Raw genomic sequence first — 54,905 nt, forward strand, 5'->3', positions numbered from 1 at the left:
GTGCCGGTAGGCGGCGGTGGGCGAGACGCCGACCCGGCGGGCCGCCTCGCGCAGCACGACCGCCTCGGGGCCTCCTTCGGTGGCGAGGTCGACGGCGGCGCAGATCAGGGCGTTGCGCAGGTCGCCGTGGTGGTAGGTCTTGCCTCCCGAGATCGCTGGCATGTGCCCATCCTGCCCGATGTTGACCGCATGAACATTCCGGGCGGTCCCGCCACGCGCAAAAAGCGTCAGCCGCCGCGTACCGGTCATACCGGTACGCGGCGGCCGAGAATGCCGCGAGGGGGGCGACGGCTACTTGCCGGTCTCCTTCTCGTAGGCGGCGATGACCTCGTCGGTCGGGCCGTCCATGAGCAGCTCGCCCTTCTCCAGCCAGAGCACGCGGTCGCAGGTGTCCCTGATCGACTTGTTGCTGTGGCTGACCAGGAAGACCGTGCCGGCCTCCTTGCGCAGCTCACGGATGCGCGCCTCGGAGCGGATCTGGAACTTGCGGTCGCCGGTGGCCAGCGCCTCGTCGATCATGAGGACGTCGTGCTGTTTGGCGGCGGCGATGGCGAAGCGGAGCCGGGCGCCCATGCCGGAGGAGTAGGTCCGCATCGGGAGCGAGATGAAGTCGCCCTTCTCGTTGATCCCGGAGAAGTCGACGATGTCCTGATATCGGCTCTTCACCTCCTCGCGGCTCATGCCCATGGCGAGGCCGCCGAGGATCACGTTGCGCTCGCCGGTCAGGTCGCTCATCAGCGCCGCGTTCACGCCCAGCAGCGAGGGCTGGCCGTCGGTGTAGACCTTGCCGCTCTCGGTCGGCAGCAGGCCCGCGATGGCCCGCAGCAGCGTGGACTTGCCGGAGCCGTTGGTGCCGATGAGGCCGATGGCCTCGCCCCGGTACGCGGTGAAGGAGACGCCCCGCACCGCGTGCACCTTGCGCACCCCGCGTTCGGCGTCGCCCTTCTTCCGCTTGATGATGCGGCTGAGCGCCGCGGTGGCGCTGCCCCTGCCGCCGCCCCCGCCGTTGACGCGGTAGACGATGTGGACGTCGTCGGCGATGACGGTGGGCACCCGGCCCTCGGTGTCGTGGTCAGCCACGGCCGTACCTCTCCTCGGCCTTCCAGAAGTAGACGAAGCCCCCGATGCCGATCACCAGGGACCAGGCGAGGGTCACGAACCAGACGTGCGGCGGAAGGTTGGATCCACCGTAGCCGTCGATGAGCGCGAACCGGACCAGGTCCATGTGGAGGGCGGCCGGGTTGTACTGGAGCAGGTCGGCCAGCCACGCCGGCTTCGACTCCAGCATCACGGGGATCGAGAACATCACGCCGGACGCGTACATCCAGGTCCGCATGATGAACGGCATCAGCTGCGCCAGGTCCGGGGTCTTGGCGCCCATCCGCGCCACGATCATGGCGAGACCGGCGTTGAAGACGAACTGGAGCACCAGCGCAGGGACGAGCAGCAGCCAGGACGCCGAGGGGTAGCTGCCGAAGGCGACCGCGATGACGACCAGCACGATCATCGAGAACAGCAGCTGCTGGAGCTGCTGGAGGCAGAACGAGATCGGCAGCGAGGCCCGGGGGAAGTGCAGCGCCCGCACCAGGCCGAGGTTGCCGGAGATCGCGCGGACGCCGGCCATCACGGAGCTCTGGGTGAAGGTGAACACGAACACGCCCGTCACCAGGAACGGGATGTACACGGCCCGGGTCATGCCTCGGTCCGCGTTCAGGATCAGGCCGAAGATCAGGAAGTAGACCATGGCGTTGAGCAGGGGGGTGACCACCTGCCACACCTGGCCCAGTTTCGCCTGGCTGTACTGCGCGGTGAGCTTCGCCTGGGAGAAGGCCAGGATGAAGTGGCGGCGTCCCCACAGCTGGCGGACGTACTCCGCGAGACCCGGCCGGGCGCCGCTGACCGTGAGGCCGTGCTTGGCGGCCAGCGCGGCCGGGCTCAGGCCGTCGTCTGCGGACGGCCGGGTGCTCGTCACGACCCCACCGTCCCGGGATGTGTCACTCACAAGTCGAAACTTTCGTGTTCAGGATGCGCGGCACGTCGGGTACCACGATGTCAGACCACGGGCGGGCGACCCAGCCGGGTCAGCCGCCACACCGTACGCCACCGCATGGGGTGCCGGGGGCCGCAGGAAGCGGTCCAGCCCTCCCGGAACCCGCCGAACCAGGCCTTGAGGGCGGGCAGGGAGGGTCGCCGTGCCAGGGTGAGGAGCAGCCAGACGCCGAGGTACACCGGCACCAGAGGTGCGGGCAGATTGCGACGTGCCAGCCACACTCGGTTGCGGGCCACGTTGAAGTGGTACGTCGCGTGCCGGGACGGCGGGGTGGTGGGGTGCAGCAGCACCATGTCCGAACGGTAGTCGATCATCCAGTCGGCGTCGAGCGCCCGCCAGGCCAGATCCGTCTCCTCGTGCGCGTAGAAGAACGCGTCCGGCAGACCGCCCACCTCGGCGAAGACCTTGGTCCGCACCGCGTTGGCACCGCCGAGGAAGGTGGTGACCCGCGAGGAGCGCATCGGGTCCGAGGCCCGCAGCCTCGGCACGTGCCTGCGCTGGGTGAGCCCGGTGTCGGGATCGGCGATCCGGAAGCTGATGATGCCCAGCTTCGGGTCGGCCGTGAAGGCCTGCCGGACCAGCTCCGCGGTGTCGGAGTTGGCGAGCAGGCCGTCGTCGTCGAGGAAGAGCAGCGCGTCGACGTCGGTGCCGCCGGGACCGAAGGCCTCGATGCCGACGTTGCGCCCGGCCGGGATGCCGACGTTCTCCGGCAGCGTGACCGTGCGGACGCCCTCGGGTACGTCGGTGATCTCGACGCCCTGGCCGACGACCACGACCTCGACCGGCGGGCCGTCCTGCCCGGCGACCGAGTCGAGCAGGGCCCGCAGGTCGTCGGGCCGGTTGCCCATCGTGATGACGACGGCGCCCAGCCGCATCGGCGCGGTCACGGTGGCGGCCCTCACTTCAGCCTGCTGGAGGCCAGGATCGACACCAGGTGCAGCACGGTCTGCAGGAGCGCGATGCCGGCCAGGACGGCGACGCCGAGGCGCGAGAAGAACAGGTCGCCGCGGAGCTGGTCGGCCACCGCGAGGGCCAGGATCAGCAGCGAGGCCTCGATGCCGAGGATCAGGCGGTGGAACTTGAGCGCCCCGGCGGCCCGGCGGGCGAGCGCCATGCCGGAGGAGCGCGGCTCGGAGGCCGACTCCTTGACCGGCGGCAGTCCGCCCTGGTGCCGGGCGAGGCCGACCAGGTCGGTCTCGGCCTTGATCAGGATGGCGCCGAGCGCGGCGAGGGTGCCGAGGAAGGCCCACAGCCAGTCGATCCGGCCGCTGCCCCACAGGTCGGCGGCGCGCAGGCCGAAGCCGACCAGGACGGCCGCGTCGCACAGGTAGGCGCCGACCCGGTCCAGGTAGACGCCGGCCAGCGAGTACTGCTTCTTCCAGCGGGCCAGCTCGCCGTCCACGCAGTCGAGCAGCAGGTAGAGCTGGACCATGAGCACGCCGAGCAGCGCCCCGGGGATGCCGGGGATCAGCAGGGCGGGGGCGGCCAGCACGCCGGCCAGGGTCATCAGGTACGTCAGCTGGTTCGGCGTGACGCGGGTGTTCGCCAGCTGGCGGGTGATCCGCAGCGAGATCTCCCGCATGTAGAGGCGGCCGCCCCAGTGTTCGCCGCTCCGCCGGTCCTTGACGCCCGGGGGGTGGACGACCGGGCGGAGCTCAGCTACCGATGGCTTTTGCATAGTCGGCGTACGCGTCCCTGATCTGGTCTGTGGACAGGTCGAGGTGCTCAAGAATGGTGAACCGGCCGGGCCGGGTCTGCGGGGCGAACTCCACGGCGCGGACGAACTCGTCCACGCTGAAGCCCATCTCCTCCGGGAGCACGGGCAGGCCGTGCCGCCGCAGGGTGGCGACCATCTGCGCGGACTCCTGGGCGGCGCCGCGCAGGTGCATCGCGAAGGCCGCGCCGAGGCCGCACTGCTCGCCGTGGCTCGCGGCGCGGGCCGGGTAGAGCAGGTCGAAGGCGTGGCTGATCTCGTGGCAGGCGCCCGAGGAGGGGCGGCTGTCACCGCTGATCGACATGGCGATGCCGGACATCACCAGGCCCTCGGAGAGGGTGACCAGGAAGTCGTCGTCGCCGACGCCCCCGGGGTGCCGCAGCACCGCCTCGCCGGCGCTGCGGGCCATGGCGGCGGCCAGGCCGTCCACCTTCTCGCCGGTCTCTCGGTGGGAGAGCTCCCAGTCGGCGATGGCGGAGAGGTTGGAGATCGCGTCGCCGATGCCGGAGCGCACGAAGCGGGCCGGGGCGTCCCGGATCACGTCGAGGTCGATGACCAGCGCGATCGGGGTCGGCACGCCGTAGGAGCCCCGGCCGTTGTCGTTGTCCAGGGTCGAGATCGGCGAGCAGATCCCGTCGTGCGAGAGGTTGGTGGCGATCGCGACGAGCGGCAGGCCCACCCGGGCCGCCGCGTACTTCGTCACGTCGATGATCTTGCCGCCACCGAGGGCCACGACCGCGTCGTACCGCTTGCCGCGCATGGCGTCGGCGAGCTTGACGGCCTCGTCGATGGTGCCGCCCGCGACCGGGTACCAGTCGGCGTCCGGGAGCTCGGGGGCGAAGCGGTCACGCAGCTTCAGGCCGGAGCCGCCGCTGATGGCGACGGCGATCCGGCCGTTGCTGGAGATCCGCTGGTCCGCGAGGAGCGCGGACAGGTCGTCCAGCGCTCCACCGCGGATGTCGACGACGACCGGCGACGGGATGAGCCGGGTCAGTACTGGCACGCGATGTCACGGCCCTTCGCCAGGTCGTCGTGGTTGTCGATCTCCACCCACTTCACGTCGCCGATCGGCGCCACGTCGACGGTGAAGCCCCGGTTGACGAGCTCCTGGTAGCCGTCCTCGTAGTAGAGGTCCGGGTCGCGCTCGAAGGTGGTCTTCAGGGCGTCGGCGAGCTCCTCGGCGGCCTCGGCCTCGATGAGCGTGACGCCGATGTACTCGCCGGTCGCGTCGGCCGGGTCCATCAGCTTCGTGATCTTCTGGACGCCCTTGCCCTCGGCGGTGACGACCTTCATCTCCTCGTCGGCGAGGTTCTTCACCGTGTCGAGGGCGAGGATGATCTTCTGGCCCTGGCCGCGGGCGGCGAGCAGGGTCTTCTCGACCGAGACCGGGTGCACGGTGTCGCCGTTGGCGAGGATGGCGCCCTTCTTCAGGACGTCACGGGCGCACCACAGGGAGTAGGCGTTGTTCCACTCCTCGGCCTTGTCGTTGTCGATCAGCGTGATCGAGACGCCGTACTTCGCCTCCAGGGCCTCCTTGCGCGCGTACACGGCCTCCTTGCGGTAGCCGACGACGATCGCGACCTCGGTGAGGCCGACCTCGGCGAAGTTCTTCAGCGTGAGGTCGAGGACGGTCAGCGAACCGTCGCCCTCGCGGTCCACGGGCACGAGGGCCTTCGGAAGCGTGTCGGTGTAGGGGCGCAGACGGCGTCCGGCACCGGCTGCCAGTACGAGGCCAATCATGCTGTCTCTCCTTCGTCGTGTACGGCGGGTGCTCCGGAGGAGACCCAGAAGCGGACGGACTCCACGAGGACCACGAGGCCGACGGCGACCGCGAGTGCGGTGAGCGCCGAGGTGAAGTCGTTGCCGCGGCTCGCCAGCAGGGCGGCGAGCACGGTCACCACGAGCGTGCGTCCCTCGTGGCCGCCGACGGTGCGCACCAGCCACGCGGGCGGCGCGCCGGTGCCGCCGCGGATGCGGTACACCGTGTCGTAGTGATGGTAGGCGACCGCCGCGACCAGCCCGAATGCGGCGGGAAGCGCCTGGGCCGAGTCGGCCTTGGCGGCCAGCACGAGCACGGTGGTGTACTCGGCGGCGCGGAAGAGCGGCGGGACGAGCCAGTCGAGGGCGCCCTTGAGGGGGCGGGCGACGGCCGCGCCGGCGAACACCGCGTACAGCACGGCGGCGACGACGGTGCCGCGGTCCCCGAAGGGGCGGCCGAGGACCGCGGCGAGCAGCGTGCCGGTGCCGATGAACGCCAGGACGAGCGCGGGCATCGCCGTGAGCCCGGTGCGGCGGGCGAGCCCGCCCGCGAGCGCCGCCAGCGGGCCGGAGTCCGCGAGGTCCGCCAGCGCCCGGGCGGCGCGGTCGGTGCGGGGCGCCTTGCGGGACAGCGAGCGCAGCACGCGGCCGGCGGTGGTGTAGCAGGCGCCGAAGGCGCAGCCGGCGATCAGGGCCCAGAAGACGATCCGGGGGGTGGTGACGGCGGTGAGGACCGCGATCATCGCCCAGCGCTCGCCGATCGGCAGGATGATCATGCGCCGGGCCCAGACCGTCCAGCCGACGCCGTCCAGCTTGCTGGAGAGGGCGAGGCTGGTCTTGGCCGCGGCGCCGGTGCTCTCGGCGTTCGCCTCGTTGAAGGAGAAGTCCACGACGTGCCGGCAGGTCATCAGGACCATCGCGCCGAGCGCGAGCGCCCAGACGTCGTCGCCGTTCCGGGCCGCGCCGAGGGCGAGGCCCGCGTAGAAGGCGTACTCCTTGGCGCGGTCGAAGGTCGCGTCGAGCCAGGCGCCCATCGTCGAGTACTTCAGCGCGTAGCGGGCGAGCTGCCCGTCGGTGCAGTCCAGGACGAAGGAGACGAGCAGCAGCACGCCGGCCGCGACATAGCCGCCGCGCTCGCCGGTGGCGGCGCAGCCGGCCGCGATCAGCGCGGTGAGCAGCGAGGCGGTGGTGACCTGGTTGGGGGTCAGACCGCGGCGCGCGCACCAGCGGGCGATGTAGCGGGAGTACGGGCTGATGAAGAAGGTGGTGAAGAAGCCGTCGTGGGCCTTCACGGCGTTGCGCAGCCGGACGGCCTCCTCGTCGACGGCCTCGACGGCGGCGCGCGCCTCGTGGCGGGCGCCGGGGTCGGCGGGCACGGCGGCCACGAGGGTGCCGAGCTGCGGCCGGTGCACGGCGACGCCGTCGGCGTCGAGCGTGGCGGCGAGGGTGTCGGGGAGGTTCTCGACGACCGCGTGCGCGGTGCCGCCCGGCGGCTCGGCCGGGGCCGGGACGGCGGCCGGGGCGCCGCTCTCGGCGGCGGTCAGCGCGCGGGCGAGCGCCGGGCGGGCCTCGGGCCGCGCGGTGAGCGCGCCGGGCGCGGCGGCGGCCGGGAAGCGGGGGTCGGTGAGGGCGAGCCGGAGGGCGTGCCGGTGGCCGACGAAGCGGGGGTCCACGAGGGCGACGCGCTGTCCGGCGGGTACGGCGGCCAGCAGGCCGCTCGCCTCGTGCGGACCGGAGGCGACCTCGACGTGGAAGCCGAGGGACCGCAGATCGGCGTCGAGCGACGATCCGGGTACCGGCGGGCCGGTGAGGATGGCGGTCGACAGGACGAACTCACTCCTTGGAGCTGACGGACGGGCCGGCGGGGCCCAGGGCACGGCCCCGGGCGCGGCGGCGCGGCCCGGCACCCGGGCGCGGCACGTCGGCTGAGGCTATCGGATGAACGGAAGCGCGAGTTCACCGAGGTTTCGCGGTGCGGACTCCCCCGGGCCCACCCGCGTCCCCGCGCATGCGCCCGTCCTGCGGAGATCATCATGGGCGATCCGCCGCCCGGCCCACAAACCGTCCCCTCGCGGGGGTGGGCGCAGGTTTCGCGACACCGGTCGGCCGATATGCATAACCGCAGGTCAGAGCATATGACAACGGTGTTCAGTACCGTGTTGCACATACCCCCCACCCGTAGTTCACTTGCGAAACGGAGCAGCTGAACCGCGCTCCGCCTGAGCACCACCGACGCTGACGGACGACACGACCGGGAGGCCTTGTCATGGGGGCTGGACACGACCACGGGCACAGCCACGGCGGACCGCCGCCCACGGGCACCGCGGCCTCGGCCTACAGGAACCGACTGCGGATCGCGCTCGGCATCACGCTCTCCGTGATGGTCGTCGAGATCATCGGCGGCATCCTGTCCGACTCGCTGGCCCTGATCGCCGACGCGGCCCACATGGCCACGGACGCCCTCGGCCTCGGGATGGCGCTGCTCGCGATCCACTTCGCCAACCGGCCGCCGTCGGTCAACCGCACCTACGGCTTCGCCCGCGCCGAGATCCTGGCCGCGCTCGCCAACTGTCTGCTGCTGCTCGGCGTCGGCGGCTACGTGCTGTACGAGGCGATCCAGCGCTTCATGGAGCCGGCCGAGACCAAGGGCGGGCTGACCATCGTCTTCGCGCTGATCGGCCTGGTCGCCAACATCATCTCGCTGTCGCTGCTGATGCGCGGCCAGAAGGACAGCCTCAACGTCCGGGGCGCCTACCTGGAGGTGCTGGCCGACGCCCTCGGCTCGGTGACGGTGCTGGTCGCGGCGGGCATCATCCTGGCCACCGGCTGGTCCTACGCGGACCCGATCGCCTCGATCGTGATCGGCCTGATGATCGTGCCCCGCACCGTCAAGCTGCTGCGGGAGACGCTGGACGTGCTCCTGGAGGCCGCCCCCAAGGGCGTGGACATGGCGGAGGTGCGGGCGCACATCCTGGCCCTGCCGGGCGTCGAGGACGTGCACGACCTGCACGCCTGGACGATCACCTCGGGGATGCCGGTGCTCTCGGCGCACGTGGTGGTGAGCCAGGACACGCTGGACGCGATCGGCCACGAGAAGATGCTGCACGACCTCCAGGGCTGCCTGGGCTCCCACTTCGACGTGGAGCACTGCACCTTCCAGCTGGAGCCGGCCGGGCACGCCGAGCACGAGGCCAAGCTCTGCCTGTGACCTGCCCCCGGGGCTGTTAGCCTGGATCGGTACGAACGTGAGTGTGGAAGGAGCTGAGGTTGATGACCGTCGCGATGGAGGCTGCCCGCAGCGGCAGCGCCCGGTCGTCCCTCAGCCTCCGGGTCTCCGGCTGACCTGACCTCACCGTCGGCCGGAACCCACTCACACAAGGGTTTCCCACGTTGTCCGACAACGACATCACCACCACCGAGCTCACCGAGAGCACCGATCTCACCGCCGCCTTCTTCGCCCTGCACCACGGGCTGCCGCGGCAGGGTCCGGGCTCCGACGCCACCACCCGCCGGCTGCTGTCCCTGGCCGGTCCCCTCCCCGAGCGCCCGCGCGTGCTCGACCTGGGCTGCGGCCCCGGCCGCTCCGCGCTGCTGCTCGCCGAGGAGGCGGGGGCCGAGGTGACCGCCGTCGACCTGCACGAGCCGTTCCTGGCCGAGGTGCGCGAGACGGCCGCCGCCCGCGGTCTCGGCTCCCGGATCCACACCCTGCGCGCCGACATGGGCGCGCTCCAGGAGCTGCCCGACGGCTCCTTCGACCTCGTCTGGGCCGAGAGTTCGGCCTGGGTGCTCGGCTTCGACCGGGCGCTCGCCGAGTGGCGCCGGCTTCTCGCCCCCGGCGGCACCCTGGTGCTGACCGAGTGCGTCTGGACCACCGACGAGCCGGGCGCGGCCGCCCGCGCCTTCTGGGACGGGAGCTACCCGCTCCGCACCGTCACCGCGAACGCGGCGGCGGCCGTCGGGGCCGGCTACCACGTCCTGGCCACCTTCCTCCAGCCGGAGGAGGACTGGGACGCGTACTACGGGCCGCTGGCCGCCCGCGCCGAGGCGGCGGACCTCTCGGTGCCCGGCATGACCGAGGCGGTCGCCGGGGCCCGCGCCGAGATCGCGCTGCGCCGCGAGCACGGCGCGGACTACGGCTACGCGGGCTTCGTGCTGCGGCCCGCCGACCCGCGCTGGCGGACCCGGCCGGAGACCTCGGCCGACATCCCCCTCGTACGGGAGATCAACGCGGCGGCCTTCGCCACGCCCGACGAGGCCGCTCTGGTCGACGCGCTGCGCGAGGACCCGGCGGCGTGGCTGCCGGGCCTGAGCGTGGTGGCCGAGGCGCCGGACGGCACCGTGGCCGCCTACGCGCTGATCACCCGCTGCCACGTGGACGGCGCTCCGGCGGCGGCCCTGGCGCCGGTCTCGGTGGCACCCGCGTACCAGCGCACGGGCGCCGGGCAGGCCGTCACGCGCGCCGTGCTCGACGCGGCACGGCTGAGCGGGGAGCGGCTCGTTCTGGTGCTGGGCCATCCGGAGTACTACCCGCGGTTCGGCTTCGTACGTGCGTCCGCATATGAAATCCGGCCGACCTTCGAGGTTCCCGACGAGGCCATGATGGCGCTCGATCTGGACGGTTCCGGGGCTCTGACCAGGGGCATGATCACCTATCCGGCGGCTTTCGGCGTCTGACCCACCGGCCACCCCCGCCCCACCGGAGCGCGTCCGGTGGGGCGGGAGCGGTGATGTCGGGCTGTCGAAGTACGGACAAGCCGCTTTTGTACGGCAGACTGAGGGCGCCCCCGCGAGGGCGAGGACCGAAGCGAAGGATGGGTATGCCGACCACATCAGCCACCGTGGACCACAGCGCCTCGAACGGCGTCCAGCCGCCCGAGGCCGACGCGGCGATCATGCTCGAACTGGTCGACGAGGACGGCGTCACGATCGGTACGGCGGAGAAGCTCGCCGCCCACCAGGCCCCCGGGCAGTTGCACCGGGCGTTCTCGGTGTTCCTCTTCGACGAGTCGGGCCGGCTGCTGCTCCAGCAGCGCGCGCTGGGCAAGTACCACTCCCCCGGCGTCTGGTCGAACACCTGCTGCGGGCACCCCTACCCGGGCGAGGCGCCGTTCGCGGCGGCGGCCCGCCGCACCTTCGAGGAGCTCGGCGTCTCGCCCTCGCTGCTGGCGGAGGCGGGCACGGTCCGCTACAACCACCCGGACCCGGCCTCGGGCCTGGTGGAGCAGGAGTTCAACCACCTCTTCGTCGGCCTGGTGCAGGCCGAGACCCGGCCGGACCCGGAGGAGGTCGGCGAGACCGCCTTCGTGACCGCCGCCGAGCTGGCCGAGCGCCACGCCTCCGCGCCGTTCTCCGCCTGGTTCATGACGGTGCTCGACGCGGCGCGTCCGGCGATCAGGGAGCTGACGGGTCCGGCCGGGGGCTGGTGAACCCCGGGAGGGCGCCCGGGACCCCCTGAGCGGGTCCCGGCGCCTGGCCGGGTACGTAGGGGAGCAGCGGCAGCGCGGCCCAGATGATCTTGCCGCCGCTCGCGGTGTGCTCCACGTCGCAGGCTCCGCCCGACTCCAGGGCGATCTCGCGCACCAGCAGCAGCCCGCGCCCGCCGGTCTGGCCCCAGTCGGCCTCCAGCGCCTTGGGGCGGTAGGGGTGGTTGTCCTCGACGGACACCCGGATCCACTCCGCCCCGATCGCCACCTCCACCGCTATCTCCGGGGAGAGCAGCGCCGCGTGCTTGACCGCGTTGGTGACCAGCTCGGAAACGATGAGGAGCAGCCCCTGGAGGGTGTCCTCGTGGACCGGTACGGCCTGACGGGCCAGCAGATCGCGGACCGCGTGCCGGGCTTGCGGTACGGACACGTCGACCGCGGGAGCGGTGAAGCGCCAGACCCCTTCGTAGGACGGTGGCCGGGCGGGGACGCTCCCGCGGCTCTCCATCATCCGGTTCCCGCCCTCGTGCTCGATTGTCGCCACGGGGTCGAGTCTTGATAATCCGTAGGGGCCCACCGGTCCACTGACCAGAAGTCGACACTTATCGACCAGGTTCTGATCGGGTGAGTATGCCAACGTCAGTTGTTGGACCGCTCTTGACGCGCCGCTGACGCCTTCGGAGGGCGCGCCGGTGTGACGATACTCCCGCCCGGATAGCATCCGGCGCATGGAGCCCCAGCTGACCGTCACCGTCGCCGACCAGGTCGCCACCGTCGTCATCGCGAACCCGGCCAAGCGCAACGCCATGACCGCCGCGATGTGGCGGGCCCTGCCGGGGCTGCTCGCCCCGCTCGCCGCCGACCCGGGCGTGCGGGCGCTGGTGCTGACCGGCGCGGGCGACACCTTCTGCGCCGGGGCCGACATCGCCTCGCTCGGCGAACCGGGCGACGCCCAGCAGGACCTGGCGGTGCGGGCCGAGGAGGCGCTCGCCGCCTTCCCCAAACCGACCCTGGCCTCGGTCCGCGGCTTCTGCGTGGGCGGCGGCAGCCAGCTCGCCGCCGCCTGCGACCTGCGCTTCGCCGAGGAGGGCGCCCGCTTCGGGGTGACCCCGGCGAAGCTGGGCATCGTCTACCCCGCCTCCTCCACCCGGCGGCTCGCCTCCCTCGTCGGCCCCTCGGCCGCCAAGCACCTGCTCTTCTCCGGCGAGTTCGTCGACACCGAGCGGGCGCTGCGGACCGGGCTCGTCGACGAGGTCCACCCGGCGGGCGGACTGGACAAGCGGGTGGCCGAGTTCACCCGGACGCTCGTCTCGCGCTCGCTGCTCACCCAGGCGGCGGCCAAGGAGTTCGCGGACGGGCGGACCGGCCGGGACACGCACTGGGCGGAGCAGGCGCGCGGCAGCGGCGACACCGCCGAGGGGGTCGCCGCCTTCCTGGAACGCCGCGCGCCCCGCTTCACGTACGGGCTCTGATCACCCCCCCGGGGGGGGCTCAGGCCTGGGCGCGCCAGTGGGCGACGATCGCGGCCGGGGCCTTGTCCGGGGAGCCCGCGTCGTACGGCGGCTGCGGGTCGTACTCGGTGAGCAGCTGGATGGACTGCGCGGTCTCGTCGCCGGCGATCCTGCCGAGCAGGTGCAGCGCCATGTCGATGCCCGAGGACACCCCGGCGGCGGTGACGTACTTGCCGTCGAAGACCACCCGCTCGCCGGTGGGTTCGGCGCCGAGGGCCTTCAGTTCGTCCAGGGCGAGCCAGTGGCTGGTGGCCCGGCGGCCCGTCAGCAGCCCCGCCTCGGCGAGGATCAGCGAGCCGGTGCACACCGAGGCCGTCCAGGTGCTGGTCGCGTCGGCGTCCCGCAGCCAGGCGAGGAGCCCGGGGTCGCGACGGGCGTCGGCGTCGCCGGGGCCGCCGGGGACCAGGACGATGTCCGGGCGCGGCACCTCGGCGAGGGCCCGGTCGGCGACGACGGCGAGGCTGCCCTGGTCGTTGCGGACCGGTCCGGGCTCCTTGGCGACGAAGACGGTCTCGGCGCCGGGCAGCCGGCCCAGCAGTTCGTACGCGCCGATGGCGTCGAGGGTCGTGAAGCGGTCGTAGAGGACGACGGCGATCTGCACGGGATGTCCTTTCGGTGGCGGGTGCGGTGGGGCTTCGGTCGCGGTGGGACGTCGGTCGCGGTGGGCGGGGGCCGGTCAGCCGACCGGGGCGTGGAAGCGGCGGCGGTACTCCGCCGGGGCGGTGCCGAGGGACTTGAGGAAGGCGCGGCGCATGGCCTCGGGCGTGCCGTAGCCGGCCGCGCGGGAGACCTCCTCGACACCCTGCCCGGTGTCCTCCAGGAGCCGCCGGGCGTGTTCGAGGCGGACCCGGTCCACGTACCGCCCCGGGGTCGTGCCGGTCTCGGCCCGGAAGGCGCGGGCGAAGTGCCGGGGCGACAGCCGGGCGCGGGCGGCGAGCGCCTCGACCGACAGATCGCCGCCCGGGTGCTCGGTGATCCACTGCTGGAGCTCGCGCAACGGCTCCCGGCGCGCGGTCTGCGCGGAGAGCTGGGCGCTGAACTGCGCCTGGTTGCCCGGCCGGCGCAGGAAGACCACGAGGTGACGGGAGACGGTCAGGGCGACCTCGCGGCCCAGGTCCTCCTCCACGAGGGCGAGCGCGAGGTCGATGCCCGCCGTCACCCCGGCCGAGGTGGCGATCCGGCCGTCCCGTACGAAGATCGGGTCGGGGTCCACCTCGACGGCCGGGTAGCGGCTGGCCAGCTCCGCGCAGGCGAGCCAGTGGGTGGTGACGCGGTGCCCGTCGAGCAGCCCCGCCTCGGCCAGCGCGAGCGCCCCGGTGCACACGGAGACCAGCCGCTCGGTCCGGGCCCCGTGCGCGCGCAGCCAGCCCACGAGGGCCGGGTCGATCCGGCGGGTGCCCGCGCCGCCCGGCACGAGCAGGGTGTGCGGGAGGCCGTCGGCGACCGCCTCCGCGAGGGTGGTGTCGGGGAGCAGCCCCAGCCCGCTGTCGGTGCGGACCGGGCGGCCGTCCAGGGAGGCCGTGCGGACGGGGTAGGCGTCCGGGGCGCCCGAGGCCCGTCCGGCGCCGGAGAAGACCTCCACCGGGCCGGTGACGTCGAGGCTCTGGACGCCGTCGAACAGGACGACGAGTACGGGGCGTCGGAGCATGGCCTCATCCTTCGCCCCGGGCGGGTGCGGCCGCAATGACGGATACCCCACCTTTCCTGCCATGCGCGAGATGACCGTTCCCCGCGTTCCCCGGCGTACCGACCGGTAGGTAAGGTGCGCGGCATGACGAACCTGCCGCCCCGCGCGGGCCGACGTTGCGCCCACTCGATGAACCTGCTGCACGCGACGCTGTTCTTCTCCCCCGACCTGGACGCCGAGTTCGAGGCGCTCGGCGTCGAGGACCCGAACGCGATGCGGCTGGCCGCGCGCAGCGCCCCGCTCGGGGCCGTGGGCGCCGGGACCGTCGCCGCGACCTTCTACAACTACCACCACGAGCTGCTCGCCCGGCACCTGCCGGCCGTCTGGGAGACCGCCTCCCCCTCGGCCGTGCTCGACGCCCGGCTGCGCGCGGCCGACACCACCCTGCACCGGCTGCTGGGCGCCGAGGCCCTCGCCTCGCCCGAGATGGCGGAGGCCGCCGGGCTCGCGCTGCGGGCCGCCGAGGGCTGCGCCCGGCACGCCCGCCCGCTGTACTCCGGCAACGCCGACCTGCCCGTCCCGGACGCCCCGCACCTGCGCCTGTGGCACGCGACGGCCCTGCTGCGCGAGCACCGGGGCGACGGGCACCTGGCGGCCCTGCTGACCGCCGGGCTCGACCCGGTGGAGGCGCTGGTCAGCCACACCGCCACCGGCCGGGGCATGAGCCCTCGCTGGCTCCTCTCCACCCGCGGCTGGCGGCGCGCGGACTGGGACGCGGCCGTGGCGCGGCTGCGCGGGCGCGGGCTGCTGGACGACGGGGACGAGCTGGAGCTGTCGGACACGGGCGCGGCCCTGCGCGAGGCCCTGGAGGACGAGACGGACCGGCTGGACGCGGCCCCGTACGAGCGGCTCGGCGCGGACGGGGTGGCCCGGCTCACCGAGCTGGCGAAGGGCTTCCTGGCCTCGGCGGCGGGCGCGGGCGCCTTCCCGGCCGGCCTGACCGGCAAGGTCTGACCGGCGGGGCCGGCCGGCGGGAGTGACCGACGGGCCCGACCGACGGGCCCGACACCGCCGGCGGCGGGACGGGGCGGGTCGGTTGCCGCGTACGGGTGAGCGACCGGGCACAATGTCTGCGCAACCCAGAGGCACGAGAAGGCGGGTCGGACATCGTGACGACGTCCATCGAGGCAAGGATCGCCGAGGAGCTCGGCGTACGCGAGCGACAGGTGAAGGCGGCCGTCGAACTGCTGGACGGCGGTTCGACCGTGCCGTTCATCGCGCGCTACCGCAAGGAAGCGACCGAGATGCTCGACGACGCTCAGCTGCGCACGCTGGAGGAGCGGCTGCGGTATCTGCGCGAGCTGGAGGACCGGCGGAGCTCCGTCCTCGACTCCGTACGGGAGCAGGGCAAGCTCACCCCGGAGCTGGAGGCGCGGATCCTGGCGGCCGACACCAAGGCGCGTCTTGAGGACATCTACCTGCCCTTCAAGCCGAAGCGGCGGACCAAGGCGCAGATCGCCCGCGAGGCCGGGCTCGCGCCGCTCGCCGACGGGCTGCTCGGCGACCCGTCGGTGGACCCGCTCGCGGCCGCCGCCGCCTTCGTGGACGCGGACCGGGGCGTCGCCGACCCGGCGGCGGCCCTGGAGGGCGCCCGCGCGATCCTCACCGAGCGCTTCTCCGAGGACGCCGACCTGATCGGCGAACTGCGCGAGCGGATGTGGGGCCGGGGCCGGCTCGTCGCCAAGGTCCGCGAGGGGAACGAGGAGGCGGGCGCGAAGTTCGCCGACTACTTCGACTTCGCCGAGCCGTTCACCGCGCTGCCCTCGCACCGGATCCTCGCCATGCTGCGCGGCGAGAAGGAGGACGTGCTCAGCCTGGAGCTGGAGCCGGAGCAGCCCGCCGAGGCGCCCACCGGACCCGCCACCTCCTCCTACGAGCCGATCGTCGCCCACCGCTTCGGCGTGGCCGACCGGGGCCGGCCCGGCGACAAGTGGCTCCTCGACACGGTCCGCTGGGCCTGGCGGACCCGCATCCTGGTCCACCTCGGCATCGACCTGCGGCTGCGGCTGCGCACCGCCGCCGAGGACGAGGCGGTCCGGGTCTTCGCCGCGAACCTGCGCGACCTGCTGCTGGCCGCCCCCGCCGGCACCCGCGCCACGCTGGGCCTCGACCCCGGTTTCCGCACCGGCGTGAAGGTGGCCGTCATCGACGGGACCGGCAAGGTCGTCGCCACCGACACGGTCTACCCGCACGTCCCGGCGAACCGCTGGGACGAGTCGCTGGCGAAGCTGGCCCGGCTCGCGAAGGAGCACGCGGTCGAGCTGGTCGCCATCGGCAACGGCACCGCCTCCCGCGAGACGGACCGGCTGGCGGCCGACCTCATCGCGAAGCACCCCGAGCTGTCGCTGACCAAGGTGATGGTGTCGGAGGCGGGCGCCTCGGTGTACTCCGCGTCCGCCTTCGCCTCGCAGGAGCTCCCGGAGCTGGACGTGTCGCTGCGCGGCGCGGTGTCGATCGCGCGGCGGCTCCAGGACCCGCTGGCCGAGCTGGTGAAGATCGACCCGAAGTCGATCGGCGTCGGGCAGTACCAGCACGACCTGTCCGAGGTGAAGCTCTCGCGCTCCCTGGACGCGGTGGTGGAGGACTGTGTGAACGGCGTCGGCGTCGACGTCAACACGGCCTCCGCGCCGCTGCTCTCGCGGGTCTCCGGCATCAGCGCGGGCCTCGCCGAGAACATCGTGGCGCACCGCGACGCCAACGGCCCGTTCCGCTCCCGGCGCGCGCTGAAGGACGTGGCGCGGCTCGGCCCGAAGGCGTACGAGCAGTGCGCGGGCTTCCTGCGCATCCGAGGCGGCGACGACCCGCTGGACGCCTCGGCGGTGCACCCGGAGGCGTATCCGGTGGTGCGCCGGATGGTGAAGACGACGGGCGGCGAGGTCGGCGCGCTGATCGGCAACACGGGCGTGCTGCGCTCGCTGCGGGCCGACACGTTCGTGGACGAGACCTTCGGCCTGCCCACCGTGAACGACATCCTGCGGGAGCTGGAGAAGCCGGGCCGCGACCCGCGTCCGGCGTTCCGCACGGCCACGTTCAAGGACGGCGTCGAGAAGATCGGCGACCTGGCCTCGGGCATGGTCCTGGAGGGCGTGGTCACCAATGTGGCCGCCTTCGGCGCCTTCGTCGACGTCGGCGTCCACCAGGACGGTCTGGTGCACGTCTCCGCCATGTCGAAGAACTTCGTCAAGGACCCCCGGGACGTGGTGAAGCCGGGTGACGTGGTGCGCGTGAAGGTCCTCGACGTGGACATCCCGCGCAAGCGGATCTCGCTGACCCTCCGGCTGGACGACGAGGCGACCGCCGAGTCCGCCGCGGGCGGCCCGAAGCGGGAGCGCGGCGGAGAGCGGCGCGACCGGGGCGACCGGGGCGGCGAGCGCGGTGGGCGTCCCCCGCAGCAGCGCCGGGGCCAGCCCCAGGGGGCTCCGGCCCCGGCCCCGGCCAACGGCGCGATGGCGGACGCCCTGCGCAAGGCGGGGCTGCTGGGCGAGGGCGGCGGCAAGCGGCGCGGGCGGTGACGTGAACGCCCGACGGGGCCCGGCCGTGGTGCGGCCGGGCCCCGTCGGGCGTTCGCTGGCGGTGACGGGCGTTCGCGGGCGACCCGGACCCGGCGGGAATCGTCAGGCACCCCCTACGGCAGGAAGCGCAGCGCCCAGTCCGCCCGGTTGGCGACCGTGAGGTCCTCGTCCTCGGTCAGCGGCTGGAGCAGCCGCCGGGCCGCCGCCGGGTCGGCCTGGACGAGGCCGACGATCTCGTCGGCCAGCCCGTCCTGGTCGTCGCCCAGGTCGGCGGCGGAGGCGCGGACCAGGACCGGCAGGCGCTCGGCGCCGCCGACGGCCGCGATGACGCCGCCGAGGAGCTCGCGGCCGTAGGAGTCGCGGTCCGCCACGGCGCGGTCGAGCTCGGCCTCCAGCCGGGGGAGCAGGTCCGGGCCGCCGTCGGCCGCGAGGGCTTCGGCGAGGTCGATGGTCGCGTCGACGTCGGCCTCGGGGTCGTCGAGCATCTCGATCAGGCGCGTCAGGCGCTGGTCGTCGGTCATGGTGCCTCCTGGGATGTGCCGTCCACGGGGACGGGGACGACGGCCGGCGAGTCGGGCCCGGCCGCCGCCTCCACGTCGCGGGGACGGCCGTACGCGTACAGTTCACGGCCCGGGTCGCGGCCCCGCAAGGCGGCGGCCGGGTCCTCCGAGGCGTCCGGCGGCGTCGCCGCCCCCGTCGCCCCGGGCACCGGGGCGGGCCGGGCCCCCGGCGTCCGGGCGGCGCGCGGCCGCCCGGGGAAGGACGTCGTCAGAGCTCCGTCACCTTGCCGTCGGCGACCTCCACGCGCCGGGTGACGCGCACCGCGTCCAGCATCCGGCGGTCGTGGGTGACGAGCAGCAGGGTGCCCTCATAGGTGTCGAGGGCGGACTCCAGCTGCTCGATCGCGGGCAGGTCCAGGTGGTTGGTCGGCTCGTCCAGGACGAGCAGGTTGACCCCCCGGCCCTGGAGCAGGGCGAGCGCGGCGCGGGTGCGCTCGCCGGGCGACAGGGTGGTGGCGGGCCGCAGCACGTGGTCCGCCTTGAGGCCGAACTTGGCGAGCAGGGTGCGCACCTCGGCCGGCTCGGTGTCGGGGACGGCCGCGCAGAACGCCTCCAGGAGCGTCTCGGTGCCGTGGAACAGCTTGCGGGCCTGGTCGACCTCGCCGACCACGACGCCGGGGCCGAGGGCCGCGTCGCCCGAGTCGAGCGGCAGCCGGCCGAGCAGCGCGGCGAGCAGGGTGGACTTGCCGGCCCCGTTGGCCCCGGTGATGGCGACCTTGTCGGCCCAGTCGACCTGGAGGGAGACGGGACCGAAGGAGAAGTCGCCGCGCCGCACGGCGGCCTCGCGCAGGGTGGCGACGACGGAGCCGGAGCGCGGGGCCGCCGCGATCTCCATCCGCAGCTCCCACTCCTTGCGGGGCTCGTCGACGACGTCCAGGCGCTCGATCATGCGCTGGGTCTGGCGGGCCTTCGCGGCCTGCTTCTCGCTGGACTCGCCGCGCAGCTTGCGCCCGATCTTGTCGTTGTCGGTGGACTTGCGGCGGGCGTTGCGGACGCCCTTGTCCATCCAGTTGCGCTGCATCTGGGCGCGACCCTCCAGGGCGGCCTTCTTGTCGGCGTACTCCTCGTAGTCCTCGCGGGCGTGCCGCCGGGCGGTGTCCCGCTCCTCCAGATAGGCCTCGTAGCCGCCGCCGTAGAGGGTGATCTGCTGCTGGGCGAGGTCGAGTTCGAGGACCTTGGTGACGGTGCGGGTGAGGAACTCGCGGTCGTGGCTGATGACGACGGTGCCCGCGCGCAGCCCCTGCACGAAGGACTCCAGGCGCTCCAGGCCGTCGAGGTCGAGGTCGTTGGTGGGCTCGTCGAGGAGGAAGACGTCGTAGCGGGAGAGCAGCAGGGACGCGAGGCCGGCGCGGGCGGCCTGGCCGCCGGAGAGGCCGGTCATCGGCTGGTCGAGCCCGACGGTGAGGCCGAGGGAGGCGGCGACCTCCTCGGCCCGCTCGTCGAGGTCGGCGCCGCCGAGGTCGAGCCAGCGCTCCAGGCTCACGGCGTACGCGTCGTCGGCGCCGGGCGTGCCGTCGACCAGGCCCTGGGTGGCCTCGTCCATCGCGGTCTGCGCGGCGGCGACGCCGGTGCGGCGGGCCAGGAAGGCGCGGACGGTCTCGCCCTCGCGCCGCTCGGGCTCCTGCGGGAGGTGCCCGACGGTCGCGGTGGGCGGCGAGAGCCGAAGCTCCCCGTCCTCGGGGGTGTCGAGGCCCGCGAGGAGCCGCAGCAGGGTGGACTTCCCGGCCCCGTTGACCCCGACGAGGCCGATGACGTCCCCGGGGGCGACGACGAGGTCGAGCCCGGAGAACAGGGAGCGGTCGCCGTGGCCGGCGGCGAGGTTCTTGGCGACGAGAGTGGCAGTCATCAGGTGATGAATCCTAGGGCTTGTCGTCACAGTCCCGTCGTCGCCCGGAGGGCGGCCTCGCGGCGTCTGGTGCGTGCTCTCGGCGTGCCGGGCGCACGCACCAGGCGTCGCGAGGCAGACGGGACTGTGACGACAGGCCCTAGGTGAGGGCGGGGGTGCGGTGGGCCGGGGCGGGTGGGTACCGTCCCCGTCATGGACGGTGACCGGGGCGGGGACAGCGGTGTGATCGTGGTGGGCGGCGGGGTCGTCGGGCTGACGACGGCGGTCCGGCTCGCCGAGCGGGGGGTGCGGGTCCGGGTCTGGTCCCGGGATCCGGTGGCGGCGACGACCTCGGCGGTGGCGGGCGCCCTGTGGTGGCCGTACCGGATCGAGCCGGCGGCGGAGGTCGGCGCCTGGTCGCTGGCCTCGCTGCGGCGGTACGCGGAGCTGGCCGGCGATCCGGCGGCGACCGGGGTGCGCCTGGTGCCGGGCGTCCACGCGGACATCCTGCTGGACGGACTCGGCGCCTGGGCGAAGGAGGTCCCCGGGCTGCGGCAGCTTCCGCCCGAGGAGGTGCCGGGGCCGTACGCGGTGGGGCTGGCCGCCCGGCTGCCGCTGATCGACATGCCGGTGCACCTGGCGTGGCTGGTGGCGCGGCTGGCGGAGCTGGGCGGCTCCTTCGAGCGCCGGACGGTGACCGGGCCGGGCTTCGCGGAGGCCGCCGCCGAGGCCCGGACGGTGGTGGACTGCACCGGGCTCGCGGCCCGCGAGCTGGTCCCGGACCCCCGGCTGCGGCCGGTGCGCGGGCAGCTCGTGCTGGTGGAGGACCCGGGTGTGGAGAGCTGGTTCACGGCCGCCGACGGCGCCTCGGACGAGACGACGTACTTCTTCCCGCAGCCGGGCCGGCTGATCCTGGGCGGCACCGCGCGGGAGGACGACGAGAGCCTGACGCCCGACCCGGCGGTCGCGGCGCGGATCGTCGCGCGCTGCGCCCGGATCCGCCCCGAGATCGCGGACGCCCGGGTCCTGGGCCACCGGGTGGGCCTGCGCCCGGCGCGGGACGGCGGCGTCCGCATCGAGGCGGAGCGCCGCCCGGACGGCGGCCTGCTGGTCCACCACTACGGCCACGGCGGCGCCGGGGTCACGGTGGCCTGGGGGTGCGCGGAGCGGGCGGCGGACCTGGTGTGCGAGGGGTGAGGCGGCGGGGCGCCGACCGGGGGCCCGGGGGGGGCGGGCGACCGGCGCCCCGGTCTCAGCAGGTCTCCAGCGGCTCCCCCGGTGTCAGCGGGTACGCGGCCCTGGGGTCGAGCAGCAGGGCGGCCAGGGCGCGCTGGGGCTGGCGGAGCGGGACGAGTGCGGTGCCGTCCCCGCGCTCCCTGACGACCAGGCCGTGCAGGGCCAGTTCGTCCTTGTGCTCCGCGTACCGCTCGGCCGTCAGCCGGTAGCCGCAGGGCGGGTCGCGGAGGATCTCGGACGGTTCGGCCGGGTCGTTGTCGGCGCCGCCGAGCAGGATCGGGCCCCGGTCGGCGTAGCCGGCGGCGCGGGCCCGGGCGGTGGCCTCGGCGAGGGGGCCCCGGCGGGCGCCCGCGTAGTCGAACAGGCCCTTGAGCGCCGCCTTCTGGGTGGCCACCCGGCGGCGGTGGTTCAGCGCCGGGTCGTCCCGTTCGGCCTGGTCGCGGGCGTCCTCGCGGGTCTCCACGAGGAGGCCCACGGCGTGCTTGAGCCCGGCCGTGTTGCGCAGGATGCGCTCCTGGCCGTCGCCCGCGACCTGCTTGATCGGCTCGCCGGTGAGCGGGTCGGTCCAGATGCCGTAGAGGCCGGTGCCGAATCCCGCGCGCGCCCCGGCCGGGCGCACGTACGCCTCGGAGAGGGTGCGGGACTCGGCGTGGACGCGCGGGTCGGTGTTGAGGTTGCGCGGCCACAGGGCCAGCAGGTCCTTGTCGTAGTACGGCGGGGTGGCCCCGTACTCGTGCAGGTCGTAGACGAGTTCGGGCCGCCGGTCGCGCAGCACGGCGGCGAGCGCCCGGGTCTCGGCGGTGCGCAGGGCGAGGTGGTCGCGGTTGATGTCCACCCCGTCGGCGTTGCCCCGGGTGTCGGCCTCGCGGCCGTCGGGGTTGGCGTTGGGCACGACGAGCAGGGTCGTCCGGGCCAGGAGGCGCCGGGTCGCGGCGGACTCGTCGTACGCCAGGTCCCGCAGGGTGCTCAGGCAGGTCTCGCGGCCCGCGGGCTCGTCGCCGTGCTGGGAGCAGACGAGGAGCACGGTGGTGGGGCCGGTGCCGAGGGCGGCGAGGCGGATCGGGCGGTGCTGCCGGGTGGTGCCGATCTCACGGACCGTGAGGCGCGGCGCGGCCCGGTCCACGGCGGCGAGGAAGGCGGCCTCCTCGGCCTCGGTGGTCCAGCGGGCGCCGTCGCTGGTCTCGAAGCCGGTCCGCGGGGGCGGCGGTGGGGCCCCGCCGCCCGCCGCCTCCGTGGGGGTGGCGAGCAGCGGCAGGGCGAGGGCGGCGCCCACCGCGAGGGTGAGCGCGCGCCGGCGGGTACGGACGGTTCGGGTCATCGGGCCTCGCCGGGGATCGGGGCGCCGGTGCGCGCGGGTGCGGCGCGGCCGGCCGGGACGTCACCGGGCTGAACGCCCGCGCGGCGGGCCGGGTCACCGGCGGTGGCCCGGTCGAAGGCCCGCGCGCCGCCCACCAGCGGGACCCGCGCCCAGGTGCGGGACAGATCGAGGGTGACGGTCGGGCGGGTGGACGGCGGGTCGAGGAGGTCCTTGTCGGTGCCCGCGACGATGAGCGCGAGCCGGTGCCCGGCGGGGACGACGTGGTCGGTGGGGGCGAGCTTCAGGGTGATCTCGTACGCCCGGCCGGGGGTGAGCGGGCGGCCACGGCCCGGGTCGGCCCAGGTGCCGAGGTCGGCCCAGCCCCGGCTGACGACGGTGTAGCCGACGTCGGCGGTGCGGGCCTCGGTGTCCTTGAAGCAGGCGCTGTCGCCGGGGGTGCTCGCGCCCCAGCAGCTGCGGCCGGTGAGGGTGGTGATGCCTTCGCCGGACGCGTTGTAGGCGCGGATGGTGGCGGGGCCGAGGTCGACGAGGACGGCGCTGAGGTGGGCGGTCGACGTCGTCGGGGTGGCGGTGACGGTGACCGTGGAGGAGCCGGAGATCCGCAGGTCGCGGCCGAGCGGTCCGGTGCTGAAGCCTGCCTTGGCGGGGGTGGTGCGGTCGATGTCGGCGGCCCAGTCCAGCTCGCTGAGGGCCGGGTCGTCGGTGAAGGTCTCGGTGCTCCCGCGCGGGGCGCGGTCGCGGTCGAGGACGCCGACGCCGGGGGCGGTGCCGGCGGCGGGGCGCAGCACGGTGGCGGCGGTGCCGGGGGCGGGCCAGGCGCGGTCGGTGGTCCAGCGGTCGGGGGCGCGCTCGACGTCGGCCATGGGCTCGCGGTCGATGCCGTTGTCGTAGCCGAGGAGGTAGTGGTCGAACCAGCGGTGCAGGGTGCGGACCCAGTCGGCGCGGCGGAAGTCGAAGGGGTCGACGTGGCCGGTCTGGGAGAGCCAGATCTTGCGCTCGACGCCGTGGGCGGCGAGGGCGTCCCACCACTGGCCGAACTGGTTGGCGCGCACGTTGAGGTCCTGCTGGCCGTGCACGACGAAGACACTGGCCTTGACCTTGCGGGCGTCGGCGACGTAGTTCCGCTCGCTCCAGGCGGGGGTCCAGTCACCGGTGTACGGGGTGGCCCGGGTGATCCGGTCCTGGACGGCGGCGCAACGCGCGCTGGCGTCCGGGCTGTTGACGTAGTCGGAGAGCCAGCTGGGGTTGGCGTCGTAGAGCGGGGCGCCCTGGGAGTGGAAGTAGTCGTACCAGGAGGAGATCGCGCCGATCGGGACGATGGTGCGCAGGCCCTCGACGCCGGTGGCGGCCACGCCGTTGGCGACGGTGCCGTCCCAGCTCTTGCCGATCATGCCGACGTTCCCGGTGGACCAGCCGGTGGCGCGGGCGCGTTCGGCGCCGGTGCGGCTGGTGTAGCCGCGGGCGCGTCCGTTCAGCCAGTCGACGACGGCCTTGGCGGAGAGCACGTCGGAGCGCCCGCCGACGTCGTCGCAGCCGTCGGAGCGGCTGGTGCCGGCGAGGTCGACGGCGACGAAGGCGTAGCCGCGGGGGACGAAGTAGTTGTCGTAGTAGAGCGGGAACTGGACGGGGTTGCCGTCCGCGTCGTAGGTCTTGCGCTGGCTCTCGTTGCCCCGGCCGCAGCAGGCGTAGTACGGGCTGGCGTCCATGACGACCGGGATCTTCCGGCCGGCCGCGGCGGGTTCGCGGGGGCGGACGATGTCCACGGCGACCCGGTCGGTGCGTCCGTCGGCGTCCCCGTCGAGGCCGGTGTCGACCCAGACGGACTCGCGGACGGCGTCGGCGTAGGAGAAGACGGGCGCGGACTCCCGGACGCCGCCGCCGGGCCGGGCGGCGGCCGGGTCGGCGAGGTCGGCCGGTCCGGCGAGGTCGGCCGGTCGGGCCAGGGCCGTTCGGTCCGCCGCCCGTTGGGCACCGGCCGGCTGCGCTCCGGCGGCCGGGGCGAAGGCGGCCAGCAGGGCCGCCGTGGCGGCGACGGCCAGGGTTCCGCACGACAGACGGGCTCCGCGGGTTCTCCGCGCACGTATCGGCATGGGGCGGAACGTACCCCGGGCGCCCGCCCAGCAAAAGAGTGCCGACCGGGACATCCGGTGCGGGGGGTTCGTGTCGGCCGAATGGCGATCATGTGACAGGGGGTGCTCTGGACGTGACGGGGCGTCGGCGGGCTGAATAGTCTCGCTAAGGACCGACGACCACCCATGCGTCTTACCGTTCTCATCACTTGGGGAGCACCCGTGCACCGCAGAATCATCGTTCCCAGCGCCCTCGCGGCCGGCTTCCTGCTGGCGATCCCGGCATCGGCCGCCGCCGGGGTTCCGGGGGTATCCCCCGGGGAAAGCGGCACTCCCGGCGCCCCGGGCATCGGCGACTCCTACTACCCCGCCAGCGGCAACGGCGGTTACGACGTGTCGCACTACGACCTGCGGCTGAAGTACCAGCCCGCGACCGACCTGCTGGAGGGCACGGCGACCCTGATCGCCACCACCAAGCAGAACCTGTCCCGCTTCAACCTCGACCTCGGCCTGAAGGTCAGCGAGGTGCGGGTGAACGGCCGGGTCGCGACGTTCACCACGGCCGGCGACCACGAGCTGGTGGTGACTCCGGCCGCGCCGCTGGAGAAGAACAAGTCCGTCTCGATCGTGGTCCGTTACGCGGGCAAGCCGTCCGAGGTGAAGATAGGCGGCTGGTCGGCCTGGGCCCGTACGCCGGACGGCGGCGTCGCCGCGCAGGAGCCGGATTCGGCCGTCTGGTGGTTCCCGTCCAACGACCACCCGCTGGACAAGGCGACCTTCGACGTGTCGGTGTCGGTGCCGGACGGCCACCAGGCGATCAGCAACGGCGTGCTGCAGTCGCAGTCCTCGAAGCTGGGCTGGACGCGCTTCAACTGGCGCTCGGACAAGCCGCAGGCGACGTACCTGGCGACGCTGGCGGTCGGCAGGTTCGACATCACCACCGACAAGACGGCGAACGGCCTGCCGGTCCTGAACGCGTACAGCAAGGACCTGGGCGCGAACGCCGGGGCGGCCCGCGCCTCCATCGAGCGGACCACCGAGGTCGCGGAGTGGCTGGAGTCGGTCTTCGGCCCGTACCCGTTCAACTCCCTTGGCGGCTACGTGCCGAACGTGACCAGCGGCTTCGCGCTGGAGACGCAGACCCGGCCGTTCTACAGCCCGCGCCAGTTCGCCAACGGGGCGAACGTCTCGGTGGTCGTGCACGAGCTGGCCCACCAGTGGTACGGCGACAGCGTCTCGGTCGCCGACTGGAAGGACATCTGGATCAACGAGGGCTTCGCCCGCTACAGCCAGTGGCTGTGGTCGGAGAAGGAGGGCGAGGGCACGGCCCAGGAGCTCGCCGACTACGTGTACCAGACGCGCGCGGCGGACGACCCGTTCTGGACCGTGAAGCCGGGCGACCCGGGCCCGGACGCGCAGTTCGACATCGCCGTCTACGACCGGGGCGCGCTGGCGCTGCAGGCGCTGCGCAACGAGGTCGGCGACGAGGCGTTCTTCGCCGTCCTCAAGGGCTGGCCGCAGCAGTACGCCTACGGCAACGCGAAGGTCTCGGACTTCGTGAAGTACGCGGAGAAGGTCACGCGCAAGCCGCTGGCGGGCCTCTTCGACACCTGGCTCTACCAGCCGGTGAAGCCCGCCGCCCCGGCGGCGGCCGAGGCGGGCCTGAAGGCGCCCTCGGCGGCGCCGGCCCGTACGGCGAAGGGCGCGGCGAAGACCGCGACGGTGAAGCCGGTGGCGCCGAAGTCGTGGAAGAAGATCGCGGAGACCGACACGATCCACGAGAACGACCGGCACTGAGCCCCGGTCCCCGAGCCGCGGTCCCCGGGCAGGACACCCGGGCCGGGCCCCGGCCCGGGGACCGCACGCGACGCCCGCCGGGCCCGCCCCCTCGCCGACGGGGCGGGCCCGGCGGGCGCGTCGTACCCCGAGAGCGCTTTCCCGGGCGGCCCGCCCGGCCCCGGGCCGAGCGGTTACCCTCGTGGCGTCAGCACCGACCGCCGCGACGCCCCGAGGAGCCGGCCTTGAGCGAAACCGTGCCCGGTGGGCGCCCCACCCTGGAAGAGGTCGCCGCGCGGGCGGGCGTGTCCCGGGCGACGGTCTCGCGTGTGGTGAACGGCGGCGCGGGCGTGCGGGACGCCCTGGTGGAGAAGGTCCGCAAGGCCGTCGACGAGCTGGGCTACGTGCCGAACCACGCCGCGCGCACGCTGGTGACCCGGCGCAACGGGGCCGTCGCCGTGATCATCGCGGAGCCGGAGTTCCGGATCTTCTCGGACCCCTTCTTCGAGCGTCAGGTGCGCGGCATCAGCCGCGAACTGACCTCTTTCGACGCTCAGTTGGTGCTGCTGTGGGTGGAGGACAGCGGCGACCACGAGCGGATCGCGCGCTATCTGGGCGGCGGGCACGTGGACGGCGCGCTCGCCTTCTCGCTGCACGACGACGACGAACTGCCCGCGATCATCCGGCGCGCCGGGGTCCCCACCGTCTTCGGCGGGCGCCCCGGCTGGACCGGCCCGGACGGGCGGCCCGAGGTGCCGTACGTCGACTGCGACAACCGGGGCGGCGCACGGGCGGCGGTGCGCCATCTGCGGGCGCTCGGGCGGGAGCGGATCGCCCACATCGCGGGCCCCCGCGACCAGACCTCGGCGCTGGACCGACTCCACGGCTACTACGACGAACTCCCGGACGCGGGACGGGAGCTGGTGGTGGACGGCGACTTCACGCGCGCGAGCGGCGCGCGGGCGATGGCCGCGCTGCTCGAACGCGGCCACCGCCTCGACGCGGTCTTCGCGGCCAACGACCTGATGGCGGCGGGCGCGCTGGAGGTGCTGCGGGAGCGGGGCGCGCGGGTGCCGGACGACGTGGCGGTGGTCGGCTTCGACGACATGCCGGCGGTGGCCGAGACGACCGCGCCGCCGCTGACGACGGTCCGTCAGGACATCGAGGGAATGGGGCGCCTGATGGTGCGGCAGCTCATGCGGACGCTGGAGGGCGAGCGGGCCGGGGCCCTGATCACCCCGACGGAGCTGGTGCGGCGCGCCTCGGCGTGATCCCACGCCGGACCCCTTGACGTGAACCCGGCAAGGACGGCACGCTCCTCACGCAGGTTCTGAGAGCGCTCTCAATGGGCGATCGGCAGCCAGGAGCCAAGGGAGGCCCCTATGCGCACTGTCCGAGCCGCCGCCGCGGCCCTACTCGTCGGGGCGCTGGTCGCCGGGTGCTCGCCCGGCGGGGGCGGCGCGGGAGCCGGGGCGGCGGGCGGGAAGACCGTCGTCACCGTCGACCTCTTCGGCTCCTTCGGCTATCAGGAGGCCGGGCTCTACGCCGAGTACGAGAAGGCCCACCCCGGGATCACCGTCAAGCAGACCGACACCGAGGACGAGCAGGACTACTGGAAGTCGCTCCAGACCCGGCTCGCGGGCGGCGGCGGGCTCGCCGACGTGCAGGCGGTCGAGGTGGGCCGGATCGCCTCCGTCACCCAGCAGCAGGGCGACCGCTTCGAGGACCTGCGGAAATACGGCGCGGAGAAGCTCAAGGACGGCTTCGCGAGCGCCACCTGGGCCGCCGCGAGCGCACCGGACGGCGCGGTCCTCGGCCTCGGCACCGACATCGGCCCCGAGGCGATGTGCTACCGGAAGGACCTCTTCGCGAAGGCCGGACTGCCCACCGACCGCACCGAACTGGCCTCGCGCTGGTCCACCTGGGAGGGCTATCTGGAGCTCGGCCGGCAGTACCGGGCGAAGGCGCCCGGCAAGAGCGCCTGGATCGACAGCGTCGGCAGCCTCTACACCGTCATGGTCGGCCAGGAGAAGGAGCGTTACTACGACGCCTCCGGCACGCTGATCTACGCGGACAACCCGCCGGTGCGGCACGCCTGGGACACCGCCGTGCGGGCCGCCGGGGACGGGCTCAGCGCCAAGCTCGACCAGTGGTCGCCGCAGTGGAACCAGGCCTTCGCCGCCGGCTCCTTCGCCACCCTGCCCTGCCCCGCCTGGATGCTCGGCTACATCAAGGGGCAGGCGGGCGAGGCGGGCAAGGGCACCTGGGACATCGCCCGGCTCCCCGGCGGCGCCGGGAACTGGGGCGGCTCCTTCCTCGCCGTACCGCGCGCGGCGAAGCACAAGAAGGAGGCGTACGAGCTGGTCAGCTGGCTCACCGCACCCGCCCAGCAGGCCCGCCTCTTCCGCGAGCGGGGCAACTTCCCCTCGTCCACCGGGGCCATCGCCCAGATCGCGGACGCCACCGACCCGTACTTCTCGGGCGCCCCGATCGGCCGCATCTTCGGCGAGGCGGCGAAGGCGGCACCGGTGCAGGTGCTCGGCGTCCACGACAAGAACGTGGCCGACCAGATCACCAACGCCCTGAGCGAGGTGGAACGCAAGGGCACCGCCCCGGACGAGGCCTGGTCCCACGCCCGGAAGGGCGTCGAGAACGCGATCGGCTGACCGGGGAGGGGCGGGCGCCGGACCCGCGCCGGCACTCCCGCCCCGCTCTCCCTCTCCCTCTCCCTCTCCCTCCCCCGGCCCCACCCCTCCGAAGGGCCCGCCCCGTGAGCCTCACCCGGTTGTGGCGCACCGTGTCCCCGTACACCTTCCTCGCGCCGTTCTTCACCCTCTTCGCCGCCTTCGGGCTCTTCCCGCTGCTCTACACCGCCTTCGTCTCCCTCCACCGCGTCGAACTCCAGACGCCCGGCACGATGGAGTGGCGCGGGCTCGGCAACTACACGGCCCTGCTCACCGACGCGTTCTTCTGGGGGGCGGTGCGCAACACCGTCGTCATCGGGGTCCTGTCCACGGTCCCGCAGCTCCTGATGGCGCTCGGGCTCGCCCATCTGCTCCACTACCGGCTGCGCGGCCGGACCTTCTTCCGCACCGCGATGCTGCTGCCGTACGCGACCTCCGTCGCCGCCGCCACCCTCGTCTTCGCCCAGCTCTTCGGGCGCGACTTCGGGCTGGTCAACTACCTGCTCTCGCTGGCCGGGGTGGGCCCGGTCGACTGGCAGGACGGCACCTTCGCCTCGCAGGCGGCGGTCTCCTCGATCGTCGTCTGGCGCTGGACCGGCTACAACGCGCTCATCTACCTGGCGGGGATGCAGTCGATCCCCGACGAGCTGTACGAGGCGGCCGAGGTGGACGGGGCCTCGCGGCTGCGCCAGTTCGTCCACGTCACCCTGCCGGGGCTGCGGCCGACGATCGTGTTCACCGTGGTCGTCTCGACGATCGGCGCGACCCAGCTCTTCGGCGAACCGCTGCTCTACCAGGGCTCCGTGTCGGGCGGGATCTCGCACCAGTACCAGACGCTCGGGCTCTATCTGTACGAGCAGGGCTGGGGCTTCTTCCACCTCGGCCGGGCGGCGGCGGTGGCCTGGCTGATGTTCCTGCTGATCCTGCTGCTCGTCGGGGCGCACGCGCTCCTCACCCGGCGCCGCTCCCGGCGGGACGCGTCCGCGCGGGCCACGGGCTCGGCGGGCCCGAACGGCTCGGCGGGGGTGGCGGCGTGAGCGCCCGGACCGGCCGCCGCGCCGGCCCCGTCACGTACGCCGTGCTCGCCCTCGCCGTCCTGGTCTCGGCCTTCCCGTTCTACTGGACCCTGGTCGCCGCCACCCGCTCCAACGCCGACCTGGCGAAGGTCCCGCCCAGCCTGCTCCCGGGACCGGACCTCATCCCCAACATCCGGGCCGTCCTCGAAGAGGCCGACATCGGCAAGGCGCTGCTCAACTCGCTGCTGGTGTCCGGCTCGATCACCGTCGGCACCGTGCTCTGCTGCACCCTGGCCGGCTTCGCCTTCGCCAAGCTGCGCTTCCGGGGCCGGGGGGCACTGCTCGCGCTCACCGTGGGCACGATGATGATCCCGCCACAGCTCGGCGTGATCCCGCTCTTCATGCTGATCGCCGAGCTGGGCTGGGTGAACCGGCTCCAGTCGGTGATCCTGCCGGGGCTGGTGTCCGCCTTCGGGGTCTTCTTCATGCGCCAGTTCCTGGTGCGGGCGCTGCCGGACGAGCTGATCGAGGCGGCCCGGACGGACGGGGCCTCCTCGGCCCGGATCTTCTGGTCGATCGTGGTGCCGGTGGCCCGCCCCGGGATGGCCGTGCTCGGGCTGCTCACCTTCATGAGCGCCTGGAACGACTTCTTCTGGCCGATCGTCGCGCTCTCCTCGCAGGAGCCGACCGTGCAGGTCGCGCTGCGCCAGCTCGGCGGCGGCTACGTCCACGACCAGTCCGTCGTCATGGCGGGCACCCTGCTCGGCACCCTCCCCGTCCTGCTGGTCTTCGGGCTGCTCGGCCGGCAGATCGTCGGCGGGGTCATGCGGGGCGCCGTCAAGGGCTGAGCCGTCCGGGCCGCGCCCCGGGGCCGGTCGCGCCCGGCCCCGGGGCGACCGGGCCCGGGGCCGGACCGGTCGGACCGGCCGGCCGGACTGCGCCGCGCGGGCCGTCTTCCGTGCCCTTTCTCCGATACCGGGAGTTTTCCTCTCATGAACGCTCATTTCCCTGCCGGCTTCCGCTGGGGTTCGGCCACCGCCGCCTACCAGGTCGAGGGGGCGGCGGCCGAGGACGGCCGCACCCCGTCGATCTGGGACACCTTCAGCCGCACCCCGGGCAAGGTGCGCAACGGCGACACCGGCGACACCGCCACCGACCACTACCACCGCTCGCGCGAGGACGTCGCCCTGATGCGGGAGCTCGGCCTCACCGACTACCGCTTCTCGCTCTCCTGGTCGCGGGTGCTGCCGGGCGGCCGGGGCCCGGTGTCGCAGAAGGGCCTCGACTTCTACCGGCGGCTGGCCGACGAACTGCTCGACGCCGGGATCCGGCCGGTCGCCACGCTGTACCACTGGGACCTGCCGCAGGAGCTGGAGGACGCGGGCGGCTGGCCGGAGCGCGCGACGGCGGAGCGCTTCGCGGAGTACGCGGGGCGCGCGGCCGAGGCGCTGGGCGACCGGATCGGCACCTGGACCACGCTCAACGAGCCGTGGTGCGCGGCCTTCCTCGGCTACGGCTCCGGGGAGCACGCCCCGGGCCGGACCGACGACCGGGCCGCGCTGCGCGCCGCGCACCACCTGAATCTGGCGCACGGCCTGGGCGTGCGGGCGCTGCGGGCCGCGCTGCCCGCCTCGGCCGAGGTGTCGCTGACGCTCAACCTGCACGCGCTGCGGCCCGCGTCGGACGCGCCGGAGGACCGGGACGCGGTGCGCCGGATCGACGCGGTCGGCAACCGGATCTTCCTGGAGCCGGTCTTCCACGGGCGGCTGCCGGCCGACCTGGTGGCCGACACCGCCCCGCTCACGGACTGGTCCTTCGTCCACGACGGCGATCTCACGGCCATCGCCGCCCCGATCGACTCGCTGGGGGTGAACTACTACTCCCCCGCCGTCGTCGCCGCGGGCTCCTCGGCCGCGCCGTCCCCGTGGGCGGGCGCCGCCGGGCACGTGCGCTTCGTGCCGCTGCCGGGGCCGCGCACCGCGATGGACTGGCCGGTGGACGCGGAGGGGCTGTACGGGCTGCTGGTCCGGCTGCGGGACGAGCTGCCGGGCGTACCGCTGCTGATCACGGAGAACGGGGCCGCGTACGACGACTACGCGGACCCCGAGGGCGCGGTCCACGACCCGGAGCGGGTGGCCTACCTGGCGGCGCACCTGGAGGCGGCGGGACGGGCGCTGGCCGACGGGGTGGACCTGCGCGGCTACTTCGTGTGGTCGCTGCTCGACAACTTCGAGTGGGCCCACGGGTACGGGCGCCGGTTCGGGATCGTCCATGTGGACTTCCCGACCGGCCGCCGCACGCCGAAGGACAGCTTCCGCTGGTACCGGGAGGTCATCGCCCGGAACGGGCCGCCGTCCCGCTGACCCCGGTCCGCGCGGCGCGGCGCGCCTCGCGGGCGAGCGGCAGGTAGCGGAGCCGCTCGGGGAGGACGGGCACCACGGCCCGGACGACCCGGGCGAGCCGGCGCAGCCGCCGCTCCTGGGCCCCGGTCCACTCCAGGCCGATCGCCGCGCGCGCGTCCGGCGGCATGAGGCCGACGGTGAGGAAGGCCCGGACCCGCAGGAACGGGCGCCGCAGCAGCGGCCAGAGCGCCTTCAGGGCGAGGCGTACGGGGAGCGGGCCCCGGTCGGGGGCCGGTACGGGCTGGTCGGTGGCGAGGAGCTCGCGGACGACGACGGTGGCCTCCAGCTCCTCGGCGAGGACCCGGCGGTAGTAGGGCCAGAACTCCTCGATGGTCCCCGGCATGTCCCGGTCGTGGATGCCGAGGATCCGGCCGACCCGCAGCCACTCGGTGTAGAGGGCGCGGTCCTGGGCCTCGGTGAGGGGGCGGGCGAGGTAGCGCAGGCCGTGCCGGTAGACGGGGTAGCCGGTGGCGTGGACCCAGGCGTAGTAGGCCGGGGTCAGCGCGTGGTAGCGGCGCCCGTGGGCGTCGGTGCCCTGGATCTCCTTGTGCAGCGTCCGGAGCCTGCGGCCCTCCTCGGCGGCGGCCTCCCCGCCGTAGATCCACAGCTGGAGCGAGCGCAGGGAGCGCTCGCCGCGGCCCCAGGGGTCGGTGCGGAAGACGGAGTGGGCGTCGACGCCGGCGCCGATGGCGGGGTGGGCGACCTGCATGGTGAGCGCGGCGGGCAGCATGAGCAGGGCGCGGACGTCTCCGGCGACGCTCCACAGGACGCCGCCGACGGGCGGCGGGAGGGGGTCGGCGGGACGGGGCCGTCGCGCGGGGGTGGCGGTGTCCGGCGGAGCCGCGGGTCCCGTGGGGGCTTCCGGGCCCGGGTCGGTGCGGTCCGTCACGGGTGGTTCCTCTCGTTCTCGCTCACCCGGGCCGCCCGGCCGCGACGGGGCGGCGGCGCCGGGCGCGGCCGGGTGTCCGGATATGACGCGGGGCCGCGTCCCGGGCGGTGGGCCCGGGAGGCGGCCCCATACGGGCGGGCGCGTGGCGCGTCAGCGGTCGGCGCCGACCGGCTCGCCGACGATGCGGCCGGCCAGGGCGTGGGCCCAGGCGTCGACGTCGGCGGTGAGCTCGCGCTCGGCGGCGGCACGCTCGGCGGCGATCTTCTCGGAGCCGGCGGCCAGGATCGTCTCGCGCTCGCGCAGACCCTCGGCGCGGGCGGCGGCGATGGCGGCGGCACCCTCCTCGGTGGCCTGGGAGCGGATGCGGGCGGCGTCGTGGCGGGCCTCGGCGAGCTCGGCCTCGTACTGCTCGCGGATGGAGGCGGCCTCGGTGCGCAGGTCGTCGGCGCGCTCGGTGCCGCCGTCGATGGCGTCCTCACGCTCGGCGAGCGTGCGGTTGATCTTCGGAAGGATTCCCTTGGCGATGATGAGGAAGGTGACGCCGAAGACCACGAAGCCGATGATGAGCTCGGCCCACACCGGGTTGAGCGGACCGAGGTCCGTGTTGAAGATCTGCGAGTTCTGCGCGAGGGTCATGGGCGCATCTTACCTGGTCGCGAAAGCGACTATTCGGACAAATATCCGAGAGTTGGCATGTTCGTGCGAGCCGCGCAAGATTCGCGGCACCCAATGGCTACCGGAAGGTAACTACGGCTGCTTTGATGTGCGGCGCCGGTCCTCCAACCCCCCATCATTTCACGGGAGTTCCCAGTGCCGTTCCGCTCGCACCGCCGCGTCACGGGCGCAGCCCTCTCCGTCGTGCTCGCCGCCGCCGGTCTCGCCGCGCTCGCCCCGGCCGCCTCGGCCGCCCCCGCCGCCGACCAGGCCGCGACGACGCCGCGCCTGAAGGTGCTGACGTACAACACCTTCCTGATGTCGAAGAACCTCTACCCGAACTGGGGCCAGGACCACCGGGCCGCCGCCATCCCGGCCGCCCCCTTCTTCCAGGGCAACGACGTCGTCGTCCTCCAGGAGGCCTTCGACAACTCGTCCTCCGACGCCCTCAAGGCGAACGCCGCCGCGCGGTACCCGTACCAGACGCCCGTCGTCGGCCGCTCGAAGTCGGGCTGGGACGCCACCGGCGGGGCCTACTCCGCCACCACCCCCGAGGACGGCGGGGTGACCCTCCTCAGCAAGTGGCCGGTGATCCGCAAGGAGCAGTACGTCTACAAGGACGCGTGCGGCGCCGACTGGTGGTCGAACAAGGGATTCGTCTACGCGGTGCTCGACGTGAACGGCACCAGGGTGCACGTCGTCGGCACCCACGCGCAGTCCACCGACCCGGGCTGCTCGGCGGGCGAGGCGGCGCAGATGCGCAGCCGGCAGTTCAAGAACATCGACGCCTTCCTCGACGCGAAGAACATCCCCGCGAACGAGCAGGTCATCGTGGCCGGCGACATGAACGTGGACTCGCGCACGCCGGAGTACGCCACGATGCTCGCCGACGCGGACCTGGTCGGCGCGGACGCCCGCACCGGGCACCCGTACTCCTTCGACACGGCCCAGAACTCGATCGCGAACGACCGCTACCCGACCGACCCGCGCGAGGACCTGGACTACGTCCTCTTCCGCGCCGGCAACGCCCGCCCGGCGGGCTGGACGAACAACGTGGTCCTGGAGCGGAGCGCGCCCTGGACCGTCACGAGCTGGGGCAAGAGCTACACGTACAGCAACCTGTCCGACCACTACCCGGTGACGGCGTACGCGGCGGACTGACCCCCACCCCGGCCCCCTTATCCCCTACATCCCCTACATCCCCTACATCCCCTAGTACAGGGTCCCGAAGACGCTGTACGCCCAGAGGGCCACGACCCCGGCGACGCAGAGCAGCGCGATCCAGGAGCCGAGGCCGGTGTGCCGGCTCCGCCGGGCGCGCGGCGCCCTCGTCCGCCGGGCCGTCTTCCGGGCGGCCCGGCGGGCGGGGCGGTCCGGGCGCGCCCCTCGCGCCGGGCCGGGGTCGGCGGCCGTCTCGGCGAGCAGGCGCCGGCAGACCGCCGCCAGCTCGGACGTCCCGGCCGTCAGGTCGACGACCGCCTCCAGGCGTGCCGGGGCGGTCGTCCCGCCGTCCAGGATCCGCCCGGCCCGCACCAGGGCCTGGTCCCGTCCGCCGGTCGGGGCCAGGCTGATCCAGCGCCCGACGTGCTCGCCTCGGATCACCACCCCGCCGCCGCGCTCCCGGTAGACGGTGTGCTCCTTCCAGAGCACCGCGGCCAGCTCGGCCGCCTTCTCCCTGAGTCGCGCCTGCATACCCTTCTCCCCCTGTCGGCCACCCGCCGCATGCGAACAGGCGCCCGACTCTAGTGCCGGTCCCGTGCCGCGCCCCGCCGGGGTCCCTACCCGCCGAAGTCGTAGACCGTGACCGCGATCCCGCGCGCCACCAGGCGCCGGGCTATCAACGGCTCGACCCGCTCCCAGGAGCCGCCCGCGAGCCCGCAGCCGATCCGGGGCATGTGCACGGAGGCGCCCAGCTCCAGCGCCTTGTCGCCGAGCGGGCCGAGCGCCGTGTCGATCGCCTCGTACCGCACGGGCGCCCCGGCGCTCCGGCTCGTGCGAATCCCCCGCTGCCCCACCAGATTGGCCACCCAGAGATACGGCCCGACCTGGACGAACTGCGCCGCGCCGAGCCCGAAGCCGCTGCCCGGGCGCTCGCGGTGCCAGCGCCGGTAGGCCGCCTCCGGCTCCGGCCAGCGGGCCGAGACGGCCCGGACGAAGCCCTTGCCCCAGCCGCCCAGGTCGTTGCAGACGTGCGCGACGATCCTGACGCCCTTGCCGCCCGGCGCGGTGGCGTCCCCCCGTACGTAATCGATCCCCCTCATGCCCTCACCGTACGAGCCGCCACTGACATCGCCCTCCGACGCGTCATGATCGTCCTGGCCGCGGGTTCTCCGCGCCCGCGGCGCCCGAGCGACAGGGAGTTGTTCCCCGCCATGACGACCCACACCCCCGGCGCGACGGAAGCGCGCGCCGTCGACCGGCTGACCGCGTTCGTCGACGCGGCGGTCGCGATCGCGCTGACCCTCCTCGCGCTGGACCTCCCCGTCCCCTCGGGCGACACCACCCGCGCGATGCTCGACTCGGTCGGGGACCACGGCAAGGACTACCTGGCCTTCGGCATCAGCTTCGTGGTGATCTCCGCCCACTGGCGGGCCCACCACGAGGTCTTCCGCTCCGTCCGAGCCCTGGACAACCGCCTGGTCACCCTCACCCTGGCCTGGCTCTTCATGCAGGTCCTGATGCCCTTCGCGACCCGGGTGATCACGACCGACAGCGCCTTCGCGCCCCGCTTCAGCCTGTACGCGCTGGTCCAGGTCCTGGCGTCGGTGGCCTTCGCCCTGACCGTCCGCGAGATCCGGCGCGCCCGCCTCTACGCCCCGGACACCCCGCCCGGCGCCTTCGACGCGACCCTGGTCCGCAGCCTCTGCCTGGCGGCGGTGTTCGCGCTCTCGATCCCGGTCGCCTTCCTGGCCGGCACCACCGCCTACCTGTGCTGGCTCGCCGCCCCGGTCGTCCTCGGCCTCGCCCGCCGGGTCCGGCACGGCCGCTGAGGACATGCCGCGCCTTTTACAGAGCTGGTGAGACAGCAATACTGTTGAACCATGGAGCAGCCGAGCGGTGAGGGCCGGGGGGACGGGTCGGGCGAGGCCGTCTACACCGTCGACGAGTTGGCCGCGCGGGCCGGGGTGACCGTGCGGACCGTGCGGTTCTACGGGACGCGCGGGCTGTTGCCGCCGCCGGTGATCGGGGCGCGGCGGGTCGGGTGGTACGGGGCCGGGCATCTGTCGCGGCTCGCGCTGATCGAGGAGCTGCGGCGGCAGGGGATGACGCTCGCGGCGATCGAGCGGTATCTGGAGCAGCTGCCCGCAGATCTCAGCGCGCGGGATCTCGCCGTGCACCGGGCGCTCGTCGCCGCCTGGGCGCCGGAGTCCGCCGAGGAGATCAGCCGGCGGGAGCTGGAGCGGCGGGCCGGGCGGGTGCTCGGGGAGCGGGACGTCGAGCGGCTGGCCGCCATGGGGGTGCTGGCGGACGGGTCGGGGCCGGACGTGTTCCGGCTCGACGGGTCGCTGCTGCGGCTCGGGGTGGAGCTGCTCGACGTGCCGATCGGGCACGAGACGATCCTGGCCTCCCGGACCGTGCTGCTGGAGCACGCGCGGGAGGCCGCGCAGGAGCTGGCCCGGCTGTTCCGGGAGCAGGTGTGGAACCCGTACCGGGAGAGCGGGGAGGACCCGGATCACCTGAGCGCGATGCGGTCGCTCTCGGCGGACATGCAGCCGATGGTGATCCAGGCCCTCGTCACGGCGTTTCAGCGCTCGCTGAGCGAGGAGCTGAGGACGGCGTTCAGGACGCCCGGTCCGTGAAGACCTCGCCCCGTTCGGCCTTCTCGGTCAGGAGGGCCGGCGGGGTGAAGCGCTCGCCGTAGGTGGTGGCGAGTTCGCGCGCGCGGGCGACGAATCCGGCGACGCCGCCCTCGTAACCGTTGATGTACTGGAGCACGCCACCGGTCCACGCCGGGAAGCCGATGCCCAGGATGGAGCCGATGTTGGCGTCGGCGACCGAGGTCAGGACGCCCTCCTCGACGAGGCGGACGGTGTCCAGGGCCTCCGCGAAGAGCATCCGCTCCTGCATGTCCTTGAAGGGGATGGCCACGTCGGGCTTGGTGAAGTGCTCGCGCAGGCCCGGCCAGAGCTTTCCGCGCCTTCCGTCCTCCGCGTAGTCGTAGAAGCCCGCGCCGCCGCTGCGGCCGGTGCGGCCGAACTCGTCGACCATGCGGTCGATGACGAGCTCGCCGGGGTGCGAGGTCCAGGTGCCGCCCGCCTCCTCGACGGCCTTCCGGGTCTCGTTGCGGATCTTGCGGGGCAGGGTGAGGGTCAGTTCGTCCATGAGGGAGAGGACCTTCGCCGGGTAGCCCGCCTGGGCCGCCGCCTGCTCGACGGAGGCGGGCTCGGCGCCTTCGCCGATCATGGCGACGCCCTCGTTGATGAAGTGGCCGATGACGCGGGAGGTGAAGAAGCCGCGCGAGTCGTTGACGACGATCGGGGTCTTGTTGATCTGGCGGACGAGGTCGAAGGCGCGGGCCAGGGCCTCGTCGCCGGTCTTCTCGCCCTTGATGATCTCGACCAGCGGCATCTTGTCCACCGGCGAGAAGAAGTGCAGGCCGATGAAGTCCGCGCGGCGCTCCACGCCTTCCGCGAGGTCGGTGATGGGGAGCGTGGAGGTGTTGGAGCAGAGCAGGGCGTCGGGCGCCACCACGTGCTGGATCTCCTGGAAGACCTTGTGCTTGAGCGCGGTGTCCTCGAAGACCGCCTCGATGACGGCGTCGCAGCCCGCCAGGTCGGCGGTGTCGCCGGTGGGGGTGATGAGGGCGAGGAGGGCGTCCGCCTTCTCCCGCGTGGTGCGGCCCTTGGCCACCGCCTTGGCGCAGAGCTTCTCGGAGTACGCCTTGCCCTTGGCGGCGGATTCCGCGGAGACGTCCTTGAGGACCACCTCGATGCCCGCGCGGGCGCAGGAGTACGCGATGCCGGCGCCCATCATGCCCGCGCCGAGGACGGCGACCTTGCGGACCGCGCGCGGGGCGACGCCCTGGGGGCGGTTGGCGCCGGAGTTGACGGCCTGGAGGTCGAAGAAGAACGCCTGGATCATGTTCTTCGCGGTCTGGCCGGTGACCAGCTCGGTGAAGTACCGGCTCTCGATGGTCAGCGCGGTGTCGAAGTCGACCTGGGAGCCCTCGACGGCCGCCGCCATGATGTTGCGGGGGGCCGGGTAGGGAGCGCCGTTGAGCTGCTTGCGCAGGTTGGCCGGGAAGGCCGGCAGGTTGGCGGCGAAGCGCGGGTTGGACGGGGTGCCGCCGGGGATCTTGTAGCCGGGCACGTCCCAGGGCTGGTGCGACTCGGGGTGGGCGTCGATGAAGGCGCGGGCCTTGGCCAGCAGTTCCTCGGGGGTGGCGGCCAGCTCGTGCACCAGGCCGTTGTCGAGCGCGCGCTTCGGGTTGTACTGGGTGCCCTGGAGCAGCACCTTGAGCAGCGCGTCCGTGATGCCCATGAGGCGTACGGTGCGGGCGACGCCGCCTCCGCCGGGCAGCAGGCCCAGGGTCACCTCGGGCAGGCCGATCTTGGAGCCGGGGGCGTCGAGGGCGATCCGGTGGTGGGAGGCGAGGGCGATCTCGTAGCCGCCGCCGAGCGCGGCGCCGTTGATGGCGGCGACGACCGGCTTGCCGAGGGTCTCGATGCGGCGCAGGGCGCGCTTCATCTCCAGGCCCGCCTCGAAGATCGCCCGGGCGTCCCCCGGGCCGGCCTTGATCATGTCCTTGAGGTCGCCGCCCGCGAAGAAGGTCTTCTTCGCGGAGGTGTAGACGAAGCCCCGGATCGAGTCCTTCTCGGCCTCCGCGCGGTCGGCGATCGCCGCGATGGAGGTCCGGAAGGCCTGGTTCATGGTGTTGGCGGACTGGTTCGGGTCGTCGAGGACGAGGGTGACGACACCGGTCTCGTCCCGCTCCCAGCGGATGGTGGTGCTCTCGCTCATGGCTGCTGCTTCTCCGTAAGGGGGTTCGGACCGGGCGGTCAGACGCGCTCGACGATGGTGGCGATGCCCATGCCGCCGCCGACGCACAGGGTGGCGAGGCCGTAGCGCTTGTCCTGGCGCTCCAGCTCGTCGACGAGGCTGCCCAGGATCATGGCGCCGGTGGCGCCGAGCGGGTGGCCGAGCGCGATGGCGCCGCCGTTGACGTTGACCTTGTCGAGGGAGACGCCCATGTCCTTGACGAAGCGCAGGACGACGGCGGCGAAGGCCTCGTTGATCTCGATCAGGTCGATGTCGTCGATGGTCAGACCGGCCTTGGCGAGCGCCTTGCGGGTGGCGGGGGCGGGTCCGGTGAGCATGATGGTCGGCTCGGAGCCGGAGACGGCGGCGGCGACGATCCGGGCGCGGGGCGTCAGCCCGTAGCGCTCGCCGACCTCCTTGGAGCCGATGGCGACGAGGGAGGCGCCGTCGACGATGCCGGAGGAGTTGCCCGCGTGGTGGACGTGGTCGATCTCCTCGATCCAGTGGTACTTCTGCAGCGCGACCGCGTCGAAGCCGCCGAGCTCGCCGATGTCGGCGAAGGAGGGCTTGAGGCGGGCGAGGGAGTCGGCGGTGGTGCCGGGGCGCGGGAACTCGTCGTGGTCGAGGACGGTGAGCCCGGCCCGGTCCCTGACGGGGACGACGGAGCGGTCGAAGCGCCCGTCCTTGATGGCGGCGGCGGCGCGCTCCTGGGAGAGGGCGGCGTACTCGTCGACGTCGCGGCGGCTGAAGCCCTCGATGGTGGCGATGAGGTCGGCGCCGATGCCCTGGGGGACGAAGTTGGTGGCGAGGTTGGTCATCGGGTCGGCGAACCAGGCGCCGCCGTCGGAGGCCATCGGCACCCGGGACATGGACTCGACGCCACCGGCCAGGACGAGGTCCTCCCAGCCGGAGCGGACCTTCATCGCGGCCATGTTGACGGCTTCGAGACCGGAGGCGCAGAAGCGGTTCTCCTGGACACCGGCGACGGTGTCGGGGAGTCCGGCGGCGATGGCGGCGATCCGGGCGATGTCGGAGCCCTGGTCGCCGACCGGGCCGACGACGCCGAGGACGATGTCGTCGACGGCGGCCGGGTCGAGGCCGGGGAAGCGGGAGCGGAGCTCGTGGATGAGGCCGACGACGAGGTCGATCGGCTTGGTGCCGTGCAGGCTGCCGTTGGCCTTGCCTCGGCCGCGCGGGGTGCGGATAGCGTCGTAGACGTACGCTTCGGTGGTCACGATGTTGCCTTTCGCATGAGGGTCAGGCGAGCAGGGAACGGCCGATGATCTCCTTCATGATCTCGGTCGTCCCGCCGTAGATGGTCTGGATGCGGCCGTCCGTGAAGGCCCTGGCCACCGGGAATTCGCTCATGTAGCCGTATCCGCCGTGCAGTTGCAGGCAGCGGTCGGCGACCCGCTTCTGGAGCTCGGTGGCCCACCACTTGGCCATGGAGGCGTGCACGGCGTCGAGTCCGGGGCCGCCGGGGGCCGTGTGCTCCTCGACGCAGCGGTCGATGAAGGTGCGGGTGACGGCGCACTCGGTGGCGATCTCGGCGATCTCGAAGCGGACGTGCTGGAGCTTGGCGAGCGGGCGCCCGAAGGCCTCGCGCTCCTTGACGTACGCGGTGGTGAGCTCCAGGAGGTGTTCGGCGCCCGCGATGGCGGCGACGGCGATGGCGAGCCGCTCCTGGGCGAGGTTGGTCATCAGGTGGAGGAAGGCGCCGTTCAGCTCGCCGAGCAGGTTCTCCTTGGGGACGCGGACGTCGGTGAAGAAGAGTTCGGCGGTGTCCTGGGCCTTCTGGCCGATCTTGTCGAGGTTGCGGCCGCGCTCGAAGCCCTCGGCGCCGCGTTCGACGACGAGCAGGGAGAGTCCGTGGGCGCCGCCCTCGGGGGTGGTCTTCGCGACGACGACGACCAGGTCGGCGAGGATGCCGTTGGAGATGAAGGTCTTGGAGCCGTTGAGGATCCAGTGGTCGCCGTGGTCCTCGGCGGTGGTGCGGATGGCCTGGAGGTCGGAGCCCGCGCCGGGTTCGGTCATGGCGATGGCGGTGATCAGCCCGCCGTCGCAGAAGCCGGGCAGCCAGCGCCGCTTCTGCTCCTCGGTGGCGAGCGAGGTGAGGTAGGGGCCGATGATGTCGTTGTGCAGCCCGATGGCGAGACCGGGGGTGCCGGCCCGGGTGAACTCCTCGGCGAGCACGACGCTGTAGCGGAAGTCCGGCTCGCCGCCGCCCCCGTACTCCTCGTCGACGGCGAGGCCGAGCAGTCCCTGCCGGCCGGCGGCCCGCCATGCCTCGCGGGAGACGACGCCGTCCTTCTCCCACCGGTCGTAGTGCGGCAGCACCTCCTTGGCGAGGAAGGCACGGACGGTCTCGCGGAAGGCCTCGTGGTCGTCGGTGTAGAGCTGGCGCTTCATGCGGAGGGCTCCTTGGCGGCGGTGTCGTCGGCGTCGGGGGGCGGGGTGGCGCCGGTCAGCGCGGGTACGGCCCAGTCGCGGGCGACCTCGTCGGTGTCGGCACCGGTCCGGGCGGGGCCCGTGCGGACCGAGCCGGGGGTGGCGGAGAAGCGGGGTGCGGGGGCCGGCTGGACCAGGCCGTCGTGCTCGACGAAGGTGGCGCGGGCGGCGAGGTGGGGATGGCCGGGCGCCTCGCGCAGCGACAGCACCGGGGCCACGCAGGCGTCGGTGCCGTCGAAGACGGCGGTCCACTCGGCCCGGGTGCGGGTGCGGAAGCGGGCGGCGACGGCCTCGCGCAGCTCGGGCCAGCGGGCGGGGTCGTTTCGGGCCTCGGCGGCCGCGCCGAGGCCCAGCAGCCGGCCGAACTCCTCGTAGAAGCGCTGCTCCAGGGCGCCGACCGCCATGTGGCCGCCGTCGGAGGTGGCGTAGGTGCCGTAGAAGGGGCAGCCGCCGTCGAGCAGGTTGACACCGCGCCGGTCCTGCCAGCCGCCGGCGGCGAGCATCCCGTGGATCATCATCGCGAGGTGGGCGGCGCCGTCGACGATGGCGGCGTCCACGACCTGGCCCTCGCCGTGCTCCCGGGCGTGCCGGAGGGCGGCGAGGACGCCGACGACGAGGTAGAGGGAGCCGCCCGCGTAGTCGCCGAGCAGATTGGCCGGGACCGTCGGCGGGCCGTCCGGGTCGGGACCGATCATGCCGAGGGTGCCGGTGACGGCGAGGTAGGAGATGTCGTGGCCCGCGGTGTGGGCGAGCGGTCCGCTCTGCCCCCAGCCGGTCATCCGGCCGTAGACGAGCCGGGGGTTGCGGGCCAGGCAGGCTTCGGGGCCGACGCCGAGGCGCTCGGCGACGCCGGGCCGGTAGCCCTCGATCAGCACGTCGGCGCGGGCCACCAGGTCGAGCACGGTGTCCGGGCCGCCCTCGGCCTTGAGGTCCACGAGGACGGAGCGCTTGTTGCGGTGGGTGAGGTCGTAGGCGGGGTCGATGCCGAGTCCGGGGCCGCCGGGCCGGTCGACGCGGACGACGTCGGCGCCGAGGTCGGCCAGGAGCATGGCCGCGAAGGGGCCGGGGCCGATGCCCGCGAGCTCGACGACCCGGACGCCGGCGAGCGGTCCGCCCGGGGTGGGACGCGGTGTGGACATCGGGCCCCCAAGGGTGTGTGACAGTGATGATGTAACACCGGAGATGCTAGGAACGTGTTCCACTCGGCACAAGCCCCCGAGCCGAGCAAGCGCTTGGAAATTGCGCCCGCCGCGACTTCCGCTAGAGTCCGCCGACGACATCCGCGCCGGGGGACGGCGCGGGGCGTGGACCGAGGGGCTGGGCTGGGATGGAGACAGGGGCGGCCGGACGGCCGTACGACGTGGTCCTCTTCGGGGCGACCGGGTTCGTGGGCGGGCTCACCGCCGAGTACCTGGCCGAGCACGCCCCGGCCGGCTGCCGCTGGGCGCTCGCCGGCCGCAGCCGGGCCCGGCTCGCCGCCCTGCGCGACCGGCTCGCGGAGCGCTGGCCCCGCTGCGCCGGGCTGCCGCTGCTGGTCGCCGACTCCGGGGACCCGGACGCGCTGCGCGAACTGGCCGGATCCGCCCGGGTGGTGGCGAGCACCGTCGGCCCCTACGTCTGGTACGGCGAGGGCCTGGTGGCGGCCTGCGCGGAGGCCGGGACCGACTATCTGGACCTGACCGGCGAGGCGGAGTTCGTCGACCGGATGTACGTGCGGCACGACGCCCGCGCCCGGGAGACCGGGGCGCGCCTGGTGCACGCCTGCGGCTTCGACTCCGTCCCGCACGACCTGGGCGTCTACTACACGGTGCGGCAGCTCCCGGAGGGGGTGCCGCTGCGGATCGACGGCTTCGTGCGGGTCGGCGCGGTCTTCTCGGGCGGCACCTTCGCCTCGGCGCTGACCGCCTTCGGGCGCGGCCGGCACATCCTGGCCGCCGCCCGTGAACGGCGGCTGCACGAGCCCCGGCTGGTGACCCGGCGGGCCCACGCGCCGCTGGGCGCGCCTCGGTTCAGCCGGGAGACCGGCACCTGGGCGCTGCCGCTGCCGACCCTCGACCCCCGGGTGGTGACGCGCTCGGCGGCGGCCCTGGAGCGGTACGGGCCGGACTTCCGCTACCGCCACTACGCCTCGGTGCGGACGCTGCCGGTGGCGCTGGGCGGCTCGGCGGCGCTGGGCGCGGGCGTGCTGGCCGCCCAACTCCCCTTCGTGCGCGACTGGCTGATGGACCGTTATGAGCCGGGACGGGGTCCCGACGCGGACCGGCGGGCACGGAGCTGGTTCTCCGTGCGCTTCGTCGGCGAGGGCGGCGGGCGGCGCGTGTTCACCGAGGTGTCGGGCGGCGACCCGGGCTACGACGAGACCGCGAAGATGCTGGCCGAGGCGGCGCTCTGCCTCGCCCACGACGAGCTGCCGAAGACCGCCGGCCAGGTCACCACGGCGGTCGCGATGGGCGACGCGCTGCTCGCCCGGCTGCGCGCGGCGGGGCTGCGCTTCCGGGTGGCCCACTCGGGCTGACCGGGCCCGGCCGCCCGCCGGGTCAGTGCCGCACGGTCAGTGCCGCACCGTCAGTGCCGCACGAGGCAGAACGGGTGGCCGGCCGGGTCGGCGTAGATCCGCCAGCCCCGGTCGCCGCCGCCCGAGCCCTCGCCGCCCCCGTCGTCGGCGTCGCCCGCGTCGTCCCCGGCGCCCGCGTCGAGCCGCCAGGCGCCCAGCGCGAGCACCGCCTCGTGGGCGGCGTCCAGGTCCGTGACCCGTACGTCGAGGTGGAACTGCTGCTCGGGCGCGCCCCAGACCGGCGGCCGGTGGTCGGCCACGCCCTGGAAGGCGAGCACGGGCGCGCCGCCGGCGCCGTGGAGGGTGGCCCAGGCGTCTCCGACGGCCCACTGGGGGTCGGGGCGGTTGATCTCGCCGCCGAGCAGCGCCTGATAGAACGCGGCGAGTTCCATCACGTCGGGACAGTCGAGGACCACGCACTGCAGGGTGCCGATCGCACCGGGGCTTGTCATGCCCCACACTGTGCCGCCCGCTCCGGCGCCCCGCTATCCGTACGCGTACTCAGGCGCCCCCGGTGTCACCCGGTCCTCGGGCTCATTCCGCCGCGAGCGCGTGGGCGAGGGCCCGCCGGCACAGGGCGTCCGCGTGCCGGGTGGTCTCGGGCAGCCGGTAGCGCGGGGTGAGGCGGAGGGTGTGGGCGCAGGCGTTCGTCAGCGAGACGCGGTGGCCGGCGGAGACGAAGACCGGCTTCACCCCGGCGCGGGTGCGCAGCGCGCGGCCGACGGTCTCGCCCTCGGCGACCAGGTCGGTGGCGGCGCCCCGGGCGGTGCCGGGCTGCTCGTAGGTGAAGGTGAAGGGGTTCTTGGCGACCCCGATCGACGGCAGTCCGGTGAGCACCCCGAGGTGGCTGGCGAGGCCGAAGCGGCGCGGGTGGGCCAGCCCGTAGCCGTCGCAGACCAGCAGCCCGGGGTCGGCGCCGAGCCGGCCGAGCGCGGCCAGCACGGTCGGCACCTCGCGGAAGGCGAGCAGCCCCGGCACATAGGGGAAGGAGACCCGCCCGACGGCGGTGGCCTCGGCCACCACCTCCAGGGTGCGCCCGTCCAGGACCACCGCCGCGGCGGCGACCAGGTCCCGCTCGTCGTCGTAGGCGACGTCGACGCCGGTGACGTGGCCCGTCCCGGGCTCGGGGCCGTCCTCGGCGGTCACCAGGCGTCCGCGCAGCGCCTCCTGCGCGGCCCGGGCCGAGGCCTCGTCGGCGGGCCAGCCCTCGGGAATCTCGATGATCGTCATGACTGGGCACCCTACGGTCGGGCGGGCGGGGACGGGCGCGTAGCCTGGCGCGCATGTTCGTACTTGAACTCTCCTACACCGCCCCGGTCGAGCGGGTCGACGAGCTCCTCGACGCCCACGTCGAGTGGCTGGACGCCCAGTACGCCGCCGGGGTGTTCCTCGCCTCCGGGCGCAAGAACCCCCGCGACGGCGGCGTGATCCTGGCCGCCGGGACCGACCGCGCGCGGATCGAGGAGATCGCGGCGGCCGACCCGTTCAGCGTCGGCGGCGTCTGCGCGTACCGGATCACCGAGTTCTACGCGACGAAGACGGTCGCCGGTCTGGCGGAGTTCCGCGAGCAGCCGCCCGCGTAGCTCCCGGCGGGCGCTACCGCGCCAGGCGGGCGATCCGGCCCTGCTCGCCCGAGGCCCAGCAGCCGCCGTCGGCGGCGCAGTCGACGGTGTCGTACGAGCCGGTGTCCACCGTGCGCCAGGTGCGGCCCCCGTCGGTGCTGAGGTCGGTGCCGGTGGGGCCGACGGCCAGCGCGGCGCTCCGGGTGTGCGGGAGCCAGGCGACGCCCGAGCGGTAGGCGGGCGGCGGGGTGGCGGCGGCCGTCCAGCGGCGGCCCCCGTCGCCGGTGACGGCGGCGGCCAGGGGCGAGGGCTGGTCCTTGCGGTAGTCGCCGCCGACGGCGATGCCGTGCGCGCGGTCGCGGAAGGCGAGGCCGAAGACGCCCTTGGCGCCCTCCCCGGCCGGGATCGTGGTCTCCGTGGCGGTCCAGGTCAGGCCGCGGTCCGAGGAGTGCAGGACCCGCCCGGTGGCGCCGCCGCCGGTGGCGAGCCAGACGTCCCGGGGCCCGGCGGAGACCAGGCACTGCCCGCTCGCCGCGAACCCGGCCTCGCCGGGCAGCGCGGCCGGCATCCCCGCGCTGGGCAGCACCCGCCAGGACCGGCCGCCGTCGCGGGTGGCCAACAGGCGGTACTTCCCGTCGACCGGGTCGCTCATCGCGAGGCCGTTGTGCCGGTCGAAGAAGGTCACGCAGTCGTAGAAGGCCCGCGGGTCGGTGTTGCGGAAGGACTCGGTCCAGGTCGCGCCGCCGTCCTCGGTGCGCAGCACCCGGGACGCCTCGCCCTCGCCGATCGCGAGGACGACGGCCCGGCGGGCGTCGAAGGCCTCCACGTCGCGGAACTCCAGCTCCCCCGCCCCCGGCGGCGAGACGTCTCGCCAGCTCGCGCCGCCGTCGGTGGTGCGCAGCACCGTGCCCTTGGAGCCGGCCGCCCAGGCGACCGAGCGGCTCACCGCCGCCAGGCCCCGGAAGCGGGCTTCGGTGCCGGTACGGGTGAGCTGCCAGCCGCCGGAGCCGTGCCCCGGTGCGGCGTCGGCCGGGGCGGCGGGGGCCGCCTGGGCCGGGACCGCCAGGGCCACGGCGAGGGCCGCCCCCACGAGTCCCAGCGCCGTCGTCCGTCTCTTCTTCCCCATGAGAGTCATGGCGCCGGAAGCTAGCCCACCCCGAAGATCCCGTCCAGGGTGCGTGCCCGGCCGGGCCTTCCTAGGCTGGCCCCATGACCGAACCCACGGCCGAGGAAGCGCCCCGGATCAAGGAGTACGACGGCGCGGGCGTCACCGTCACGTACGAGCCGCGCCGCTGCCTGCACGCCGCCGAGTGCGTCAAGGGCGCGCCGGGCGTCTTCGACCTGTCCCGGCGCCCCTGGATCCATCCCGACGGGGCCGCCCCGGACGAGGTCGCCGAGGTCATCCGGCGGTGCCCCTCGGGGGCGCTCCAGTACCGCGTCGCCGCCGGCCCCGCCGAGACCGGGGACGTCCCGACGACGGTGCGGCGGCTGCCGGACGGGCGGCTCCTGGTCCGCGGCGACCTGCTGCTGGGCGAGGCGGGCGGCGGCGCCCGGAGCGAGACCCGGGCGGTGCTGTGCGGCTGCGGCGCCTCGGCGAACCAGCCGTACTGCGACCACTCCGGGCCCTGCGCGGAAGGCCCCTGGGAGCCCGCCGAGACGCCCTGACGGACCGGCACCCGGTCGCGGTCCGAATCCGGTCCGAATCCGGTCCGGCGCCCGGTCGCGGCCCGGTCGCGGCGGGGCGGTGACACAGCTCACGTACCCCCGCAGTGCACGATTCCGGCCCGCGGTTCGTCTCTTCTGGTGTCCGGGGAGACCACGAGAAACGTAGCCGCGCACCAGGAGGCTGGCCGTGTCCACCGTCATCGAGCAGGCCGTGCAGGCCCGACTGGTCGCGTCCGTCCCACGGATGGAGACCGTCTCCGCCACGCTGCGCTACGACCGCGAGGACCCGTTCGCGGTGCGCATGGCGTTCCCGCCGCCCGCGACGCTGGAAGGTGTGGAGGTCTCCTGGGCCTTCGCCCGCGAGCTGCTCGCGCAGGGCGTCGAGGGGCCGGCGGGCCTGGGCGACGTGCGGCTGCGCCCGTACGGCTACGACCGGACCGTGGTGGAGTTCCACGCCCCCGAGGGGGTGGCCATGGTGCACGTCCGCACCTCCGAGCTGCGCCGCTTCCTGCGGGCCTCCCAGCTGCTGGTGCCGAACGGCCGCGAGCGCGAGCACCTCGACTGGGACGGGGACCTCGGACGGCTGCTGGGGGAGCGCCCGTGAACCGGCGGCCGGGACGGCGCCCGTAAATCGTTTGCCGCCCTCCGTGTCCGGCCCGTAGCGTCCTGAGCGATCGTTCGATCGTCTCCGCCACCGCCCGATCGGAGTAGGCCGTTGTACGTCTGAGGTTCCGAGACACCGTGCCGCGCGTGCCGCCCCGCCGCCGCGTGTGCCGTCCTCGACCTCGGCGTACGAGCGATGCTCCGCTTCGCTCCGTGCTTCCCGCCCGCGCCCCGGTGTCTCCCGCGCAGTCCCCTGCTCGCATCTGCCACCGGGAGTCCTCATGGCGTCACACCCCACCTTCGTCACCTGCTCGTCCCTCTCCTTCTCCTGGCCCGACGGGACCCGGGTCCTGGACGACTTCCGGCTCGCCGTCGGCCCCGGCCGGACCGGTCTGGTCGGGCTGAACGGCTCCGGGAAGTCGACCCTGCTCAAGCTGGTCGCCGGGGAGCTCGCCCCGTCCGCCGGCACCGTCCGGGTGGCCGGTCGGGTCGGCCACCTGCCGCAGGACCTGGTCCTGGACACCGGGCTGCGGGTGGACCGGGCGCTCGGCATCGACCGCGCCCGGGCGGCGCTGCACGCCATCGAGGCGGGCGACACGGCGGAGGCGCACTTCGCGGCCGTCGGCGACGACTGGGACGTCGAGGAGCGGGCCCGCGCCGTGCTGGACCGGCTGGGTCTCGGGCACCTCGGGCTCGACCGCACGGTCGGCGAGGTCTCCGGCGGCGAGTCGGTGCTGCTGCGGCTGGCGGCGCTGCTGCTCGCCCGGCCGGACGTGCTGCTGCTCGACGAGCCGACGAACAACCTGGACCTGTACGCCCGCCGCAGGCTGTACGAGGCCGTGGATGCCTGGCCCGGGGTGCTGCTCGTGGTCAGCCACGACCGCGAGCTCCTGGAGCGGGTGGACCAGATCGCCGACCTGCGCGACGGGGAGGTCCGCTGGTACGGCGGCGCCTGGTCCGACTACCGGGCGGCGCTCGCCGCCGAGCAGGAGGCGGCCGAGCGGATGGTGCGGGTCGCCGAGGCTGACGTGCAGCGCCAGAAGCGGGAACTGTCCGAGGCGCACGGCAAGTTGGCGCGGCGGCGGCGGTACGCGCAGAAGAGCGCCGAGAACAAGGCGGTGCCGAAGGTCGTGGCCAACACCCGCAAGGGCCAGGCCGAGGTGTCGGCGGGCAAGCACCGCCGGCTGCACGCGGAGCGGCTCGCCGAGGCGCGCACCCGGCTCGACGCGGCGGTCGAGGCGGTCCGGGACGACGACGAGATCCGGATCGAGCTGCCGTACACCGCGGTGCCGCCGGGCCGGGAGGTGCTGCTGCTGCGGGGCCTGGAGCTGCGGTACGGGGCACGGGTCGCCGGGGAGTTCGAGCTGCGGGGTCCGGAGCGGGTCGCGCTGGTCGGCCGGAACGGGGCCGGGAAGACGACGCTGCTGCGGACGCTCGCGGGCGAGCTCGATCCGGTCGCGGGCGAGGCGGTGGCGCGGGTCCCGCTGCGCTTCCTTCCGCAGCGGCTCGATGTGCTGGACGACGGGCTGAGCGTGGTGGAGAACGTGGCGCGCCTCGCGCCCGGCGCGACGCCGAACGCGATCCGGGCCCGGCTGGCCCGGTTCCTGTTCCGGGGCGCCAAGGCCGACCGGGAGGTGGGCACGCTGTCGGGCGGCGAGCGCTTCCGCGCGACGCTGGCGGCGCTGCTGCTCGCCGAGCCGGCGCCGCAGCTCCTGCTGCTCGACGAGCCGACGAACAACCTGGACATGGCGTCGGTGGGGGGTCTGGCGGCGGCGCTCGACGCGTACGAGGGGGCGCTGGTCGTGGCCAGCCACGACGTGCCGTTCCTGGAGGCGCTGGGGATCACCCGCTGGCTGGAGCTCGACGGGGAGCTGCGGCCGACGACGGCCGAGGCCGTGCGGGAGGGGGTGGCGAAGGTCCTAACGGTGGAGTAACGCCCAGGACTTGGTGCCACCGCCGGGGGTGAGGACCGGGGCGAGGCCCCAGTCGCCGCCGTGCGCCTCGACCGCCGCGGCCAGCAGCCACATGCTGCGGCTGCGGCGGTCGCGGCATGCCTCGGCGTCGTCCGGCGCGGGATGGGCCGGGTGCTGGTCGTAGAGAACGATCCGCAGCGCGTCGAACTGCCAGCGGACCCGCAGCACCATCTCGCGGTCCGGGGTGAAGCGGTACGCGGCCGAGACGAGCTCGGAGGCGGCGAGGACGGCGGTCTCGCAGAGTTCGCCGAGGCCGTGCCGTTTGACCAGGGGGCGGACGGCCTCGCGGGCCAGTCCGGCGCAGTAGGCGCCCCCGGGGAGGAGCATCGAGTAGCTGAGGTTCTCCGTCGCGGGAGGTATGGGGCCCGCCGCGGTCGCGGACGGGAGGCAACGCAGTGCGCCCTTCATCGGTTTGCTCACATTTCCTGTGCGTGTGGGGGTGCTCACACGTCGAACACGATTGCCCCGTGTGAGACTTGCGCTACCGACCGTAGCGCACAAGCGGAGCACAGTGCTACTACTTGTCGGTAGACACACGCACACGCACCAAAACCGGGCCAACTCGCCACACCCCGGCCCGGAACCGAAGGGGGAGGAACGGCCGTGCCACCAAGGAGCACACCGACCGCGCGCCAGCAGCGCCTCGGGCACGAGCTGCGCAAACTGCGCGAACAGTCGGGCATGTCGGCCCAGCAGGCCGCCGCCCTCCTGGGGGTCGACCGCACCCGCATCCCCCACATCGAGTCGGGCCGCTTCGGCATCAGCGCCGAGCGGGTGCGCACCCTCGCCTTCAACTACGGCTGTCCGGACACCCACCTGGTCGACCTGCTCGCCGCCATGGCGCAGGAGCGGGACCGGGGCTGGTGGGAGCAGCACCGGGGGCTGCTGCCGCCCGCCCTCATCGACATCGCCGAACTGGAGTTCCACGCCTCGGAGTTGCACACCGCCGTCACCACGCACATCCCCGGCCTGCTGCAGACCGAGGAGCACGCGCGGGCGGTCTTCGACACCGCCGACCCGCCGCTGCCCGGACCCGATCTGGAGGCCCGGGTGGACCTGCGGCTGCGCCGCCAGGAGGTGCTCGACCGGGACCGGCCGGTGCGGTACGAGGCGGTGATCCACGAGGCCGCGCTGCGGATGCAGTTCGGCGGCCCGAAGGTCGCGCGGGCGCAGCTGGAGTACATCCTGGAGCGCTCGGAGCGGGACACCGTCGCCGTGCGCGTCATCCCGTTCACCGCCGGGGGTTTCCCCGGGGCGGGGCAGTCGTTCAGCTACGTGTCCGCGCCGGTGCCGCAGCTCGACACCGTGCAGCTCGACTCTTCCCACGGTTCCACACTTCTCGACACCGACATGCAACTGCGGCGCTACCGTGGCCTGTTGGAGCGGCTCCGCGGGCTGGCCCTGCCCCGGCCCGCCTCCCGCGACTTCCTCCGCGCGATCGCCCAGGACCTCTGAAGGACCCCCACCATGAACCACAGCATCCACACAGCCGGCTCCCGGGAGATCGCCTGGAACGAGGCGTTCTGCAGCGAGGGTGCCAACTGCTTCCGGTTCGGCCTCGACGACTCCGGCCGCGCCTACATCGGTTCGACCCTGGCCCCCGACGCGTACGTCAGCGACTCGGTCGATGCGCTGCGGGCGCTCATCTCCGCCGTGAAGGCGGGTGCGGCCGACCATCTGCTCTGAGTAGCCGTGCCGGCGCGCGTGGCGGGCCCGACCCCCCGTGACCTGGGTGTCCCGCCCGCCGCGGGCCCCCGGGCATGACGGAACGTGACGGCTCGTCTCCGGTACGGGCTTGGCCACCCCCTTATGAGGGCTTTAACCTACGGTCTCGTAACCTACGAGTCCGTAGGTAGTTCCGTATGCCCCCTCTCCGTCCCCAGGAGTCCCCGTGACGCTCACCTCTCCCCACCTCGGCAGCTCCGCAGGGTGGACCGACGCACGGCTCCTGTACGCCCTGGAGGAGGTCGTCGAGAAGGAGCTCAACCGGCACCTGAAGGTCACCAAGGACTGGATGCCGCACGACTACGTGCCCTGGTCCGACGCGCGCAACTTCCCGGCCTTCTTCGAGGACGGCGAGGCCTGGGACCGCTCGCAGTCCAAGGTCACCGACATCGGCCGGATCGCCCTCGTGGTCAACCTGCTCACCGAGGACAACCTGCCCAGCTACCACCACGAGATCGCCAGCCTCTTCGGCCGCGACGGCGCCTGGGGCACCTGGGTGCACCGCTGGACCGCGGAGGAGGGCCGGCACGGCATCGTGATGCGGGACTACCTGCTGGCCTCGCGCGCGGTGGACCCGGACGAGCTGGAGCGCTTCCGCATGGCGCACATGAGCGAGGGCTTCGAGTCCGACAACCGCCACTCGATGCTGCACTCGGTGGCGTACGTGGCCTTCCAGGAGCTCGCCACCCGCATCTCGCACCGCAACACCGGCCACCAGTCCGGCGACCCCGTCTGCGACCGGATGCTGGCCCGCATCGCGCTCGACGAGAACCTGCACATGGTCTTCTACCGCAACCTGCTGGGCGCGGCCTTCGAGCTCGCCCCCGACCTCACCATGCAGGCGGTGCGGGACGTCGTCGTCGGCTTCCGGATGCCCGGCCACGGGATGCCCGGCTTCGAGCGGGCCGCCGCGCAGATGGCGATCGGCGAGATCTACAACCTGCGCATCCACCACGACGACGTGCTCGAACCGGTGCTGCGCTTCCTCAAGGTCCTCCAGATCGACGGGCTCGGCCCGGAGGGGCTGAAGGCCCAGGAGGAGCTCGGGCTGTACATGAACGGGCTGGACGGTGAGGCGTCCAAGTTCGACGAGCGGCTCGCGGCGCGCAAGGCGCGGATGGCGGCGCGGGCCGCGGGCTGAGCCCTCCCCCGCACGGCGCCGGGCGCGGTCAGCCCCGGCGCCGCTTCAGGTTGATCCGCTCCTTCTCCGAGAGCCCGCCCCACACGCCGAAGCGCTCGTCGTGCGTCAGCGCGTACTCCAGGCACGCCGCACGGCCCGGACAGGCCCCGCACAGCTGCTTCGCCTCGCGGGTCGAGGACCCGGGGGCCGGGAAGAAGAACTCCGGTCCGGCCTGGGCGCACAGGGCGTCCTCCTGCCAGGAGAGGTCCGCCCCCACCAGGGTCGTCGGGGCGAAGGGCATCGTGTCGGTCTGCATGGGAAGAGACTCGCGTGGTGGCCTAAACGCACCATCAACGTCCGATCAACGCGGCGCGCCGCCTCCGATCAACGCGGCGCGCCGAGCGCGGGCAGGACCGTTTCGGCGACCCGGTACGCCTCCTCCAGGAGCGGGTTGCCGGACAGGATGAAGGTGTCCACGCCCAGCGCCCGGTACTCCCGCAGCCGGGCGACGACCTGCTCCGTGGAGCCGACCAGGGCGGTGCCGGGGCCCGGCCGGAACAGGCTCATGCCGGGCCACAGGTTGGGGTGGGTCTCCAGCTCGCGGGCCCGGGCCGGGACCCGGCCGCCGTGCTGCCGGAACTGGCGCTGCCAGCCCACCCCGTCCTCGCCGGCGCGCTCGCCGAGCTGCCGGGCGTAGGTCGCCTCGCTGGTCACGTCGAGCAGCCGGTCGGCCGCCGCCCACGCCTCCGCCTCCGTGTCCCGGACGATCACGTGGAGCCGCAGCCCGATCCGCAGGGTGCGGCCGTACGCGGCGGCCCGGGCCCGGACGTGGTCCAGCTTCTCCTTCAGCGGGCCGGGCGGCTCGCCCCAGGTCAGATACACGTCGACGTGCTCGGCGGCCATCTCGACACCCGCCGCCGAGGAGCCGCCGAACCAGAGCGGCACGTGCGGCGTCTGCACCGGCCGCAGGTCGCGCAGCGAGGCGCCGGCGTCCTTCAGCTCGTAGAAGCGGCCCTTGTGGTCGAAGACCTCGCCGGCGGTCAGCCGCTTCACGATCGACCAGTACTCGGCGCTCAGCGCGTACCGCTCGTCGTGCTCCACGTGCAGCCCGTACTCCTGGAGCGCCCGGGTCGAGCCGTTGACCACGTTGAACCGCAGCCGCCCGCCGAAGAGGTGGTCGAAGGTGAGCGCC

General features: G+C 73.8%; 53 protein-coding genes (2 of these 53 only partly in view). 24 read left to right on the forward strand and 29 right to left on the reverse strand.

Going from position 1 to position 54,905, the window contains the following annotated elements:
* From ACZ6J5_RS11420 to ACZ6J5_RS11455, 8 genes are all read right to left on the reverse strand, one after another.
* Window positions 1-162, reverse strand: the beginning of a protein-coding gene (locus ACZ6J5_RS11420) for a TetR/AcrR family transcriptional regulator (RefSeq protein ID WP_469390160.1). It extends 495 nt beyond the left edge of the window; 162 of the gene's 657 nt are visible here — the first part of the coding sequence; the start codon lies at window positions 160-162; its stop codon lies off the left edge, out of view.
* Window positions 163-291: 129 nt separating this feature from the next.
* Window positions 292-1,080, reverse strand: a complete 789-nt coding sequence (locus ACZ6J5_RS11425) for an ABC transporter ATP-binding protein (protein ID WP_469390162.1) — start codon at window positions 1,078-1,080, stop codon at window positions 292-294.
* Window positions 1,073-2,002 carry an ABC transporter permease gene (locus tag ACZ6J5_RS11430; protein WP_469390164.1) on the reverse strand — a complete coding sequence of 310 codons (930 nt, stop codon included), beginning with the start codon at window positions 2,000-2,002 and terminating at the stop codon, window positions 1,073-1,075. Before ACZ6J5_RS11430 ends, ACZ6J5_RS11425 begins: the two co-directional genes overlap by 8 nt.
* A 50-nt stretch (window positions 2,003-2,052) precedes the next feature.
* Window positions 2,053-2,925: a glycosyltransferase family 2 protein gene (locus ACZ6J5_RS11435; RefSeq protein WP_469390525.1), complete on the reverse strand. Its 873-nt coding sequence runs from the start codon at window positions 2,923-2,925 to the stop codon at window positions 2,053-2,055.
* 23 nt (window positions 2,926-2,948) lie between these two features.
* Window positions 2,949-3,728: a CDP-alcohol phosphatidyltransferase family protein gene (locus tag ACZ6J5_RS11440; protein ID WP_469390166.1), complete on the reverse strand. Its 780-nt coding sequence runs from the start codon at window positions 3,726-3,728 to the stop codon at window positions 2,949-2,951.
* Window positions 3,706-4,767 carry an iron-containing alcohol dehydrogenase family protein gene (locus ACZ6J5_RS11445; protein ID WP_469390168.1) on the reverse strand — a complete coding sequence of 354 codons (1,062 nt, stop codon included), beginning with the start codon at window positions 4,765-4,767 and terminating at the stop codon, window positions 3,706-3,708. Before ACZ6J5_RS11445 ends, ACZ6J5_RS11440 begins: the two co-directional genes overlap by 23 nt.
* The gene (locus ACZ6J5_RS11450; RefSeq protein WP_469390170.1) at window positions 4,755-5,504 is read right to left on the reverse strand and encodes a phosphocholine cytidylyltransferase family protein; all 750 of its coding nucleotides are present in this window, start codon (window positions 5,502-5,504) and stop codon (window positions 4,755-4,757) included. The genes ACZ6J5_RS11445 and ACZ6J5_RS11450 overlap by 13 nt, the downstream gene beginning before the upstream one ends.
* On the reverse strand, window positions 5,501-7,348 hold the full coding sequence (locus ACZ6J5_RS11455; RefSeq protein ID WP_469390527.1) for a DUF5941 domain-containing protein: 1,848 nt from the start codon (window positions 7,346-7,348) through the stop codon (window positions 5,501-5,503). The genes ACZ6J5_RS11450 and ACZ6J5_RS11455 overlap by 4 nt, the downstream gene beginning before the upstream one ends.
* A 440-nt stretch (window positions 7,349-7,788) precedes the next feature.
* Here ACZ6J5_RS11455 and ACZ6J5_RS11460 point away from each other — a divergent pair, with 440 nt between their 5' ends.
* From ACZ6J5_RS11460 to idi, 3 genes are all read left to right on the forward strand, one after another.
* Window positions 7,789-8,730 (forward strand): cation diffusion facilitator family transporter, encoded by a 942-nt coding sequence (locus ACZ6J5_RS11460; protein ID WP_469390172.1) that lies wholly within the window; start codon window positions 7,789-7,791, stop codon window positions 8,728-8,730.
* Window positions 8,731-8,912: 182 nt separating this feature from the next.
* Window positions 8,913-10,196 (forward strand): GNAT family N-acetyltransferase, encoded by a 1,284-nt coding sequence (locus tag ACZ6J5_RS11465; RefSeq protein WP_469390174.1) that lies wholly within the window; start codon window positions 8,913-8,915, stop codon window positions 10,194-10,196.
* A 143-nt stretch (window positions 10,197-10,339) separates the two neighbouring features.
* The gene (gene idi, locus ACZ6J5_RS11470; RefSeq protein ID WP_469390176.1) at window positions 10,340-10,948 is read left to right on the forward strand and encodes an isopentenyl-diphosphate Delta-isomerase; all 609 of its coding nucleotides are present in this window, start codon (window positions 10,340-10,342) and stop codon (window positions 10,946-10,948) included.
* On the opposite strand, the gene ACZ6J5_RS11475 is transcribed toward idi, so the two are convergent.
* The gene (locus ACZ6J5_RS11475; protein WP_469390529.1) at window positions 10,914-11,453 is read right to left on the reverse strand and encodes an ATP-binding protein; all 540 of its coding nucleotides are present in this window, start codon (window positions 11,451-11,453) and stop codon (window positions 10,914-10,916) included. The genes idi and ACZ6J5_RS11475 overlap by 35 nt on opposite strands.
* Window positions 11,454-11,673: 220 nt before the next feature.
* Here ACZ6J5_RS11475 and ACZ6J5_RS11480 point away from each other — a divergent pair, with 220 nt between their 5' ends.
* Window positions 11,674-12,417 (forward strand): enoyl-CoA hydratase/isomerase family protein, encoded by a 744-nt coding sequence (locus tag ACZ6J5_RS11480; protein ID WP_469390178.1) that lies wholly within the window; start codon window positions 11,674-11,676, stop codon window positions 12,415-12,417.
* Between the two features lie 19 nt (window positions 12,418-12,436).
* Here ACZ6J5_RS11480 and ACZ6J5_RS11485 read toward each other — a convergent pair whose 3' ends face one another.
* Both ACZ6J5_RS11485 and ACZ6J5_RS11490 read right to left on the reverse strand, forming a co-directional pair.
* Window positions 12,437-13,057: a DJ-1/PfpI family protein gene (locus ACZ6J5_RS11485; RefSeq protein ID WP_469390180.1), complete on the reverse strand. Its 621-nt coding sequence runs from the start codon at window positions 13,055-13,057 to the stop codon at window positions 12,437-12,439.
* A gap of 75 nt (window positions 13,058-13,132) precedes the next feature.
* On the reverse strand, window positions 13,133-14,104 hold the full coding sequence (locus ACZ6J5_RS11490; protein WP_469390182.1) for a GlxA family transcriptional regulator: 972 nt from the start codon (window positions 14,102-14,104) through the stop codon (window positions 13,133-13,135).
* 123 nt (window positions 14,105-14,227) lie between these two features.
* Here ACZ6J5_RS11490 and ACZ6J5_RS11495 point away from each other — a divergent pair, with 123 nt between their 5' ends.
* Window positions 14,228-15,097: an SCO6745 family protein gene (locus tag ACZ6J5_RS11495; RefSeq protein ID WP_469390184.1), complete on the forward strand. Its 870-nt coding sequence runs from the start codon at window positions 14,228-14,230 to the stop codon at window positions 15,095-15,097.
* Between the two features lie 155 nt (window positions 15,098-15,252).
* Window positions 15,253-17,655, forward strand: coding sequence for a Tex family protein (locus ACZ6J5_RS11500; RefSeq protein ID WP_469390186.1), 2,403 nt, complete (start codon window positions 15,253-15,255; stop codon window positions 17,653-17,655).
* Window positions 17,656-17,768: 113 nt separating this feature from the next.
* Here ACZ6J5_RS11500 and ACZ6J5_RS11505 read toward each other — a convergent pair whose 3' ends face one another.
* Window positions 17,769-18,176 (reverse strand): hypothetical protein, encoded by a 408-nt coding sequence (locus ACZ6J5_RS11505; protein WP_469390188.1) that lies wholly within the window; start codon window positions 18,174-18,176, stop codon window positions 17,769-17,771.
* Between the two features lie 247 nt (window positions 18,177-18,423).
* A complete protein-coding gene (locus ACZ6J5_RS11510) occupies window positions 18,424-20,061 on the reverse strand; it encodes an ABC-F family ATP-binding cassette domain-containing protein (RefSeq protein ID WP_469390190.1) in 1,638 nt (545 codons plus the stop codon).
* 192 nt (window positions 20,062-20,253) lie between these two features.
* Here ACZ6J5_RS11510 and ACZ6J5_RS11515 point away from each other — a divergent pair, with 192 nt between their 5' ends.
* Window positions 20,254-21,237: an FAD-dependent oxidoreductase gene (locus tag ACZ6J5_RS11515; protein ID WP_469390192.1), complete on the forward strand. Its 984-nt coding sequence runs from the start codon at window positions 20,254-20,256 to the stop codon at window positions 21,235-21,237.
* 55 nt (window positions 21,238-21,292) lie between these two features.
* Here the strand turns inward: ACZ6J5_RS11515 and ACZ6J5_RS11520 are convergent, their stop codons facing one another.
* Window positions 21,293-22,594, reverse strand: coding sequence for a M14 family metallopeptidase (locus ACZ6J5_RS11520; RefSeq protein ID WP_469390194.1), 1,302 nt, complete (start codon window positions 22,592-22,594; stop codon window positions 21,293-21,295).
* Window positions 22,591-24,684, reverse strand: a complete 2,094-nt coding sequence (locus tag ACZ6J5_RS11525) for a Xaa-Pro dipeptidyl-peptidase (protein WP_469390196.1) — start codon at window positions 24,682-24,684, stop codon at window positions 22,591-22,593. The genes ACZ6J5_RS11520 and ACZ6J5_RS11525 overlap by 4 nt, the downstream gene beginning before the upstream one ends.
* Before the next feature lie 201 nt (window positions 24,685-24,885).
* Between ACZ6J5_RS11525 and ACZ6J5_RS11530 the strand changes: the two genes are divergently transcribed.
* From ACZ6J5_RS11530 to ACZ6J5_RS11555, 6 genes are all read left to right on the forward strand, one after another.
* Window positions 24,886-26,460, forward strand: a complete 1,575-nt coding sequence (locus tag ACZ6J5_RS11530; RefSeq protein ID WP_469390198.1) for a M1 family metallopeptidase — start codon at window positions 24,886-24,888, stop codon at window positions 26,458-26,460.
* Between the two features lie 224 nt (window positions 26,461-26,684).
* Window positions 26,685-27,710 carry a LacI family DNA-binding transcriptional regulator gene (locus ACZ6J5_RS11535; RefSeq protein ID WP_469390200.1) on the forward strand — a complete coding sequence of 342 codons (1,026 nt, stop codon included), beginning with the start codon at window positions 26,685-26,687 and terminating at the stop codon, window positions 27,708-27,710.
* A 111-nt stretch (window positions 27,711-27,821) separates the two neighbouring features.
* Window positions 27,822-29,105 carry an ABC transporter substrate-binding protein gene (locus ACZ6J5_RS11540; RefSeq protein WP_469390202.1) on the forward strand — a complete coding sequence of 428 codons (1,284 nt, stop codon included), beginning with the start codon at window positions 27,822-27,824 and terminating at the stop codon, window positions 29,103-29,105.
* Complete coding sequence (locus ACZ6J5_RS11545) at window positions 29,102-30,160, forward strand: carbohydrate ABC transporter permease (protein WP_469390531.1); 1,059 nt, start codon at window positions 29,102-29,104, stop codon at window positions 30,158-30,160. Before ACZ6J5_RS11540 ends, ACZ6J5_RS11545 begins: the two co-directional genes overlap by 4 nt.
* Window positions 30,157-30,987 carry a carbohydrate ABC transporter permease gene (locus ACZ6J5_RS11550; protein WP_469390204.1) on the forward strand — a complete coding sequence of 277 codons (831 nt, stop codon included), beginning with the start codon at window positions 30,157-30,159 and terminating at the stop codon, window positions 30,985-30,987. The genes ACZ6J5_RS11545 and ACZ6J5_RS11550 overlap by 4 nt, the downstream gene beginning before the upstream one ends.
* Before the next feature lie 144 nt (window positions 30,988-31,131).
* Window positions 31,132-32,502, forward strand: a complete 1,371-nt coding sequence (locus tag ACZ6J5_RS11555) for a GH1 family beta-glucosidase (RefSeq protein WP_469390206.1) — start codon at window positions 31,132-31,134, stop codon at window positions 32,500-32,502.
* On the opposite strand, the gene ACZ6J5_RS11560 is transcribed toward ACZ6J5_RS11555, so the two are convergent.
* Window positions 32,471-33,430, reverse strand: coding sequence for an oxygenase MpaB family protein (locus tag ACZ6J5_RS11560; protein WP_469390208.1), 960 nt, complete (start codon window positions 33,428-33,430; stop codon window positions 32,471-32,473). The two genes, ACZ6J5_RS11555 and ACZ6J5_RS11560, sit on opposite strands and share 32 nt — an antisense overlap.
* Before the next feature lie 150 nt (window positions 33,431-33,580).
* Window positions 33,581-34,066, reverse strand: a complete 486-nt coding sequence (locus tag ACZ6J5_RS11565; protein ID WP_469390210.1) for a F0F1 ATP synthase subunit B family protein — start codon at window positions 34,064-34,066, stop codon at window positions 33,581-33,583.
* Window positions 34,067-34,240: 174 nt separating this feature from the next.
* On the opposite strand from ACZ6J5_RS11565, the gene sph reads away from it, so the two are divergent.
* Window positions 34,241-35,245 carry a sphingomyelin phosphodiesterase gene (gene sph, locus ACZ6J5_RS11570; protein WP_469390212.1) on the forward strand — a complete coding sequence of 335 codons (1,005 nt, stop codon included), beginning with the start codon at window positions 34,241-34,243 and terminating at the stop codon, window positions 35,243-35,245.
* A gap of 51 nt (window positions 35,246-35,296) precedes the next feature.
* Here the strand turns inward: sph and ACZ6J5_RS11575 are convergent, their stop codons facing one another.
* Together ACZ6J5_RS11575 and ACZ6J5_RS11580 are read right to left on the reverse strand one after the other, a co-directional pair.
* Entirely contained in the window at window positions 35,297-35,776 is a 480-nt protein-coding gene (locus tag ACZ6J5_RS11575) for a hypothetical protein (protein ID WP_469390214.1), read from the reverse strand.
* Between the two features lie 86 nt (window positions 35,777-35,862).
* The gene (locus ACZ6J5_RS11580) at window positions 35,863-36,345 is read right to left on the reverse strand and encodes a macro domain-containing protein (protein WP_469390216.1); all 483 of its coding nucleotides are present in this window, start codon (window positions 36,343-36,345) and stop codon (window positions 35,863-35,865) included.
* A 111-nt stretch (window positions 36,346-36,456) separates the two neighbouring features.
* Between ACZ6J5_RS11580 and ACZ6J5_RS11585 the strand changes: the two genes are divergently transcribed.
* Window positions 36,457-37,074 carry a TMEM175 family protein gene (locus ACZ6J5_RS11585; RefSeq protein WP_469390218.1) on the forward strand — a complete coding sequence of 206 codons (618 nt, stop codon included), beginning with the start codon at window positions 36,457-36,459 and terminating at the stop codon, window positions 37,072-37,074.
* Window positions 37,075-37,125: 51 nt separating this feature from the next.
* The gene (locus ACZ6J5_RS11590) at window positions 37,126-37,884 is read left to right on the forward strand and encodes a MerR family transcriptional regulator (RefSeq protein WP_469390219.1); all 759 of its coding nucleotides are present in this window, start codon (window positions 37,126-37,128) and stop codon (window positions 37,882-37,884) included.
* Here the strand turns inward: ACZ6J5_RS11590 and ACZ6J5_RS11595 are convergent.
* The 4 genes from ACZ6J5_RS11595 to ACZ6J5_RS11610 are packed head-to-tail and all read right to left on the reverse strand — an operon-like array spanning window position 37,865 to window position 43,650.
* Window positions 37,865-40,045, reverse strand: a complete 2,181-nt coding sequence (locus ACZ6J5_RS11595) for a 3-hydroxyacyl-CoA dehydrogenase NAD-binding domain-containing protein (protein WP_469390221.1) — start codon at window positions 40,043-40,045, stop codon at window positions 37,865-37,867. The two genes, ACZ6J5_RS11590 and ACZ6J5_RS11595, sit on opposite strands and share 20 nt — an antisense overlap.
* 38 nt (window positions 40,046-40,083) lie before the next feature.
* Complete coding sequence (locus ACZ6J5_RS11600; protein ID WP_469390222.1) at window positions 40,084-41,298, reverse strand: acetyl-CoA C-acetyltransferase; 1,215 nt, start codon at window positions 41,296-41,298, stop codon at window positions 40,084-40,086.
* A 22-nt stretch (window positions 41,299-41,320) separates the two neighbouring features.
* Entirely contained in the window at window positions 41,321-42,472 is a 1,152-nt protein-coding gene (locus tag ACZ6J5_RS11605) for an acyl-CoA dehydrogenase family protein (protein ID WP_469390224.1), read from the reverse strand.
* Window positions 42,469-43,650: a CaiB/BaiF CoA transferase family protein gene (locus ACZ6J5_RS11610; protein WP_469390226.1), complete on the reverse strand. Its 1,182-nt coding sequence runs from the start codon at window positions 43,648-43,650 to the stop codon at window positions 42,469-42,471. The genes ACZ6J5_RS11605 and ACZ6J5_RS11610 overlap by 4 nt, the downstream gene beginning before the upstream one ends.
* Before the next feature lie 188 nt (window positions 43,651-43,838).
* Between ACZ6J5_RS11610 and ACZ6J5_RS11615 the strand changes: the two genes are divergently transcribed.
* Entirely contained in the window at window positions 43,839-45,026 is a 1,188-nt protein-coding gene (locus ACZ6J5_RS11615; protein ID WP_469390228.1) for a saccharopine dehydrogenase family protein, read from the forward strand.
* 50 nt (window positions 45,027-45,076) lie between these two features.
* On the opposite strand, the gene ACZ6J5_RS11620 is transcribed toward ACZ6J5_RS11615, so the two are convergent.
* Both ACZ6J5_RS11620 and ACZ6J5_RS11625 read right to left on the reverse strand, forming a co-directional pair.
* Window positions 45,077-45,517, reverse strand: a complete 441-nt coding sequence (locus ACZ6J5_RS11620) for a VOC family protein (protein ID WP_469390230.1) — start codon at window positions 45,515-45,517, stop codon at window positions 45,077-45,079.
* Window positions 45,518-45,599: 82 nt separating this feature from the next.
* The gene (locus tag ACZ6J5_RS11625) at window positions 45,600-46,295 is read right to left on the reverse strand and encodes an endonuclease V (RefSeq protein ID WP_469390232.1); all 696 of its coding nucleotides are present in this window, start codon (window positions 46,293-46,295) and stop codon (window positions 45,600-45,602) included.
* Window positions 46,296-46,348: 53 nt separating this feature from the next.
* On the opposite strand from ACZ6J5_RS11625, the gene ACZ6J5_RS11630 reads away from it, so the two are divergent.
* Window positions 46,349-46,648, forward strand: coding sequence for a YciI family protein (locus ACZ6J5_RS11630; protein WP_469390234.1), 300 nt, complete (start codon window positions 46,349-46,351; stop codon window positions 46,646-46,648).
* A gap of 13 nt (window positions 46,649-46,661) precedes the next feature.
* Here the strand turns inward: ACZ6J5_RS11630 and ACZ6J5_RS11635 are convergent, their stop codons facing one another.
* Entirely contained in the window at window positions 46,662-47,753 is a 1,092-nt protein-coding gene (locus ACZ6J5_RS11635) for a WD40/YVTN/BNR-like repeat-containing protein (protein ID WP_469390236.1), read from the reverse strand.
* Between the two features lie 83 nt (window positions 47,754-47,836).
* Between ACZ6J5_RS11635 and ACZ6J5_RS11640 the strand changes: the two genes are divergently transcribed.
* From ACZ6J5_RS11640 to ACZ6J5_RS11650, 3 genes are all read left to right on the forward strand, one after another.
* The gene (locus ACZ6J5_RS11640) at window positions 47,837-48,292 is read left to right on the forward strand and encodes a (4Fe-4S)-binding protein (RefSeq protein WP_469390238.1); all 456 of its coding nucleotides are present in this window, start codon (window positions 47,837-47,839) and stop codon (window positions 48,290-48,292) included.
* Between the two features lie 187 nt (window positions 48,293-48,479).
* A complete protein-coding gene (gene ssgD / locus ACZ6J5_RS11645) occupies window positions 48,480-48,896 on the forward strand; it encodes a spore wall synthesis regulator SsgD (protein WP_469390240.1) in 417 nt (138 codons plus the stop codon).
* 280 nt (window positions 48,897-49,176) lie between these two features.
* On the forward strand, window positions 49,177-50,829 hold the full coding sequence (locus ACZ6J5_RS11650; RefSeq protein ID WP_469390242.1) for an ABC-F family ATP-binding cassette domain-containing protein: 1,653 nt from the start codon (window positions 49,177-49,179) through the stop codon (window positions 50,827-50,829).
* On the opposite strand, the gene ACZ6J5_RS11655 is transcribed toward ACZ6J5_RS11650, so the two are convergent.
* Window positions 50,815-51,288, reverse strand: a complete 474-nt coding sequence (locus ACZ6J5_RS11655; RefSeq protein ID WP_469390244.1) for an ATP-binding protein — start codon at window positions 51,286-51,288, stop codon at window positions 50,815-50,817. The two genes, ACZ6J5_RS11650 and ACZ6J5_RS11655, sit on opposite strands and share 15 nt — an antisense overlap.
* Window positions 51,289-51,471: 183 nt before the next feature.
* Between ACZ6J5_RS11655 and ACZ6J5_RS11660 the strand changes: the two genes are divergently transcribed.
* From ACZ6J5_RS11660 to ACZ6J5_RS11670, 3 genes are all read left to right on the forward strand, one after another.
* Window positions 51,472-52,323 carry a helix-turn-helix domain-containing protein gene (locus tag ACZ6J5_RS11660; RefSeq protein WP_469390246.1) on the forward strand — a complete coding sequence of 284 codons (852 nt, stop codon included), beginning with the start codon at window positions 51,472-51,474 and terminating at the stop codon, window positions 52,321-52,323.
* Between the two features lie 12 nt (window positions 52,324-52,335).
* On the forward strand, window positions 52,336-52,554 hold the full coding sequence (locus ACZ6J5_RS11665; RefSeq protein ID WP_469390248.1) for a hypothetical protein: 219 nt from the start codon (window positions 52,336-52,338) through the stop codon (window positions 52,552-52,554).
* Window positions 52,555-52,759: 205 nt separating this feature from the next.
* Window positions 52,760-53,734 carry an acyl-ACP desaturase gene (locus ACZ6J5_RS11670; protein ID WP_469390251.1) on the forward strand — a complete coding sequence of 325 codons (975 nt, stop codon included), beginning with the start codon at window positions 52,760-52,762 and terminating at the stop codon, window positions 53,732-53,734.
* A gap of 28 nt (window positions 53,735-53,762) precedes the next feature.
* Here ACZ6J5_RS11670 and ACZ6J5_RS11675 read toward each other — a convergent pair whose 3' ends face one another.
* Both ACZ6J5_RS11675 and ACZ6J5_RS11680 read right to left on the reverse strand, forming a co-directional pair.
* Complete coding sequence (locus ACZ6J5_RS11675; protein ID WP_469390253.1) at window positions 53,763-54,029, reverse strand: WhiB family transcriptional regulator; 267 nt, start codon at window positions 54,027-54,029, stop codon at window positions 53,763-53,765.
* A 68-nt stretch (window positions 54,030-54,097) separates the two neighbouring features.
* On the reverse strand, window positions 54,098-54,905 hold the 3' portion of the coding sequence (locus ACZ6J5_RS11680; RefSeq protein WP_469390255.1) for an LLM class flavin-dependent oxidoreductase. It continues 320 nt past the right edge of the window; the window shows 808 of its 1,128 coding nt (coding positions 321-1,128); its start codon lies off the right edge, out of view; its stop codon occupies window positions 54,098-54,100.

It is taken from the genome of Streptomyces sp. NPDC042100 (assembly GCF_055582325.1).

Coding starts and splice junctions, on each gene's coding strand:
- ACZ6J5_RS11435 (WP_469390525.1), bottom strand. CDS start 2,925: ATGCGGCTGGGCGCCGTCGTCATCACGATGGGCAACCGGCCCGACGAC.
- ACZ6J5_RS11440 (WP_469390166.1), bottom strand. CDS start 3,728: ATGCAAAAGCCATCGGTAGCTGAGCTCCGCCCGGTCGTCCACCCCCCG.
- ACZ6J5_RS11450 (WP_469390170.1), bottom strand. CDS start 5,504: ATGATTGGCCTCGTACTGGCAGCCGGTGCCGGACGCCGTCTGCGCCCC.
- ACZ6J5_RS11460 (WP_469390172.1), top strand. CDS start 7,789: ATGGGGGCTGGACACGACCACGGGCACAGCCACGGCGGACCGCCGCCC.
- idi (WP_469390176.1), top strand. CDS start 10,340: ATGCCGACCACATCAGCCACCGTGGACCACAGCGCCTCGAACGGCGTC.
- ACZ6J5_RS11475 (WP_469390529.1), bottom strand. CDS start 11,453: ATGGAGAGCCGCGGGAGCGTCCCCGCCCGGCCACCGTCCTACGAAGGG.
- ACZ6J5_RS11480 (WP_469390178.1), top strand. CDS start 11,674: ATGGAGCCCCAGCTGACCGTCACCGTCGCCGACCAGGTCGCCACCGTC.
- ACZ6J5_RS11490 (WP_469390182.1), bottom strand. CDS start 14,104: ATGCTCCGACGCCCCGTACTCGTCGTCCTGTTCGACGGCGTCCAGAGC.
- ACZ6J5_RS11495 (WP_469390184.1), top strand. CDS start 14,228: ATGACGAACCTGCCGCCCCGCGCGGGCCGACGTTGCGCCCACTCGATG.
- ACZ6J5_RS11505 (WP_469390188.1), bottom strand. CDS start 18,176: ATGACCGACGACCAGCGCCTGACGCGCCTGATCGAGATGCTCGACGAC.
- ACZ6J5_RS11510 (WP_469390190.1), bottom strand. CDS start 20,061: ATGACTGCCACTCTCGTCGCCAAGAACCTCGCCGCCGGCCACGGCGAC.
- ACZ6J5_RS11515 (WP_469390192.1), top strand. CDS start 20,254: ATGGACGGTGACCGGGGCGGGGACAGCGGTGTGATCGTGGTGGGCGGC.
- ACZ6J5_RS11520 (WP_469390194.1), bottom strand. CDS start 22,594: ATGACCCGAACCGTCCGTACCCGCCGGCGCGCGCTCACCCTCGCGGTG.
- ACZ6J5_RS11525 (WP_469390196.1), bottom strand. CDS start 24,684: ATGCCGATACGTGCGCGGAGAACCCGCGGAGCCCGTCTGTCGTGCGGA.
- ACZ6J5_RS11540 (WP_469390202.1), top strand. CDS start 27,822: ATGCGCACTGTCCGAGCCGCCGCCGCGGCCCTACTCGTCGGGGCGCTG.
- ACZ6J5_RS11555 (WP_469390206.1), top strand. CDS start 31,132: ATGAACGCTCATTTCCCTGCCGGCTTCCGCTGGGGTTCGGCCACCGCC.
- ACZ6J5_RS11565 (WP_469390210.1), bottom strand. CDS start 34,066: ATGACCCTCGCGCAGAACTCGCAGATCTTCAACACGGACCTCGGTCCG.
- ACZ6J5_RS11575 (WP_469390214.1), bottom strand. CDS start 35,776: ATGCAGGCGCGACTCAGGGAGAAGGCGGCCGAGCTGGCCGCGGTGCTC.
- ACZ6J5_RS11580 (WP_469390216.1), bottom strand. CDS start 36,345: ATGAGGGGGATCGATTACGTACGGGGGGACGCCACCGCGCCGGGCGGC.
- ACZ6J5_RS11585 (WP_469390218.1), top strand. CDS start 36,457: ATGACGACCCACACCCCCGGCGCGACGGAAGCGCGCGCCGTCGACCGG.
- ACZ6J5_RS11590 (WP_469390219.1), top strand. CDS start 37,126: ATGGAGCAGCCGAGCGGTGAGGGCCGGGGGGACGGGTCGGGCGAGGCC.
- ACZ6J5_RS11595 (WP_469390221.1), bottom strand. CDS start 40,045: ATGAGCGAGAGCACCACCATCCGCTGGGAGCGGGACGAGACCGGTGTC.
- ACZ6J5_RS11605 (WP_469390224.1), bottom strand. CDS start 42,472: ATGAAGCGCCAGCTCTACACCGACGACCACGAGGCCTTCCGCGAGACC.
- ACZ6J5_RS11610 (WP_469390226.1), bottom strand. CDS start 43,650: ATGTCCACACCGCGTCCCACCCCGGGCGGACCGCTCGCCGGCGTCCGG.
- ACZ6J5_RS11615 (WP_469390228.1), top strand. CDS start 43,839: ATGGAGACAGGGGCGGCCGGACGGCCGTACGACGTGGTCCTCTTCGGG.
- ACZ6J5_RS11620 (WP_469390230.1), bottom strand. CDS start 45,517: ATGACAAGCCCCGGTGCGATCGGCACCCTGCAGTGCGTGGTCCTCGAC.
- ACZ6J5_RS11625 (WP_469390232.1), bottom strand. CDS start 46,295: ATGACGATCATCGAGATTCCCGAGGGCTGGCCCGCCGACGAGGCCTCG.
- ACZ6J5_RS11630 (WP_469390234.1), top strand. CDS start 46,349: ATGTTCGTACTTGAACTCTCCTACACCGCCCCGGTCGAGCGGGTCGAC.
- ACZ6J5_RS11635 (WP_469390236.1), bottom strand. CDS start 47,753: ATGGGGAAGAAGAGACGGACGACGGCGCTGGGACTCGTGGGGGCGGCC.
- ACZ6J5_RS11640 (WP_469390238.1), top strand. CDS start 47,837: ATGACCGAACCCACGGCCGAGGAAGCGCCCCGGATCAAGGAGTACGAC.
- ACZ6J5_RS11650 (WP_469390242.1), top strand. CDS start 49,177: ATGGCGTCACACCCCACCTTCGTCACCTGCTCGTCCCTCTCCTTCTCC.
- ACZ6J5_RS11665 (WP_469390248.1), top strand. CDS start 52,336: ATGAACCACAGCATCCACACAGCCGGCTCCCGGGAGATCGCCTGGAAC.
- ACZ6J5_RS11675 (WP_469390253.1), bottom strand. CDS start 54,029: ATGCAGACCGACACGATGCCCTTCGCCCCGACGACCCTGGTGGGGGCG.